This window comes from Enterococcus sp. DIV1337a, assembly GCF_051712285.1.
Taxonomy (GTDB): Bacteria; Bacillota; Bacilli; order Lactobacillales; family Enterococcaceae; genus Enterococcus; species Enterococcus faecalis.
Genome location: NZ_JBIOOP010000001.1, coordinates 2,520,001 through 2,570,420 on the forward strand (window position 1 = coordinate 2,520,001; position 50,420 = coordinate 2,570,420).

Below are 50,420 nucleotides of genomic sequence, written 5' to 3' on the forward strand. Positions count from 1 at the left end.
CCTAGTTGTCTGTGCAACCCCACATCCTTTTCCACTTAACATATATTTTGGGACCTTAGCTGGTGGTCTGGGCTGTTTCCCTTTCGACTACGGATCTTATCACTCGCAGTCTGACTCCCGGATATAAATGAATGGCATTCGGAGTTTATCTGAATTCGGTAACCCGAGATGGGCCCCTAGTCCAAACAGTGCTCTACCTCCATCATTCTCAATTCCGAGGCTAGCCCTAAAGCTATTTCGGAGAGAACCAGCTATCTCCAAGTTCGTTTGGAATTTCTCCGCTACCCACACCTCATCCCCGCACTTTTCAACGTACGTGGGTTCGGTCCTCCAGTGCGTTTTACCGCACCTTCAACCTGGACATGGGTAGATCACATGGTTTCGGGTCTACGACTACATACTCATTCGCCCTATTCAGACTCGCTTTCGCTGCGGCTCCGTCTCTTCGACTTAACCTCGCATGCAATCGTAACTCGCCGGTTCATTCTACAAAAGGCACGCCATCACTCATTAACGAGCTTTGACTTGTTGTAGGCACACGGTTTCAGGATCTATTTCACTCCCCTTCCGGGGTGCTTTTCACCTTTCCCTCACGGTACTGGTTCACTATCGGTCACTAGGGAGTATTTAGCCTTGCGGGATGGTCCCCGCGGATTCCGACGGAATTTCTCGTGTTCCGCCGTACTCAGGATCCTCCTAGGTGTTGTTAGCATTTCGTCTACGGGGCTTTCACCCTCTTTAGCGGACTTTTCCAAATCCTTCAACTATACTAACAGACTACCATATTGGAGTCCTACAACCCCAACAAGCAAGCTTGTTGGTTTGGGCTCTTCCCGTTTCGCTCGCCGCTACTCAGGGAATCGAATTTTCTTTCTCTTCCTGCAGGTACTAAGATGTTTCAGTTCTCTGCGTCTACCTCTAATCAGCTATGTATTCACTGAAAAGTAATATCCTATAAAAGATATTGGGTTCCCCCATTCGGAAATCTCTGGATCATAGCTTACTTACAGCTCCCCAAAGCATATCGGTGTTAGTCCCGTCCTTCATCGGCTCCTAGTGCCAAGGCATCCACCGTGCGCCCTTATTCACTTAACCTTATCAACCTTACGGTTGGGTCTTGATTACTTCTTCTAGCGATAGAAGGTTAATCAATAAATAAGCAATTGAACTTATTAAAAAAACTCATTCAACGCGGTGTTCTCGGTTTGTTTTGATTCTTTTTACTTCAATATCCAGTTTTCAATGAACGAATGTTTTGAGAGTAGACCTCTCAAAACTGAACAAAGTAAAGACGAAATGTGTATTTCCGTAATATTCCTTAGAAAGGAGGTGATCCAGCCGCACCTTCCGATACGGCTACCTTGTTACGACTTCACCCCAATCATCTATCCCACCTTAGGCGGCTGGCTCCAAAAAGGTTACCTCACCGACTTCGGGTGTTACAAACTCTCGTGGTGTGACGGGCGGTGTGTACAAGGCCCGGGAACGTATTCACCGCGGCGTGCTGATCCGCGATTACTAGCGATTCCGGCTTCATGCAGGCGAGTTGCAGCCTGCAATCCGAACTGAGAGAAGCTTTAAGAGATTTGCATGACCTCGCGGTCTAGCGACTCGTTGTACTTCCCATTGTAGCACGTGTGTAGCCCAGGTCATAAGGGGCATGATGATTTGACGTCATCCCCACCTTCCTCCGGTTTGTCACCGGCAGTCTCGCTAGAGTGCCCAACTAAATGATGGCAACTAACAATAAGGGTTGCGCTCGTTGCGGGACTTAACCCAACATCTCACGACACGAGCTGACGACAACCATGCACCACCTGTCACTTTGTCCCCGAAGGGAAAGCTCTATCTCTAGAGTGGTCAAAGGATGTCAAGACCTGGTAAGGTTCTTCGCGTTGCTTCGAATTAAACCACATGCTCCACCGCTTGTGCGGGCCCCCGTCAATTCCTTTGAGTTTCAACCTTGCGGTCGTACTCCCCAGGCGGAGTGCTTAATGCGTTTGCTGCAGCACTGAAGGGCGGAAACCCTCCAACACTTAGCACTCATCGTTTACGGCGTGGACTACCAGGGTATCTAATCCTGTTTGCTCCCCACGCTTTCGAGCCTCAGCGTCAGTTACAGACCAGAGAGCCGCCTTCGCCACTGGTGTTCCTCCATATATCTACGCATTTCACCGCTACACATGGAATTCCACTCTCCTCTTCTGCACTCAAGTCTCCCAGTTTCCAATGACCCTCCCCGGTTGAGCCGGGGGCTTTCACATCAGACTTAAGAAACCGCCTGCGCTCGCTTTACGCCCAATAAATCCGGACAACGCTTGCCACCTACGTATTACCGCGGCTGCTGGCACGTAGTTAGCCGTGGCTTTCTGGTTAGATACCGTCAGGGGACGTTCAGTTACTAACGTCCTTGTTCTTCTCTAACAACAGAGTTTTACGATCCGAAAACCTTCTTCACTCACGCGGCGTTGCTCGGTCAGACTTTCGTCCATTGCCGAAGATTCCCTACTGCTGCCTCCCGTAGGAGTCTGGGCCGTGTCTCAGTCCCAGTGTGGCCGATCACCCTCTCAGGTCGGCTATGCATCGTGGCCTTGGTGAGCCGTTACCTCACCAACTAGCTAATGCACCGCGGGTCCATCCATCAGCGACACCCGAAAGCGCCTTTCACTCTTATGCCATGCGGCATAAACTGTTACGCGGTATTAGCACCTGTTTCCAAGTGTTATCCCCCTCTGATGGGTAGGTTACCCACGTGTTACTCACCCGTCCGCCACTCCTCTTTCCAATTGAGTGCAAGCACTCGGGAGGAAAGAAGCGTTCGACTTGCATGTATTAGGCACGCCGCCAGCGTTCGTCCTGAGCCAGGATCAAACTCTCATAATAAAAGTTAGAACAATCTTACGATTGTTAAGCTCAATTTGTTTGCTAGCATATTGCTTGCTTGTTAAAAATGTTTGTTGTCTTGAATTGAATCAAGACGCCCTACACATTTGGTTCGTCTATTCTTTGTTCAGTTTTCAAAGGTCTACGTTACCTCGCAGCAACTTTTATATCATAACAAACTTTCGTTTGAATGTCAAGAACTTTTTTGAAAAAGTTTTTTTAAGTTGTTTTGCTCGGTCGTTGTTGTCTGTTGTGACAACTTCTATATCTTATCATCTCGTTTGTTATTTGTCAACAACTTTTTTGTTGTTTTTTCAAACTTTTTTCGAGAGATTTGAAATCAAGAATTGTTATTTAATTATTGATTTCTAAATCGCTCAGCTGTGTGACTCGCCTTGCGACATGTAATAATATACCAAGATTTCAAGCATTGGTCAATCATTATTTTCACTTTTTTTAAACTTTTTTCCAATACCGATTATTATGATTGGTCTAGGTATTTTCGTTCGCTTTTTACCCCCTTTCATCCTTTTTTGACTATAGTTTATTAACTTTTAGCAAAATCTTCTAAATTTATCGTAATATATCAAGGATTTTGTCCTTTTTAGCGATTATTTGTTAAAATATGGAAAAGAGATTTTTTATATATGGAGGAAATGAACGCTTATGAAAATTTTAGTTGCAGATGATGATAAAGAAATTGTAGAACTATTGAGTATTTATATTCATAATGAAGGATACGAAGTTGTGAAAGCTTATGATGGAAAAGAAGCATTATCCAAATTGCACACAACACCAGATATCGATTTATTAATCTTGGACATTATGATGCCAATCATGGATGGAATGGAAGTGGTGAAAGAACTTCGGAAAGAGTCGCAAATTCCAATTATTATGTTAACGGCAAAAACAACCGATATGGATAAAATCAAAGGCTTAGTTGCTGGTGCAGACGATTATGTCACCAAGCCCTTTAATCCTTTAGAAGTAATGGCTCGGGTAAAGTCTATTTTACGTAGAAGCCAAATGCAATTAACCAAAGAAGAACCCGATGAATTAGAAGTCGGCCCATTAATGATTAATAAGGACTCTCACGAAGTCAAAACAATAGAAGGAAAAGAAATTCAATTAACCGCTCTTGAGTTTGGTATCCTCTATCTATTAGCTAGTCATCCAAATCGTGTGTTTAGTGCGGATGAAATTTTTGAGCGTGTGTGGCAACAAGAAAGTATTGTTTCTGCTAAAACCGTGATGGTCCATGTAAGTCATTTAAGAGATAAGATTGAAGAAGCAACTGGCGGAGAAAAAGTCATTCAAACAGTGTGGGGAGTTGGATATAAGATCGATGCTCGTTAAACCTAAAAAGATTGAAAAACAAAAAAGAATTACCTTAACCTCTAAAGAAATCAGCGAGTTATTAGCAGAAGCAATTGTAACAATTGTTTTATTACTACTATTAAATGTCTCAATTATGTTCCTTTTAGGACAACTACTTAGTGAAAACTCGCCCTTAGCTGGTGTCATCTGGGCCACTAAGGATGCGGTCGCTAAAGAATTAAATACTGATTTGTTTTGGAGCTGGAATAAATTTGTCTTACCCATTTTCTTTTTAGTAGATGCAGCTGTTCTCTATTGGCGCTTAATCCGTCGCTACCATCAAATGCAATTACGTCATATTATCAGTGAGTTACATTACATCGCTGATGGTAATTACAATCATCGCATTCCGTTTGAATTAAGTGGTGATTTAGCAAAAGTCGTGACGAGTATTAACGGTCTGGTTGATAGTACTGTTGCAGCCATTGAAGATGAACGGCGAATTGAAAAATCAAAAGATGAATTAATTACGAATGTCAGTCATGATATTCGGACACCGTTAACTTCTATTATTGGTTATCTGGGATTGATTGAAGATCGTCAATTCCATAGCCAAGAAGATTTACTGAAATACACGCATACCGCTTACGTCAAAGCGAAACAAATGAAATTATTAGTTGATGATCTTTTTGAATATACAAAAGTCCGTCAACCAAGTGTACCGATTCATACAACGACTTTTGATATGGCACAATTAATTGAACAGCTTGCTGCCGATTTTGAATTGGAAGCGAAAAAGATTAATATGCAAATCCAAGTAAAAGCCAATCCAGCTTCTTTAATGATGGAAGGCGATACGGAAAAACTAGTCCGAGTCTTTAACAACCTTCTTTCAAACGCCTTGAAATATGGTAAAGGCGGCCATCATATTGTGATGGAAGTAGACAAAGTCGGCACCGAAGCAATTATCGCTGTTCGTAATGATGGACCAGCTATCCCTAAACATTCTTTAGATCAGTTATTTGACCGCTTCTATCGTGTCGAAGAATCGCGATCACAAGAAACGGGTGGTACTGGTTTAGGTCTGGCTATTGCACAAAGTATTGTCGCTTTGCATGGTGGATATATCTATGCGAAGTCTGATCAAAAGTGGACTTCCTTTATTATTCATCTACCCTTACAGCGTACCAACAAGAAATCAGAGAGTTAATTGACATCCCTGAGCTTTTTCGGTATTCTATAGAAAAGAGAAAACTAAGAGAAAAAGTATTTATGGCACTGAATTCCAGAGAGTTTGCGGGGGTGCGAGCAAACATTCATCTATAAAGAAGTCCGTCTCTTCTAGGTGTCCAGCGAAATAAGTTGGAACGGTCTGCAGCCGTTATCTGCAAATCAAGGGCAGTAACATTACTGAACTTGGGTGGTACCGCGAGATTTCCAGTCATTTCGTCCCAAGAATATTTATTTTTGGGGTGAGATGGCTTTTTTGTTGTTTTCTACAACAGTTATTATTGATTATGTACTAATTTAAGGAGGAAAAAATATGTTAGATGTAAAAATGATGCGTCAAAATTTTGACGAAGTAAAAGCAAAGCTCCAAACCCGTGGCGTGAAAGAAGAAATTTTAGTGGAATTTCTGCGTTTAGATGAAAGTCGGCGTGATTTACTAGTCAAAGTCGAAGAAATGAAAAAATACCGGAATGATGTGTCTGCTGAAATTGCTCAATTAAAACGGAACAAGGAAGATGCAACAGCAAAAATCGCGGAAATGAAAGAAGTCGGCGGCAATATTAAAGCGTTAGATGCAGAAATTAACGCTATTGACGAAGAACTACGTGGGATCACAACTACTTTACCGAACTTGCCAGATGATTCTGTACCGGTTGGCGCTGGCGAAGAAGAAAATGTAGAAGTACGTCGTTGGAGTGAACCAAGAACTTTTGCTTTTGAACCAAAACCACACTGGGAAGTCGCTGAAAACTTAGACATTCTAGATTTTGAACGTGGTGCCAAAGTAGCCGGTAGCCGTTTTGTTTATTACAAAGGCTTAGGTGCTCGCTTGGAACGTGCATTATACAACTTCATGTTAGATTTACATGTTTATGAACATGGCTATACAGAAATGATTACGCCTTATATCGTTAATGACACCGCCATGTTCGGAACTGGCCAATTTCCTAAATTTAAAGAAGATGTCTTCCAATTACAAGATACGGATTTAACGTTAATTCCAACGGCGGAAGTCCCTTTAACTAATTACTACAACAATGAAATTTTAGATGGCAAGGATTTACCGATTTACTTTACGGCCTTGAGCCCTTCTTTCCGTTCTGAAGCTGGTAGCGCTGGTCGTGACACACGTGGGTTAATTCGTTTACACCAATTTAATAAAGTCGAAATGGTTAAATTTAGTGATGCAGAGCATTCTTATGAGGAATTAGAAAAAATGACGAATAATGCCGAAGAAATTCTGCAAAAACTGGGTTTACCTTACCGTGTCATGGCTCTTTCAACAGGTGACATGGGCTTCTCAGCTGCGAAAACTTATGACTTGGAAGTTTGGATTCCTGCTCAAGAGACGTACCGTGAAATCAGTTCATGCTCAAACTGTGAAGATTTCCAAGCGCGCCGTGCGATGATTCGTTACCGTGATGAAAATGATAAAGTCCAATATGCACATACACTCAATGGTTCTGGTTTAGCCGTGGGACGGACAGTCGCTGCTATTTTAGAAAACTACCAAAACGAAGATGGCTCTGTAACTGTACCAGAAGTCCTAGTTCCTTACATGGGTAACCTAACAGTTATTAAATAAGGGGAAGATGAAGGTCGTTGTCTGATATCAGATAACGGCTTTTATTCTACAGAAAAAGAGGCAGACGTCGAAATGACGTCTGCCTCTTTTAAATTTCAAAAAAAATCAGCTTTTATTTTATTGAACAGAATAGTTTGGTGCTTCTTTTGTGATTTGAACGTCATGTGGATGTGATTCTTTCAATCCGTTACCGCTCATTTGAACAAATTGTGCTTCTTCACGCAACGCTTTCAGGTCTGCTGCACCGACGTAACCCATCCCTGATTTCAAGCCACCGATTAATTGGAAGACAATATCAGAAACGCTTCCTTTGTAGGCAACACGTCCTTCGATTCCTTCTGGCACTAATTTGTTTGCTTCATTGACACTTCCTTGGAAGTAACGATCACTTGATCCTTTTTCCATTGCGCCCAATGAGCCCATGCCACGGTAAGTTTTGAAACGACGGCCTTGATAAATTTCAAATTCGCCTGGAGATTCATCTGTACCTGCTAACATACTTCCTAGCATTACAGCATGTCCACCAGCAGCTAAGGCTTTCACGATATCACCAGAATATTTAATACCGCCATCAGCGATAATTGCTTTACCATATTCTCTAGCTACAGAAGCAGCATCATAAATCGCTGTTAATTGAGGAACACCGACACCTGCAACGACACGTGTTGTACAAATGGAACCAGGTCCAATACCAACTTTAACAACGTCAACGCCGACATCATACAAGGCTTTGGTTGCTTCAGCAGTGGCAACATTACCAGCAATTAATGTTGCTTCAGGGAACGTTTCACGAATTTCTTTAATTTTGCGAATAACGCCGGCACTATGGCCATGTGCAGTATCGATAACAATCGCATCGGCACCTGCTTCTAATAATGCTTCCGCACGTTCGAACGTATCACTAGTGACACCGACTGCTGCCGCCACAAGTAAACGACCGTGTTCGTCTTTGGCAGCATTGGGGAATTCAATCACTTTTTCAATGTCTTTAATTGTAATTAAACCACTTAAGCGACCTGCTTCATCAACGATTGGTAATTTTTCGATTTTATGTTTTTGCAAGATTTTTTCTGCATCTTTTAAAGATGTGCCAACTGGTGCAGTGACTAAATGATCTTTTGTCATGACTTCTTCGATTTTGATTTGGTAGTCCGTTACAAAACGCATATCACGGTTTGTAATAATTCCGACTAATTTACGGTTTTCCATTGTTTCTACAATCGGCACACCGCTAATACGGTAACGACTCATTAATTCTTCTGCATCCGCTACTAAGTTTGTTGGTGTTAGAAAGAATGGATCAATGATAACGCCACTTTCAGAACGTTTGACTTTACGTACTTCGTCTGCTTGTTGGGCGACAGTCATATTTTTATGTACGACACCTAGTCCACCTTGACGAGCCATCGCAATTGCCATATTACTATCTGTAACAGTATCCATACTGGCACTCATCAATGGAATATTTAACTTGATATTTTTAGCTAGTTGTACACTCATGTCTACATCATTTGGTAAGACATGGCTTTCTGCAGGGATTAATAGCACATCATCAAATGTAAGACCTTTTTTCGCAAATTTTGTTTCCCAATTTGACATTTTTTTGTCCACTCCTCAACTTAATTTTATATATGAAAATAACAGATAATACTAAGGAAGTCAACTAGATTTGTTTAAATAATCAATGAGGAATAAAGGACAAAACGCCAAAATCGTTTTGTCCTTTATTCAACTCTTCCTAATTAAGGTTATACTTTTACCTTGTGTTTCTTTTTTTGTTGTAAAAATCGGCTAAATCCAAAACCGCCGACAGAAAGCAGGGTAATCATTGTCCCTATTTTTTGTGCTTTTGTTCTTTGGTAACGGATGTCGACATGTCCTGTACCAGATAAAGAAAGAGCGGCTAAGCCTCCTTGATTGGTAAGATTCATTTTTTGGGCGCCCGTTTGGTTTTTCATTTGAATCGTGGCTTGATAGCCTAAGTAATAAATAAAAGGCACAGCCACCTTTGCTGATTGATTCACCACTTGATAGTCAAATGAAATTTTCCCATAAGGCATTCTAACGTTTGTAATGGTTACTTGTTCTGCCGAATAATCAAGTGGTCGTTTTTTCCGTTTCAATAGTTCCTGATAATTGATTTCATCTGGCAAATATTCATGGCCCGCACCGATATAAAAAGGCGTTGGTTGCTCATACTCAGCTTTTGTTAACAGGCGGCCTTGTTGTGACTGAATACTTTGATATTGATAAATGCCTAAATTGCTAATGGCAAGGAAAACCAACAAAGCCACGGTCCAAGAGTTACGGAAAACGCCCCATTCATCTTGTGCAATGAAAAAAGCGAGCATCACAGAAAGAATCCCTAAAAACCGCCAAGGAAACTGAATCGTATTTAAAGGCGTGTGGTTCAGCCAGTGCCAAGGAAAAAGCGTGGTAACCATCAATAAGAGCACCAGAGTCAAACCAATAAACCGTTTGTCCTGAATTTTTTTGCTGGCAAGCGAAACCACTGCTACAACAAGCCCCACAAACAAAAGAGTTCCTAGATTCGCTGTTTTTGCGTGAAAAACACTGCTCTTTAAACTATTAATGAAAAGAGAAACAATAGAATAACTTCTTTCGGAAATATAAGTGAGTGGATTGGACGTAACTTTAAACACTTGATTTTTCATTTGTTCAACCACTGGTAAAAGGTAAAAGGCCAGCCAAAGCAATGTCAGACCTGCAGCCTTCGCTAATGCCAACAGGACCTCCTTTTTAAAAAACTGCTGCCAATAAAACAGAATGTATAAACCAATCCAAATAGAAACCATTTCAATAGAAATAAAGTGAGCTAGCCCAATCCCGGTCATCGCCATCGTTAACAATGGCCAACGTTTCGTGGTTCCCCTTCGTAATAAAAACAGACTCGCTAAGACCAACGGAAAAAAACTTAACGCCAAAAATTCTCCTAACGCTTGGCGATTAAACAAGTCTTGCATGCGGTAAATAGATAAGCCATACAAAATGGCAAAGACATAGCTTCTTTTTTTAGAGAGCGCCATTAATCGGCCTGCGTAATAAGTAAGACTAAATGTTGCTAAGTTTACCACAAATACAAAAATCGTCATACTAGCGACAAAGGAAAACCCCAGAACACGCAAAAGCGCAGGTAAATAAAGATACGCATCTGGATAAAACAAACTAGAGGCATACCCATAGCCTCCCAAGAAAAAATAATTGATTTTAGGAAACCAGTCGTTGTTTTTAATTGCTAATGCGAGGCCTTCCACCCGATTTTGATGAAAGCGGAAATCACTTGCTCGTAAAAAATTCTCTTGAAAGTAGACAAAATAGAGAGAAAGTCCACTTAATAAGAGAAAACTAATAAAAATGAGTAGCCGCTCGTGTTGACGGCACCAAGACTTCACTTGTTGTCCCATAAGAGGCTCCTTTCTTTAGCAAACTTCTGAAAACAGAAGCCTGGGACACTAGTTCTTTCGACTAATCCCCCAGGCTTTAACTGTTAAAACTCTCTGTTGAGAGAGCGACTTTGCTTGTTGCAGTTTCTGCGTCAACCTACGCGCATTCACAATTGAGAGCGTGCCGTTTATTGACGTGTCATAAAACTACCTTGAATATTGTATTTTTTCTTGAAGAAATAGCGTGCCACAAAGGCTAACGCACCGATTACTAAAGCAATCATCGGATCTAAAATTGGATTGATCACTGGTGGCAGCATCGCTGAACCGGCGAAAACTGCAATCCACAAGAACATCCCACCAAATAGAATGGCGGTCGTTTTTAACCAACCAGGACGTTTGCTTTTGTCGCCACCTTGACGATCAAAACGGTAAACATATTTGTGCATTAGATAGAAAACATAACCCCCAGCCATCGCACCTAAGATATATGTGGTTAATCCTAGCGGCTGTGCGGTTCCTTTTGAAAATAGAGACATCGCCGCTAACATGATTGTTAATAAACCAAGTAATAACAAGGTATTGTCGAGCCAAATCATCCAGCCCGCTGGTTCTTTGACTTCTGCTGGTTTATTTAAAATCGCTTCCGTCCGTTCTGAAACAGTGCCAAATAACTGACGGGCTGTTTTGCCTGTTTTTTGACCTGCTACTAATTCTGGTAAAATACCGTGTAAAGCCAATGCTAGCTCTTCTTCAGATAAATTAGCCGCTTTTAATGATTTTTTTAAGTCAAAAATGTATTGTTCATTTCTTTTAGTCAAATTCTGTTCTAATTGACGATTCTCAGCCACGATTGCTCGTAATGCTTCTGCTTCCATAGTTGTATCCTCCTCACCCTCATGTAGAGGGAACCTCTTTCTAAACGGCTGAATGGCCTTAAATATGTGGGCTTACCCCAAAACAAATTGCTTGTTGGGCACGGTTTTTTTCTTAAACGTTAAAACGGAATAACATAACATCGCCATCTTGAACGACATAGTCTTTTCCTTCTAAACGAACACGGCCCGCTTCTTTGGCAGCTTGCATATTGCCATATTTATCTAGGTCTTCATAAGAAACTGTTTCCGCACGAATGAAGCCTCGTTCAAAGTCACTGTGGATAATTCCAGCTGCTTGAGGTGCCTTGATTCCTTTACGGAACGTCCACGCACGAACTTCTTGTTCACCAGCTGTAAAGTAGGTAGCTAAGCCTAACAAATCGTAAGCCGCACGAATCAATTGATCTAAGCCAGATTGTTCAATGCCCATTGCTTCTAAAAATTCAGCCTTGTCTTCTTCAGAATCCAATTCGGCAATTTCTTCTTCTGCTCGCGCACTAACCACGATTACTTCCGCATTTTCACTGGTTGCAAAATTACGAACTTGTTGTACATACTCATTGTTATCTGGATCTGCCACTTCATCTTCTGAAACATTCGCTACATAAAGGACCGGCTTTGTGGTTAATAAGAAAAGCGATTTAACAATTTTCTCTTCTTCTGGCGTAAATTCAATCGTGCGAGCAGATAAACCTTCTTCTAAAACTGGTTTAATTTTGTCTAAAACAGCTAATTCTTCCACCGCTTCTTTATCTTTTGCTTTTGCCATTTTAGCCACGCGAGTATAGCGTTTATTGATTGAATCTAAATCTGCTAAAATTAGCTCTAAGTTAATTGTATCAATGTCTGCTAAAGGATCAACGAAATCCGCATCCCGATTTTGTTCACGCATGATGTTTTCGTCATCAAAACAACGAACCACGTGACAGATCGCATCTACTTGGCGAATGTGACTTAAAAACTGATTTCCCAGCCCTTCTCCTTTGCTGGCACCTTTAACAATTCCGGCGATGTCTGTAAATTCAAACGTTGTGGGAACTGTTTTTTTCGGTTTTACTAGTTCTGTCAAGCGTTGTAAACGGGCATCTGGTACCTCAACCATGCCGACGTTCGGATCAATCGTTGCAAAGGGATAATTTGCAGCTTCTGCTCCTGCTTTTGTAATTGCGTTAAATAGGGTCGATTTACCAACGTTTGGTAAGCCGACAATTCCAGCTGTTAGTGCCATTTGTTTTCCACTCTTTCTCTCAGTCTATTCTCTTTTCTATTAGAGGCATCAAAGCATTAGTCTGCTTTTTTCTCGATTACTTTTTTTAATTTTTTAGTAAAATCACGACGCGGCATCATGACAATATGCCCGCAATTCGTGCACTTGATTTTGATATCAGCGCCCATGCGAATGATTTGCCAACGATTTGCTTGGCAAGCATGCGGCTTTTTCATTTCGACAATATCGCCTAAATCATACATGTTCCAAGCCTTCTTTCTTCTCTGACTTATATAAAAATACCATGATTACAATACCATTTTTTAACGAAACTAGCAAAAGGATTTGTGACTTTCTGGCTTACTTTTTCACTCTGCTTTTTATTCCTCGTCAAAATGAATATCTAAAATATCTAAAATTCTAGCCAAATCCGAAGAGGACAAGTATTCAATTTCAATTTTCCCTTTGCCTTCTTTTTCTTGAATTGCTACGGTTGTCCCAAATTTATCCATTAAGCGGTCTTCACTTTCACGAATATAAATGGGTTTTTCTTTGATGGCTTTTTTCGCTTTTTTGCCCTTTTTGCCTTGTGTTTCGTTTAATTCAGCGACAAGTTGTTCTAATTGTCGAACCGTTAAATTGTCTTTAATACAACGATTAGCTAATGGCAATAGCTGTTCTTTATTCTTCAAGCCTAATAACGTCCGTGCTTGACCCATTGACATGCTTTGTTTTTGAACCATTGCTTTGACTGCATCAGGTAAGGTTAGCAACCGTAAATAATTGGCAATATACGGGCGACTTTTTCCCAAACGTTCTGCGACTTCCGCTTGCGTTAATTTCAAATTTTTCATTAGCATTTCATAGGCTTCTGCTTCTTCTAGCGGATTTAAATCTTCCCTTTGTAAGTTTTCCAAAACAGCAACTTGCATCATGGATTCTTCATCAAATTCGCGAATAATTGCGGGGATTTTTTCTTTTCCTGCTAATTTAGAAGCCCGGAAACGACGTTCACCCGCGATAATTTCATAGCCTTTAACTGCCGATTTACGGACAATAATCGGTTGAAACACACCGGAATGTAGAATCGAGTTCGCTAGTTCTTGTAAAGAGGTTTCATCAAATGTTTTCCGCGGTTGGTAAGGATTGGGACGAAGTTCGTTTAATAGAATTTCTGTCACTTGTTCATTCTTAACATCGACATCTTCTAGCTTTGCGATATCTTGAAACAAGGCATCGATGCCTCTGCCTAAACCTTTGCCTTTATTCATTCTCCAACACTTCCTTTGCTAGTGCTTGATACACTTCGGCACCTTTTGAGCGAATATCATAGTCAATGATTGGTAAACCATGACTTGGTGCTTCGGATAAACGAACATTTCTTGGAATAATCGTGTCATAGACTTTTTCACGGAAATATTTACGGACTTCTTCAACGACTTCGGCACCTAAGTTGGTCCGAGCATCGTACATGGTTAACAAGACCCCTTCAATTTTCAATTCAGGGTTAAAATGTTTTTGAACCAAACGAATCGTATTGAGCAATTGGCTCAAGCCTTCCAATGCGTAATATTCACATTGAACAGGAATTAGAATCGAATCACTTGCTGTAAAAGCATTGATTGTTAAATGTCCTAGAGAAGGCGGACAATCAATTAACACGAAATCATACATATCTCTTACTTCATCAATTGCTAATTTCAAGCGCGATTCTCGAGCCATCATTGAAGTTAATTCAATTTCGGCGCCTGCTAATTGAATGGTTGCAGGGACAATATCTAAATTTTCACGGCTGGTATGTTGAACCACGCTAGTGATTGGTTCTTCATTTACAAGGACATCATACACATCGTGTGCGACATCTGGTTTAGGGACACCCATGCCACTGGTAGCATTTCCTTGTGCATCAATGTCGATCAGTAAGACTTTTTTGCCTAAATTTGCTAAACATGCGCCTAAATTCACAGTGGTCGTTGTTTTACCAACGCCGCCTTTTTGGTTCGCTACAGAAATAATTCGTGTCATGTGTGTGCCTCCATCTTATTTAATCGGTTGTTTATTTGGTAATCCAGGTTTTCTGGGATATTTTTTAGGGGTTTCTTTTTTCTTTTGAATCACGACAATGTGGCGTTCGTCTGCCGTAATCGGCAAAGTAAAACCAACTTCTTTTTGAAATTGACCGCCTAATGTAGCGATCGCAGGTTTTGCTTCATTAATTTCTTCTTCACTTTTCGATGCTTTTAATGCTAAAAAATAGCCTTCTTTTCTAACCAACGGTAAACACAGTTCACTTAAAACATTTAACCGTGCGACCGCTCGCGCTGTAACGTAATCAAACACACCACGAAATTCTGCTTTTTGACCAAATGTTTCTGCACGATCATGGTACAAAGAAACATTGACCAAACCTAATTGATTCACCAACTCTGTTAGAAAAGTAATTCGTTTATTTAAAGAGTCAACAATTGTGACATTTAATGAAGGAAAAACAATTTTCAAAGGAATACTTGGAAATCCTGCGCCTGCGCCAACATCACAAATGGCTTTATCACTGGCAAAGTCTTCAAAGAATGCCAACGAAACAGAATCATAGAAATGTTTCAAATAAACTTCTTTTTCTTCTGTAATGGCTGTTAAATTCATTTTTTCATTCCATTCTACTAGTAAATGGAAATATTGGTCAAATTGTGTCATCTGTTGGTCTGTCAATTCAATGCCTTTTGCGGCTAATAGTTGTCTAAATTCTTCGGGTAGCATAAAGACTCCTTCCTTTTTTGTGAAACAGAAAAATGTTTCACAATCATCTTTTCCTACTTTAACGCAAATAGCAATTTCTTGCAATGCTTTTCGGAAGATTTTTGCCTGAATGATAAAAGAAAAACCCGCCTTTTTATGTAGTAAAAAGTCTCTAGCCACGGGCCAAAATGTTCAATCGGCGGCAACGAAAACCGCCTTTCTCTAAGAGTAAAACAAGCCAATGTTTCACATGAAACATTGGCTTGTTTTACTTACTATAATCATCGCACTTTATTTGTCGTTCTCTGCGGTAGTCGTATTCTTGGACACGGGGACTTAACCAACCTTTTTTGGCTGTTTTTCGTAATTGATGATCAAATCGCCCTGGTGGTGAACTATCTAGTAATTCATGGGTACGATTATTCCGATTTGCATAATTAAACGATTCACCATTCAAGACTTTTTCCTGGTATTCATTGTTTTTGGCCGCTTGATAATAGGCTGGATTACTAATTAATCTGCCTCGCCAGTCTTCAACTAACACATCCCATTGGGTCACAAAGGTCCCTTCTTCATTCAAAATAAACTCACTGTGAAAATTAGGCGTCAATCGTTTCTTATTAATCAAAGAATAAGATGCCCCCTTAGGGTATTTGTTATGCAAACGAGCAGAGCTTTTTTTCAGCTTCCGCCCGCCCATCCCTTTCGGCTTGGCCGCAAAAACATAGCGTTTTAACGCCTGTTCATCGGTATCTCCTTCTTGTTTAAAAAAATCGCGGATATACGTGATATTTTGACGATCAATATACATTCTCAATTGATGTATCTTTTTCGCCTTCTCTTGGTTAAAGCTCCCAAGAAGACCTAACGGATAGGCTTTTTGAACTGTCTTTGCCAACAAATGCCAAAACGTCGCATGTGGCGCAATCGTCTTCGAGAAACGATAAGGTCCTGCTAATTGCAGCATGCCATGCTGGTCCAACACTGCACCTAATTGCCACAACAGTAATGAGAGCTTTTCTTGCGGACGATAAGCTGAAAAGCGAAATAATCGCTCATACGCCGAAGAGCCCACTTCTTCCACTTCCGAAAACAATTCCGCAACTGCTGTTTTCGCTTGCTCAAGTGGCAAGAAACGCGTGTCTTTTATGGCGCTTTCCACTAACCCATAAACGGCTTGGCGATCCCAGCCAGCGTCAATCGCCGCCTCTACACCAGCACTCATTGCTTGTTGTAATTCTTGCCAACGTTCCATCTTCTCGCCACCTTTTTCTACATGCTTCTTCTATAATGATAATCCTTTCCCCACAAAATGCCAACTGCTTTAACGCAAAAAAACAACCCGCCCCTTGGGGAAGGGCGGGCGGAGGAGTTAAAAAATGAAAAAGTGTTTTGTTAGGGTTTTGTTTATCGGGTATGTTTAAATAATAGTCGTTAAATGTGAAGAAACTATGGTAAAAATGCGCCTTCTTTTCAATAAAATTTTGAAAAAGCCTCTTCAGAAATTAAGATTTTTTTGCGAAATTGTTTACTACCTAACCCTGCTTAAAATATTATATATTTTATATCCATAAAATCACAAAATGAATATACATAATTATGAATTTTTATCCAACAGTTAATAATACAGCAAAAAAGCGAGTGATTTACACTCGCTTTTTCAACTAAATTAAATGATTTTCTCTTAAAATATCACCAATATACGTATCCTCAAATTTCTTCACAAAGTGTTCAACCATTTTGCGTTCCACGAACGGCATATCCATTTCTGTTAATTTTTTCTTGTCAGATAAATAATAAACAGAGTTTGCTAAGACGCGCAAGTCGTATGCAGAAGCAAACACTTCTGGCACTCCGCGTTCAACCTCTAGCAATTGATAAACAGCTTCCATCGCTGTCCGCACAGAATACTCCGTTGTAAACACCGTATCTCGTTCAGTATCTGCGAAGTTCCCAATGAAAGCAAGATTTTTAGAGCCGTTTGGTACAACTAATGGTCGATCGCCTGGTTCTCTTAACATAAAGTAAGAAGTGATAAACGGCATATAGACCGGAATAGTGGTAGCCGATTCTTCTGAAATACGTTCAATTTCTCCTTCTGGAACCCCTAAATGATAGAGTAACTCTTGTGTAATTTCTTGACCTGTACATTGTTCGATTGGTTTTTTGATATAATTTCCTGGTTTATTAGAAAGTAATCCATATACCCAAGTTATAGATTGTTGATCATTTTGTTCTTTAAAATGTGGTTGTCTATGCATAGCAAAACTCATCATCCAATTAGAGTCTTTGATAGTAATAATACCACCTGTGACAATTTTTCCTGTCCGTAATTTACGATGTGTTAACCGAGAAAGATACGGTTCAATATCGAAATTTTCCCACGTAATCGTTGCTGAGACAAACCAACTTTCATCTGGTAAATTTTCACAGAAAACTTCTGGGTGCCCAAATTCTGGGGATTGTTTTGCTAAGTTTTTCCAGAGATTCCAACTGCCCCCTAGTTCATGAGTAATTGGTGCTGGTGTATGATGATCTCCTTGCGTCGAACTTTCAGTAATTGAGCCATTCGTTACGAAGACTAAATCATTTTCAGTTAAAGGAATTTCTTTGGTTTTGCCAGCTTGTGTCAGCAATAATCGCCGAGCGACTTTAGTAGCTCCTTTGATGTCGACTTGGATATCATTGATTGTTGTTTCATATTGAAAGTCTACCCCTTGATTGGTTAAAAAGCTTAGTAATGGTTTCACTAACGATTCGTATTGATTGTATTTGGTAAACTTCAAGGCTGTAAAGTCAGGCAGTCCCTTGATGTGGTGGATAAAGCGCATGATGTAGCGGCGCATTTCAATGGCAGAGTGCCATTTTTCAAAAGCAAACATTGAACACCAATAGATCCAAAAATTGGATTCAAAAAATTCTTCGCCGAAAACATCTTCAATTTTTTTGCCAATTAATTGATCTTCAGAAGTCATAAACAAATCAACGATTTCTTTTTGTGCTTTTTTGGATAAAGTAAATTGTCCATCATCTGGGACACGTTCGCCACGGTTATGAATAATGCGGCAATTTGAAGAATTCGGATCATCTAAATCTAAACGGTAAAACTCATCTAGGACAGAGGCATCTTCTACTTCTAATGATGGTACCGAACGAAATAGATCCCACAAACACTCGAAATGGTTTTCCATTTCGCGTCCGCCGCGCGTGACAAAGCCATCATGGGGAATAAATTTACCATCTAAAGAACCGCCAGACAGCGTGAGTTCTTCAAAAATATGAATATTTTCGCCCTTCATTTGACCGTCACGAATTAAGAAAACAGCCGTTGCTAAACCTGCTAGGCCACCACCAACAATGTAGGCACTCTTGTCATCTACACCTTTTGGTTTTCTTGGTCGAGCAAATGCTTCATAATTTCCATTTGTGTATCTCATTCTCGTTTCCTCCTATCATTTGATACCCTCATCATACTGCTACCAAAAAAAATACCCAAAAGATAACCCTTTTTTTTAAGAAATTCTTTGACAAATAAAGAAAATTGTCTAATTTTTGAGCAAGTGAATAATCGTAGATGTTTCATGTGAAACAAAAAAAGAACGAGAAGAAAAATGGCCACTTTTTCTTCTCGTTCTTTTTATGCTAATTCGTTTACCGTTTCTACTCCAAAAACAGCAACCCAATCTTCCTGAAAATCAGTTACTGCTTTTTGAATGGCGGGCATTGCCAATCCTTGTGTCACGAGTTCTGGTGCGATAGTGACCGCTTGCGCCCCCATTTGACAGGCTTGATTAATTTGTGCTACGTTTTTAAAACTAGCAGCTAAGATCTTACTCTTTGCGTTCGTCCGTTTAATTTCTGCAGCTAAATGCTCAATAACCTTTTGAGAATCAATTGTTAAATTCTCCATCCTATTATAATACGGCGCTAAATAATCTGCACCTGCCGCAATCGCTAGGTAGCCTTGAAATTCTGTATAAATAGCGGTTGCTGTTATCCGATAATTTGCTTGCTTTAGTTGTTTGATGGCTGCCAAGCCTGCTTCATTGACTGGGACTTTAATGAATGTTTCTTGGCCTAATTGTTGTACAATGGTCTGGGCATCTTCTAGCATCTCTTCTGTCGTTTGACCGACCACTTGGACGTGCAAACTCGCTTGTCCAATCGTTTTTTTGATTTCTTTCATCTGCGCAAAGAAGTCAATTTTTCCTGCTTGCTTAACAATACTAGGATTAGACGTTACGCCTGCCAGTGGTAAAATTTTCTGATACTTTCGAATAGCCTCAAGATTAATTGTATCTAGCATAAATTCCATCTTTTACGTTCCTCCCTTAAACGATAATTATAGAATAGTGATTGTTGTACCAACAGTTATTTCAGGAATAGCTTTTTCTTCAACATATAATGTACCTGGTAATTCAGGTGTTGTTGCACCATCAAATTTAATAGTAATGTGACCCAATGTGTCTAAATTAGTTAATACTACCTCGCCTACAGCGGTAATCTGGTAAGTTTGTTCATCAATTACTAACATTTGCTTGTTCGTAATCGCTTCTGTGACTGGCTGAACCTCAATGTTATAACAATAATCTGCTAAAGCATCTGGTGCATCTTTTCCAAATAAGATGACCATTTTTTCTTCTTTAAATAATTCGGCTTCTGGTCCAATAGACTGAACCTTTGTTGTAAATACTGACATTTCCCATCCTCCAAAAAAATTTTTTAACTATACAATCCAAAACTTGCTAACCAAGCAACTAGTACTCGAGGAGCACCATTTAAGAAACGAGAATATAAAACAGAAGGGACCCCGACTTCAACGGTTTCAGCTTCAGCTTCTTCCAAACCTAAGCCCACGGGAATAAAGTCGCACGCGTTTTGTGTATTAATAGCAAACAATGCTGGTAGAGCTAGTTGTGGCGGAATGTTGCCTTTCCCAATTTCCACACCAATTAACGTACCAATTACTTGACTGATTACTGCTCCAGGACCTAATAAAGGAGAAAGAAACGGCAGAGAACAAATAAAACCAATAATTGTTAACCCCACAATGTTTCCTGCCAATGGCGCCATGATATTGGCAAAAAATTCACCAATTCCTGAACCTTGGATCACACCAATTAATAAAGAAACAAATGCCATAAACGGAATCACTGTGTTGATCATCGTTTGTACGCCTTCACGGGCTGATTGGTTGAATGTCGCTACAACTTTTCCTGCACCCATACCAATTTTCGCAACAAAACTTTGTTGTTCCGCTTTTTGTTCAGTAATTTTTTTACTTGTATCATATTTAAATTCTGTTTTTTTCGAGGTGGGCTTTTCTATATCAGCAGCAGCTTCTTCTGATGTCAATGTAATCTGTTTCGGGCCTACAGCGGAAACATAAATTGTCTCATTAATGTATTGTGCTAAGGGACCACTTTTGCCAGTTGGAACAACGTTAATAGTAGGAATTCCTTTTTTAGGATAAATTCCGCAACGAAGAGTGCCTCCACAATCAATAATGGCTAATGCGATTTCATCATCTGGAATCGATGTCTTAAAACCATTGACCGCTTCCATTCCTGTCAATTCTACGATTTTATCAACAATTGCGGGTTTCTCGCCGCCACCTGTAATGTAAATAAATTTATGTTTTTCTTCTGTCGGTGTAATCACTAAGGGCCCACCATAACCGCCATTTCCTTTAACTACCTTAATACTATTGTACGTCATCTCACCTTGCTCCTTTCTAATCCACAGCAATCTCTACTGTTTTACTAAGGGTAATTCCTTGTTGTTTGCAAACATAGGCGGTAGTGAAATCGGTAACCCAACCGCCAATAAAATTCATTAATATCCCTACAAACATATAGCGAATCGCTAGGTCCATCGAATTTAGTCCTAACGTATCAATCCCTTGCGCAATCCCTAACCAAACGAACAATTCACCAGGATTAATATGAGGGAAAACTCCATTACTGGTATGACAAAATTGCGCTTGTGCAGCATAATAGCTAGGTTTATAGTATTCTGGTAAAAATCGAGCCATCGTAAAGGACATTGGATTGCCTAACATAAAAGCGGATAAAAAAGGCAGAACTAAATATCGCGTAACAGGATTTTTGGCAGAAAGTTTGGCAACTTTGGTTACTCTTTCTTCTCCTAGAAAAGCAATTAAGGTATTCATAGCCACCATTAACATCAAAACAACGGGTACGATGCCTGTCATCCAAGAAATAAATGTTTCTGCTCCTGTTTGGAAAAGGTGCATAAATCCTTCCGCAAATTTTGTAATATAAGACATTACTCGACACTTCCTTTCAATTTTGTTTGTACTTTATTTTTCCATAATTGCCATTGAATTTTGGCTCCATTAAGCGGCGTTAATGGTTGTGTTTCTTGATAATTGCCAAGCTCGACACGTAAGTAAATTTCTCGTGCATTTTCCATCGCTTGTTGGGTTAATTTATTTTCCTTTTGTACGAGTGGATGGTAATGATCCATATAATGAATATCCTCGTTCACGTACTGAGGTAAGGGATGAAATTTAGCTAGAACGGTAACACCTTGCATCTTTCTAGCAGCTAAGATTTTCCCTTGCGAATCCACAGCAAACAAGATAATCGTGCCTGCTTTTAACTTTCCTGCACGTCGACCAATCGCGACTTTACCTAATTGTCGTAATTCTTGGTAGTTTTGATTAAAGTGTTTAATCTGTTTCATTCCCATAGCTATCTGAACGAAGTAAGCTGTTAAAAAAAGCGCCCCGAATACGTAGATAAAACTCATATGATAATCCCCTTCCTTTGCATCCACTCTTTAACCGCTAAAACATCTCGTTGCTTCCGTAATTCATTACGTAAACGTTCGTCTCCTGCGATTGTAAACAAGCGGTCATATAGTTGTAGTAACTCTGCTTCAACAGTGGCCGTCAGCTCTTCTGGAATACCCAACAGCAAAATAACATCAACTTTACCTTCTGATGTAACCAGTGATTCTTCAAAAACCCCAATCGATAAAATAATCGTTGGTAAGGCTTGATTAATTGTATGGGGAAAGGCAATCCCCGATTCAAAAATAGTTGTTTGTTGATCTTCTCTAGTAAAAATTCGTTCGATAAATTGGGGATCTACTAATTTTTCGGCTTCTAAATCAGCAACCATTTTCTGGATATTCGCTCGGTAACCTTGAGTATTCTCTAATAATTGATAGGTCATATGAATATTTTGAGATTCCACGGAACGAATTTCTTTTGCTCTCTGCCACTCATTTCTGAGCCAAGTATCGTTAAATAAATTAGTTAAATGGATCATCGGTGTTTGTGGTCGAATATTTTTTAAGGGAATGGTTGTAAAAATAGCAAAATATTGATTCAATTCTCTTCTCTCTGCCTCTTCTTCAGAAAAATGGGCAATCTGGACGTCTGGACCCAAAACTTTTTCCAATTGCCGCTGAATGATCAAGGCCGTTCCATGACCTGTACTGCAGATTACAGCGATTTCTTTTTTGGCTCCCGCTTCATAGTTCCCTCTCAATGCTAGTTCAAAATACAAAGCGAGATACCCAAATTCAACCGTCGGCACACAACGATTCAACAAACGGCCCAATTCTTGCAAGCCAATCTTGGCTAATTCATAGGCCAAAGGATATTGTCGTTCAATTTCTCCGTAAAATAAATCGTGACATTCCACATGAAAAACGAGTCGATTCATCACGTTTCTTAAATGATCTTTCATTTCTGAAAACAAGAAGTCCTCATCAAATTCAACAACAACTGAATGATGAATTTTTTTCATCATTTTTTGAAAATAGTCAGCTAAGAGTCCTTCATCAGCCAATAAAGAATTACGAATATGGTTTGTGTTGATGTTAAAAGGAAAGCTGATAAAGGAACGTTCCCATTGGCTTAACGTTACATTATAGGTTATTTCCAAGTGATACATCAGTTCTTCAATCTGCTCGTTATGACGAACATAATCAACATATTCTGGTGGTAGTTCCGTAATGAGTTTTCCAGCTAAAACACGCTGCAAAACAATTGAAACCACTCTTCGTAAAAGAAAACTATCTTGTTTCGCTAGTCTTGTTTCTTTGATGACTTTTTGTATCATTTGTTTGGTAGTTTCATGAAGAAACTGTTCTTCAAAATATTCTTGGACGTAATTCACATGAAGCAAGCGTAAATCAAACTCTTTTCCTTCTAAATGAATGCCACGGTTTGGCGTGCCTACAACCGCAACCTGCCAAGGAGCAATCAGCTCTTTCATGCGCTTAATGTCTTTATTAACTGTGCCGCGACTAACGGCGAGTTCTTCGGATAAATCATAAGTTGAAATAAATTGATCTTCTTCTATTAATCGTTTGATAATGTAGGAAACACGCTTGCTTGAAGAATTAAAATCAGATTCCCTTTTTAGCCGTCCAGACAAAACCTCTTCAAAACCTTCAAAGTTATTGATTTCTAACTGAAAGAGATTTTCCTTCTGAATAATTTGGGCGATACCGATTAATTCATCATTCAATGTATCAATGTTTTTACGAACTGTTTGAGGACTTGCGGCTAATTTCTCTTGCAATTCCTGTAAGCTCATTCCTTTGTGATCAACTAGTAATTTTATTACTTGGTACCATCTATTTACTAGCGTCATTTAGTTTTCCCACCTCTATCCTCTTGTTTTACCTCCAGCTACGTTTGTGGTGATGCCTGTAATATAGCTTGAACGGTCTGATAAATAATAGCATACTAAGTCAGCGACTTCATGGAGTTTTCCGCTACGACCTAATGGAATCGTACTTGTTTTTGAATAACCTGCTCGCAATTGCTCAACAGAAATATTTCGTGTATAAGCCAATGCTTCTTCGTATGCTAAAGTGCGCAAGCCCGTTTCTTCCATAATGCCTGGCGCAATCCCCACGACACGGACGTTTGATTTTCCTAACTCTTTAGCCCATGAACGTGTATAACTGCTGACCGCTGCTTTCGTTGCAGCGTAGGCGCTTTGCCCTTCGGAGCCTTCTAATCCAGCTTCTGAAGACATATTAATAATGACACCTGCTTGTTTTTGTACAAGAATCCGGCCCACTGCTTGGCTCATTAGGTAGAGCCCTTTTTGATTGATGGCTACAATTTTGTCGAATACCTCATCCGATAATTCATAAGGCCCATGAGGATGATTTTTATCCACCAATAGACGAGGAATATTGATTCCGGCGTTATTTACTAGGCCATCTACGGTTCCAAATTTTTCCACCACTTGAGCGACACCCGCTTCTACTTCTGCTCGAGAAGTTACATCGACTTTCACAAAGAGTAAATGCTCATGTTGCGTTTCTGATGCTGAAATATCAAAATTAGCGACATAGACCTCTTGCGCTAACAAGCTTTCAACAATGCTGCAACCAATACCAGATGAGCCTCCTGTAACAATCACTACTTTTCCTTTAATTCCTAACCAATCTGTCATTTGTTCCACTCCTATCATTTGTTTGCGCTTTCAGTATAGGTCAGTTTGTGAAATTATTTAAGACAGTCTTTTTTTGCAGTTTAGAAAAAAAAGTAGACTAATTCAAAACAAAAAAGCAGTTGCTTCTTCACGGATGATTGATTGTGAAGAAGCAACTGCTTCAAATTTTTATTATCCTTGCACTTTCGCGATTTTTCCTTGTTCGATGTAGACCATCAAAATACTAATGTCAGCGGGGTTCACACCGCTGATACGGCTTGCTTGGGCAATCGTTTCTGGTTGGATTTTTTGTAGTTTTTGTTTTGCTTCTGTCGCCAAGCCGTTAATCGCTTGGTAATCAATGTTTTCTGGAATGCGTTTTGCTTCCATGCGTTTTAGTTTCTCAACTTTTTCCATGGCTTTTTTAATGTAGCCTTCGTACTTGATTTGAATTTCTACTTGTTCAATCACTTTCGGATCGAGCGCCTCTTCAGGTGCGGGAATAAATTGAGCGACTTCTTGATAACTGATTTCTGGGCGTTTCAGAAAATCGCTTGCTAAAATACCGTCTTTTAAGCCAGCAGCGCCTTTGGTTTCCAAAAATGCTTGCACTTCTTTTGTTGGTTTAATCCGATGTTTACCTAAGCGGGCAATTTCCGCTTCAACAGCCGTTTTTTTGACTAGATAGGCGGCATATTGTTCTTCTTTAACTAAACCAATTTCATGACCCATTTCTGTTAAACGTAAGTCTGCATTGTCATGTCGTAAAATCAAACGATACTCCGCACGTGACGTTAACAAGCGATAAGGTTCGTTGGTACCTTTTGTAACTAAATCGTCAATCATGACGCCAATATAGCCATCACTACGTTTTAAAACAAGAGGCTCTTTGCCTTGAATTTTCAATGCAGCATTAATCCCTGCCATCAAACCTTGACCAGCAGCTTCTTCGTAGCCACTAGTTCCGTTCGTTTGGCCTGCTGTATAAAGATTTTCGATGACCTTTGTTTCTAATGTTGGGCGTAATTGGTGAGGGACTACTACATCGTATTCAATAGCGTAACCTGTACGCATCATTTCTACTTTTTCTAATCCTTCAATAGAATGAAGCATTTCTGTTTGCACATCTTCTGGTAAAGAAGTAGATAAGCCTTGAACGTAAACTTCTTCGGTATTCAACCCTTCTGGTTCCAAGAACAATTGGTGTCTTGGTTTGTCTGAAAAGCGAACAATTTTGTCCTCGATGGATGGGCAATACCGAGCGCCAACACCTTCAACAATCCCAGTAAACATTGGGGCGCGATGTAGATTTTTTTGAATAATTTCATGCGTTGTTTCATTCGTATAAGTTAACCAACAAGGTTCTTGGTTTTGATTATAGGCACTATCTGGCGTGCTATAACTAAAGTGGTTGGGTTCTTTATCGCCTGGTTGTTCCTCTGTCACAGAATAATCAATCGTACTTGATTTTACTCGTGGCGGCGTTCCTGTTTTAAAGCGATCGATTTCTAAACCTAATTCTTTTAAATGATTGGCTAAACCAACGGAAGGTTGCGAATTGTTTGGTCCTGAAGAATATTTTAATTCACCAATAATAATTTCGCCACGCAAGGCAGTCCCGGCAGTAATCACCACTGCTTGACTATGGTACGCGGCACCTGTTGAAGTTACAACACCACGGCAAACGCCATCTTCCACGATTAATTCTTCAACAATCCCTTGACGAAGTGTTAAATTTTCTTCTTTTTCAATGGTATGTTTCATTTCTGTCGCATAGGCATGTTTGTCGGCTTGCGCGCGCAACGCACGTACCGCTGGACCTTTACCAGTATTTAGCATCCGCATTTGGATGTAGGTTTTATCAATGTTTTTACCCATTTCGCCGCCTAATGCATCGATTTCTCGGACAACGACTCCTTTGGCAGGTCCGCCAACAGAAGGGTTACATGGCATAAAAGCAACCATATCTAAATTAATCGTTAAAAGTAACGTTTTAACGCCCATTCGTGCGGCTGCTAAGGCTGCTTCAGAGCCAGCATGTCCAGCACCGACGACAATAACATCATATGATTCTGCTTGATATTGATTCATAAAAAATTCCTCTCTTGTCTTATTTTCCTAAACAAAATTGACTAAATAACTGTGTAATTAATTCATCTTGGACACTATCACCGACGATTTCCCCTAAATAATCCCAACAACGGGTCATATCAATTTGAACTAAATCAACTGGCATACCTGCTTCGATGCCGTTAATCACTTCTTGTAACGAAAGCGCTGCTTGATCCAGCAAAGCAATATGACGTGTATTAGAAATATAGGTAGCATCTTTTTCGCCTGTTTGGCCGCCAAAGAAAAGATCAGCAATTTTCGCTTCTAACTGGTCTAAGCCTGTGTTTGATAACACTGAAACGGATAAAATTTCTTCTGCAGGGACTAATTCTTGTAATTCGTTAGGATCTAGTTTTGTCGGCAAGTCCATTTTATTTAAAAGAATGACGCGTTTTAAGCCTTTCGTTGCTTCCAACAGTTGCCGATCTTCCTCTGTCAATTCTTCGCTTTGATTCAAGACTAACAAAATTAAATCCGAATCTGCTAACGCTTTGCGGCTGCGTTCGACACCAATTCGTTCAACAATGTCTTCTGTTTCGCGAATCCCCGCTGTATCAATTAATTTTAAAGGAACGCCACGAACGTTAACGTATTCTTCAATGACATCACGTGTTGTACCAGCAATGTCTGTTACAATCGCTTTTTCTTCTCGCAACAAATGGTTTAACAAACTGGATTTCCCGACATTTGGTCGGCCAATAATCGCCGTACTTAAGCCTTCACGAAGAATTTTTCCTTGTTTAGCGGTCGTTAATAATTGTTGAATCTGTGCTTTCACAAATTCGGCTTTTTCTAAAAGTAGTTTCGTGGTTAATTCTTCGACGTCATCATATTCTGGATAATCAATATTTACTTCTACTTGTGCTAAAGTATTTAAAATTTCTTGTCTTAATGAACGAATTAACGTCGACAAGTTACCATCCAATTGGTTCAATGCAACATTCATCGCTTTATCCGTTTTGGCACGAATTAAGTCCATCACTGCTTCTGCTTGTGAAAGATCCATTCGGCCATTTAGAAAAGCACGTTTTGTAAATTCCCCAGGTTCGGCCATTCGTGCGCCTTCACGTAACAGTAATTGCAGTAATTGGTTCACCACGACAATGCCGCCATGACAGTTAATTTCTACCACGTCTTCTCGTGTAAATGTTTTCGGCGCCCGCATCACAGAAAGCATGACTTCATCAATCAATTGATCGTTTTGCGGATCAACAATATGACCATAATGAATCGTGTGCGTGGGGACTTTAGCTAAATCTTTAGTGCCTGACCGATAAACTTTGTTTGCAATAGCAACTGCTTGCTCGCCACTTAAACGAACAATACTAATCGCACCTTCACCTGGCGGCGTAGAAATCGCCGCAATTGTATCAAATTCCATTGTAGCTGATTGCATAATTAGCTTCCTTTCTTCATAACAACAAAAAAAGCGCCCACTCCTCCTGCATTAAAAAATTCAGGTTGGATTTAGCACTTTCACTGCTTGTTCCTTCGATTTTCTGAAAATAGAATAGCACATTTTATTCTATTTGGCAATTTTTCTTCATTAAATGGAACAAGAAAACGTATCATTGAGTGGGGAATTCTCAACAATACGTTTTCTCATCTATAGGAATTAAAGGAGAGAGCTAGTTTTTACGTTTGCGTTTGATGATTCCCATGCTCGCAAGGAATGCGACAAAGGCACCAAACAAACTCGTTGTCACGGCTGAGGACTCTTTTTCACCTGTACTAGGTAAGTAGCCTGTTTTCCCGTGATTTCCAGTGCCATAACTAATGGTACTTAGTTTCGGGTTGTAGCCACTACCATTTGTACCGAGGCCATTGCCTAGTGAACCTAAGCCAGAACCTGTTGTGCCTAAACCAGAACCCCCATTTGGATTTGAACCTGTGTTTGAACCATTCCCATTATTCCCGCCAGTTGCGCCATTGTTTCCTGTGTTGCCGCCTGTATTGCCGTTATTTCCGCCAGTGTTACCATTGCCTCCTCCAGGATTTGTTGGGTCAGCTGGCGTCATGAAGGTTGTAGCCGTACTGTAATGTCCTGCGCCATCTGTAGCTGTCGCAAGTAAACTTTGTTGAGCAGTCGCTTGGCCCGCTGTTAATTGGATAGCGAAGTTACCTTCAGCATCGGTGGCACCTACAGCAATCACACTTCTTAATAGTCGGTTACTAATTTGAATGATTCGGTTTGGTTCAGCTGTTCCTTTGATGAGGTAGCCGGCTTTAGACGTTCCTAAAACTGAAGAAACAGTTGGTGCCACAATTTTAATTTCTGGTTCTCCCGTAATATCGGCTGGTGTCATAAATGTGGTTTTAGGACTCACATTTCCTTGTGTATCTGTGGTTAGTGCGGTTAACGTTTCTTTTTCTGTTGCTAACCCTGCTGCAATATGAACGGAGAAGGTACCTCCAGCAGTTGTGTTGCCACTTGCCAACAATTGTTCACTGCTATTATAAAATTGAACCGTGACATTTGGATCAGCAGTTCCAGTGACCGTATAGCCATTAGCTTTGTTCCCTTCAACCTTCGTAATGGTTGGCGCCGCTAAAACAACATCCGCTGGAATAACTTTTGTAGCTGGCTGACTTTCATTGCCAGCGCCATCTTTGCTAATAATCGTAATCGTTTCTCCTGGTGTCACTACGCCAGCTGGTAGAGTCACCGTATATTGGCCGGTTTCATTTGCAGTTGTAGCACCAATGATTGTGCCATCTGCATCACGAACCTCAATGGTGGTTTGTGAATCCGCCGTGCCAGTGATTTCGTACCCTTTACCAGAATTTCCGGTAATTGAGTCAATGGTTGGTGTGGCTAAGTCGGCTGGTGTAGTTGCTGTAGCCGGCTGGCTTTCTGTCCCTGTTGCATTTTTCGCTACGACAGTTACTGTTTCGTTAGCTGAGGCCTTTCCTGGCTCTAAAGTCACTGTATATTTGCCATCAATTCCAGTCGTTGTCATGCCAAGGACTGTGCCATCTGCGTCACGCACCTCAACTGTTGTACCAACTTCTGCTGTTCCTACTACTTGATAGCCTTTTGTCGTGCTACCAGTGATTTTGTCAACAGTAGGTGTCGCGACTGGTGCATCTGGATCAGCAGGTGTTTTGAATGCAGTCGGATTACTTTCTTTCCCAGTAGCATCTTTCGCAACGGCAGTTAAAGCTTCATTGGCTGTTGCTGTGCCCGTCGGAAGAGTGATTGTAAAGGCGCCAGCACCATCAGTCATTCCCGTAGCAATAACTAAACCTGCTTCATTGTGAATCTCAATGGTGACATTTGGCTCTGCCGTACCGGTTACTTGATACCCAGTAGCAGTTGTTCCTGTAACAGTCGTCACAGTTGGCGCTGCCACGGTTGCATCTTCAGGAACCGTCACTTCCGTTGGTTGACTTTCATTGCCGTCACCGTCTTTTCCAACAACAGTTAATGTATCACCAGGATTAGCGGCTCCCGCTGGAATGTCTACAGTAAAGTTTCCCTGATCATCCGTTGTCGTTGTGCCAATAATTGTTCCGTCTGGGTTCCGTACCTCAATGGTAGTATTAGGGTCCGCCGTCCCAGTGATTTCATAACCAGTTGTTGAATCTCCAGTAATGTCACCAATTGTTGGTGTGGTAACATCAGCTGGTGTCATAGCTGTAGTCGGTTGGCTCTCAAGTCCAGTATCATTTTTAGCAACCACATTCACTGCTTGTTTAGCTGTTGCTTTTCCTGAAGCTAACGTCACAGTATATTGGCCAGTCGGTCCAGTTGTTGTGGTGCCTAAAACTGTTCCATCTGTTGCACGAACCTCAATGGTAGTGCCAAGTTCAGCGGTACCTGTCACTTGATAACCTTGTGTTGTATTCCCGGTAACTTTGTCAACACTTGGCGGTGCCACTACTTCATCTGCTGGTGTTTGGAAGGTTGTCGGTGTACTTGGATTGCCAGCAGGATCTTTGGCTAACGCTGTCAATGTTTCATTCGCACTTGCCGTCCCAGCTGGAAGGTTCACGGCAAAGGAACCAGTCCCATCGGCAGTCCCTGTTGCAATCACGTTCCCATCTGCATCACGAATTTCGATGGTAGCATTCGGATCAGCAGTGCCTGTCACTTGATAGCCAGCAACTGAATTACCTGTTACTCCTGTTACAGTTGGTGCTGTAACCGTGGCATCAGCAGGAACAAGTACTTCGGTCGGTTGACTTTCATTTCCCGCGTTATCCTTTCCAATTACTGTTAACGTATCCCCAGGATTTGTCGTTCCCGTTGGTAGCGTTACAGTAAAATCACCATTCGCATCAGAGGTACCTGTACCAATGACTGCCCCAGCTGGATCACGAACTTCGATTGTTGTATTAGGGTCTGCTGTTCCTGTAATTTCATAACCCGAACCAGAGTTGCCTGTGATGTTATCAACTGTTGGTGCAGTGACATCAGCTGGTGTTGTCGCCGTTGCTGGTTGACTTTCCGTGCCACTAGCGTTTTTCGCTACCACGCTCAGCGTTTGATTTGCTGTTGCTTTTCCTGGATCTAAAGTTACTGTATATTTTCCGTCAGTTCCAGTTGTTGCAGTACCAAGAACCGTGCCCGCTGCATCGCGAACCTCAATGGTGGTTCCAACTTCAGCAGTCCCTGTGACTTCATAGCCTTTTGTTGTGCTACCTGTTACAGTCTCAACAATTGGCGTTGCCACGGGTGTATTAGGATCCGCTGGCGTTTGGAACGTTGTTGGCGTACTTTCTGTGCCGCTAGCGTTTTTCGCTACGGCGGTTAACGTTTCATTAGCACCTGCTTCTCCTGCAGGAATAGTGACTGTAAATGCTCCTGTTCCATCGGCGGTCCCTGTGCCTATCACGGTGCCTCCTGCATTTCGAATTTCAACCGTGGCATTGGCGTCAGCAGTTCCTTTAACTTCGTAACCTGCCGTTGAATTACCTGTCACTCCTGTGATTGTTGGTGCGGTTACGGTTGCTTCATCCGCTGGCGTTTGGAACGTTGTTGGCGTACTTTCTGTACCGCTGGCGTTTTTCGCTACGGCGGTTAATGTTTCATTGGCGCCTGCTTCACCTGCGGGAATGGTGACTGTAAATGCCCCTGTCCCATCGGCGGTGCCTGTGCCTATCACGGTGCCTCCTGCATTTCGAATTTCAACCGTGGCGTTGGCGTCAGCAGTTCCTTTGATCTCGTAACCTGCCGTTGAATTGCCTGTTACTCCTGTGATTGTTGGTGCGGTTACGGTTGTCTCATCCGCTGGCGTTTGGAACGTTGTTGGCGTACTTTCTGTGCCGCTGGCGTTTTTCGCTACGGCGGTTAACGTTTCATTCGCTCCTGCTTCACCTGCGGGAATGGTAACTGTAAATGCCCCTGTCCCATCGGCGGTGCCTGTGCCTATCACGGTGCCTCCTGCATTTCGAATTTCAACCGTGGCATTGGCGTCAGCAGTTCCTTTGATCTCGTAACCTGCCGTTGAATTACCTGTCACTCCTGTGATTGTTGGTGCAGTTACTTCACTAGTAGTACCTGCAGCAAAATAAATGTTGGACACACCATCTGCTGTTGCTAATAAATTAACGTCTAAAAGGTCTGTTTGAACGACTGTTCCTACAAAACGAGCATCTAAATTATTGGATAAATTTTGAGGTGTTGAAACGGTAGTTGGTAAAGTAACCGTGGTTGCGCCTAGTAAAGAAGCATCCACTAACTCATTTACGCCTGAACCACCAACCGCTAATAAAGGCAAAGCACCTGAAACAGCCACGTTTACCGTGCCTTTGACAGGAAGCAAGGCTGCATTTATGGCTGCGGCGACAAGATTACTTGGGATACTGGTTCCTTTTGCCTCCAAGGCTTGAACTGCCGCATTCAAATCTTGTAAGATGTTTGAAACATTTTGGGCTAAAACTAACCCTAAACCATCACTAATCGGTGCGCTAATGTATGAGCCGTCAGCTGCTAACGTTTGCGGTGCTGTAAATGAAGCAGCACCTAAGTTTTCAATATTATTGACTAATTCCAATTGACGATTCACTTCCGTCAAATCAATATTAACACCAGTTAAATTCCCTAACGCCCCACTGGTAATTTGAGTAATGACATTGGTTAAATCATTGGCCGCATTCAAAACAGCGGTCAAAAAAGTAACTTTTGAAAGATCAATCGTGACATTGGTATCGATAGCTGCACTGCCTGCTGCAGCTACACTTCCTCTTAACTCAGGAGGAACCACTAACACCGCTTGCTTTTGTCCACTAAACACAGCGGAAGCATCGGCTAAAGCGCCTCCAGAAATCGTGAAATTAACTGGTTGATTTTGGTTTGCGGCTGTCCAACGATTACTCGTTGAAGTACCACTGTCATTATTTGACGTAACATTTGATAATAGTTCGATATCCAAGACCGCTGCTGATGCACTGATTGTGCCAGAGGTTACAGCTATACTTACAGGAATTGCTAATGACGTAAATAATAAACCACTTGATATTGCTAAATTAAGCATCTTGCGTTTTGTCCATTTTTTATGCTGACTTTTCCGATTAAAATCCTCAACAATTTTCTTTTTCATCTGATCGTCCCTCTTTTCTTTAAAATAAACGATAAATACCAAGATCATTAGCTTCCCCTAGTTGTTCATCTCCCCCTTTAGCGATTTAAATGGATTTAACACTTGCAGTTTAGTACATTTCCTCAGCTTTTCAAAATATAATGCTGTGAATTTTTATATAAAAATCTATTTGATAACAAACATTATGCGTATGTTAAAAAACTCACTAAGTCATTAGTGAGTTATTATACAATGAGAGGAAAATGAGGAAGTTTATACGTTTCTCTCTAATCATTAAAGATAAATAAATTATTTTATTATAACTTATCGTTTGATAAATTGTTAATTAAATAACAGAAAATTTTTTTATTTTTTTGAGAAATTCCGCTATTATTTTTCCTGCTTTGCTGACTGTTTTTATCAATTTTGTGGCTATAAGTTATAAAAACTTTACATCAAAAAAATGACTCTAATCTATAACAATTTTTCTATTTTTAAGAATTTATTTTATAGAATTTTTTACATTAAAAAATTTTCATAAAAAAAGGCGACAACCGTTTTCAAACGAATGCCGCCTTTTTGACAAACAAAAACCTGATTCTAAAAGAATCAGGTTTAGGAAAAGCAAATCAAGATTCGCTTCAACTGTTTATCATCGTATTTGTATACTCTGATAAGAATGATTTCGTAATAAAATATACTGTGTTTCGTGGTATTTGTCAATCGCTTTCTTGAATTCTCTTTAGACCTTTCCACAGGCATACAAGGTCAAAATAACTGGCCAAGTCAGCGTTGTAACTATCTTTTTAATTAAGCAGTCAGCCAATTTAATTTCATTAGTTTATCTAAAAATACCACCAAAGTTAAAGCATCTGCACTGCCACCAATACTCCAATTTTTTTCTTTGAATAAGTGATTCAATGTTTCTAAGCAAATGGTTCCTCGTAATGTTTGTGTCCCCCCTAAAGCAAAATATTCTTGGACTAACGGTTGATATACTTCAAAAATTTGGACATTCTGACTTCGTTTAATCAAATTCGTATCCTCAACATAGAGCGATAAATAAAGGAGCGTATCAATGAGTTTTTGTTGTTGTGTGCCTTGATGTTTTCGATAATAAGGTACTCCCTGTTCAAAGACAGCTGGATACCCTTGTTGCGCCTCACCACGGATTCCAGTCAAGCCATACTGAACAAATAATCGTTCACCCCAAGTTAGTTTTTCTAGCTCATTCGTAGCGAGATTTTCAAAATCGGCCAGTAAGTCTTGCGTCATTGTTTGAAGCGTTTGTTGAAACAATTGTAAGGTGCAAGGGGTCTCCCAAATCATTAGACGACCACAGATAGCTAAAAAAATACCTAGAGAAAAAATCGCTCCTTTATGTGTATTGATACCTTCTGTTGCCTCAAACATCGCTCGTTCTGCTTCTAAACCAACTTGTCGAATCGTGCGAAATGTTGCCTCAATCGGCAAATGACGTAGCTCTGTCCCAGCTTGAACGAAGGTTTCAAAATAAGGAGTCAAAACCACACTACTTTCTAAAAAAGTGAAAACATCCATATCTTGATGGGCGCCTGCATCGACTGGATCCACCAAGCCTGGTTTATTTAAACAGGTCACTTCATAGAGTAGTGCCAATTGTGCTTGCTGTGCTAACTTACTCCTTGCTTGCTTTGTCATTGCCTTCTACGTCCCTTCTTCTGTCGTGGCCTTTTCTTGTTTTATATAGTCTAGTACAGCATTAAAAACCGTGTCAACTACGCCGCCATCAAATACATTAGGTATGAATTTTTCTGCTGTGGGTTCTGAAATCATAGCGGCCAAGCTGCGTGCTACTGCCATTTGCAAACCGACATCGACTTTTCTACCTTTCGCTGCCAATAACCCTTTAAAAAGACCTGGAAAAGCTAAAATGTTGTTCACTTGATTCGGATATTTGGAAGAACCTGTTGCTAATAAACGGACACCACTGGCTTGAGCGAGGGCTGGTTCAATTTCTGGTTTAGGATTTGCTAAAGCAAAGATAATCGGATCTGGATTCATTGATTCAATCAGGGCTGGCGTTAGCACATCCGCTTCTGATAAGCCTAAAAAAACATCCTGATTGACGACAGCGGTGGCTAAATCTTTGTTTTCTACTGACGGTTTTATCACTTGTTGAAGCAAAGCATGTTGGTAAGGATTTAATGTCGGGTCTTCTTCTCTTAAAACACCTTGGCGATCTACTAAAGTGAGATGCGTAATCCCCGCTTGAATACATAACTTAGCAGTCGCTACACCAGAAGCACCAACTCCGTTAATCACCACACGTAATTCATTTAAAGGTTTTCCTTTAATTTTAGCTGCGTTAATTAGCCCAGCTAAAACGACGATGGCTGTTCCTTCTTGGTCATCATGATACACAGGAATGTTCAAACGTTGTTGAAGTTTTTCTTCAATTTCAAAACATTTTGGTGCAGAAATATCTTCTAAATGGATTCCTGCAAAACTATTTTGTAAATTTTCAATTGTTTGAACCATCTCGTCAACTGATTTTTGTTCCAGTGCTAAAGGGATAGCATCGACACCGGCTAAATTTTTATAAAGTAAAGCTTTGCCTTCAACAATTGGCAAGCCCGCTTGCGTGCCCATATTGCCAAGTCCCAGCACAGCTGATCCATCTGTAATAACCGCAATTAACTTACCACTAATGGTCCACTCGCGCGCTAATTCATGATTTTGGGCAATCATTAAACTCAATTCTGCGACACCAGGTGTATACATTTTGGCTAAATCATGATGGTTTAATACCGCTTCTGTTGCTTCAAGACTTAGCACACCAATATTTTTTTGATGAATTGCTAGAACTTCTTCTAACACATTGTCACTTCCTTTCACGGGCTGCCTTTTTTCTATTTGATGAAGCAAGGGTTTGAACAACCGTTATCGTCGCTCAAACCCTTGCTTCTTTATGCATCTGCGGAGCACTTGCCCGTTCTATTCTGGCAAGTCAAGTTTGACTGTCACTTTCTGTAACGGTACGTCGTAAAAAGGATCTTCGCGACGGCCTAAAAAGTCTTTTCCTTGTTGTGGGAACATCGCGTATAATAGGACATCCTCTTCAGTTTTTGCATATTGTTGGATTTCATTTTCTAAACTATGCAACTCTGGTTTCAATAAATCAGCTGGTCGACAAGTGATTACTTCTTCATCCCCAATGATTTTTTGTTTAATCTCTTCTGCGATAGGTGCTGGTGATTTGCCGTATTCTCCGCGCACATAATCTTTGATTTCATTCGGTATTAAGGAATATCTTTCCCCAGAAATCACATTCATTAAGGCTTGTGTTCCAACCATTTGTGAAAGCGGCGTAACTAGTGGTGGATACCCTAAATCCGCTCTTACTTTAGGTACTTCAGCTAAAACTTCTTCATATTTGTCTTGTAAACCTTGCTCCGTTAATTGACTTAATAAGTTTGATAACATACCACCAGGCACTTGATAAATCAAGGTTTTCGGTTCTGTATCTTTAACTTTAGGGTTTAAAATGCCTTCACTTCTAAAGCGATCACGAATCGGATTGAAATAGTCAGCAATCTCTGTTACTTTTTCCATATTTAAACCTGTTTCAAAGCCTAAATCTTCTAACGCAATGGCCACAGATTCTGTAGCTGGTTGACTCGTACCGCCAGCGAAAGAAGAAATAGCTGTATCGATGATATCCGCACCTGCTTCAGCAACTTTTAAATAGGTCATCTCAGAAATACCACTAGTCGCATGCGTATGCACCTCTAAAGGTAAATCAATGGCATCTTTCATTTTGCTCACTAATTCAAAACCAGTTTGTGGCGTCAAAACGCCTGCCATGTCCTTAATACAAATGGAATCCGCTCCTGTTTGACTTAATTCTTTGGCTAATTTTACAAAGTAATCGATGGTATGAATTTCACTCGTGGTATAAGAAATCGCTGCTTGACAGTGTCCGCCAGCTTCTTTTGTTGTTTGAATTGCTGTTTGTAAATTACGGACATCATTCAAGGCATCGAAAATACGAATAATATCAATCCCATTTTCAACTGATTTTTCGACAAAGGCCCGCACCACATCATCAGCGTAATGACGATATCCTAGTAAATTTTGTCCTCGTAATAACATTTGAAGTTTGGTATTTTTAACTTCTTTGCGAATTTGGCGAAGACGTTCCCAAGGATCCTCGTTTAAATAGCGGACACAGGAATCAAACGTTGCCCCGCCCCACATTTCTAATGCATGAAATCCTGCCTCATCCATTGTTTTAATAATCGGCAGCATATCTGAGGTTGGCATCCGTGTTGCAATTAAACTTTGTTGTCCATCCCGTAGCACCGTTTCTGTAAAACGAATTTTTTTACTCACTTGGCTGCTCCTTTCGTGTCAAAATTATTTCTGTTATTTTTTCTTGCATTGCTTCAAGACTGTGACGTCGATTTCGTCCACAGACTTTCGCCTCTTCTTGGCAAACAAAACAGCGCCGTGGTGGCAAGCCTAAATCTCCTCGATGAAGGCTTTTTAGTTCCTCATTTCCCCATAAAACATCTAGGTCCACTAAACGACCATAAGGATGTGTTTCTTCAATTTTGACCATTCTTTGTTTTAACTCTTGCGGGGCTAACGAAACCGCCAAATAATATTCAGGCCCTGTTTTTTCATTCCGGTAAAAATTAACAATCGGTACTTGATCCAGCAATTGTTGCTCGACTTCGTCAATTACTTCTAAAAAAACAGCCGTTAAGGTGGGCGAATTTTTTACTTCTCCAGGGATATTCATTGTGGCAGATAAGAGACTAGCTTCTGGTGCTGTTTCTAACAACTCCTTCTGTGTGGCAGCTCTTTGTTCGCGAGCATCTAACATCTCTAAAAGTGTTACTTTTTCCCCATTAAACATTGCGTACCACATCAATTAGACTACCATCTCGGTATTCAATTAACGCAACGACTTTGTCTCCATATTTAATTGGTTCTGGGGTGCCGACAATATTGTAGGCTTTGTCTTTCAACTCTTCTAATGTAAACTGAGGAACGTCTAAAGCTTTAAAACAATCAATTAAGTCTGTTCTTTTTGGATTGATTGCAATGCCGACTTCTGTTACTACGACATCGACACTCGTACCTGGTGTAACGACTGTATTTACTTGCTCAACAATTGTTGGAATCCGTCCACGAACAAGTGGTGCAATCACTAGACTCATTTTACAAGCCATACTTGTATCGGAATGTCCGCCAGAAGCACCACGGATGACACCATCTGAACCAGTAATGACATTTACATTAAAATCTGTGTCTACTTCTAAAGCAGATAAAATAGCTGTGTCTAATTGATTAATAACCGCCCCTTTGCTAAGCGGTGAAGCATACATATTGGCATCAATTTCATAATGATTGGCATTTTCCCCTAAAGAAATAGCTGATGGATGATCAAAGTCTTGGACGTCAATAATTTTTTCTACTAAACCTTCTTCCAAAAGTTCCACCATTGCATTCGTAATTCCCCCTAAAGCGAAACTTGCTTTAATACCATCTTTAATCATTTGTTCTCTCATGAACCGTGTAACTGCAAGTGAAGAGCCACCTGTTCCAGTCTGAAATGAGAAGCCTTCTTTGTAGTAAGGAGAATGTGTAATTATTTTTGCGGCATATTCAGCAATCAGCAATTCTTTAGGATTTTTTGTAAAACGTGTTGCGCCTTTAGCAATTCCATCTGGATCACCAATTGCATCAATTTCTACTACATAATCAACATCTGTTTGCGGAATACTAATAGGAGTATTAGGATATGGCACTAATGTGTCAGTAATGATGACTACTTGATCCGCATACTTTGCATCGACCATCGCATAACCAAGAGAACCACAGGTGGCTTTTCCTTTGGTGCCATTCGCATTTCCATAAGCGTCTGAACTTGGCGCACCTAAGAAGGCCACATCAATATGGATATCGCCTGCTGCTACTGCCCGTGCTCGGCCACCATGTGAACGAATCACCACAGGGTTTTCCATGATACCTGCGGAAATAGCGGCCCCCACTTTATCTCTCAAACCAGAAGAAGTAATGTTGGTGACTACTCCATTTTTAATGTGTTCAATCAAAGGTTCATGAACATTTGCAATTGAACTAGGTGCAATCGAAATATTTTTCAACCCCATTGCGGCAATTTCGGCTAAAACTAAATTCATCACATAGTCTCCTTCACGGAAATGGTGATGGAAAGAGATGGTCATGCCATCTTTCAAACCTGTTTTTTCAATTGCTTCACGAATGCTTCCTAAAAGCTTTGTGTCCCGAGGTTTTACTGGTTTAATTGCTCGGCTCGCTTCTTGATAAGCATCAATGTGTGCTAATTCTCCTTCATAAATGCCGTATTGCTCTGCATAAGATTGAGGAATGTCTTTGCCTACTTTATTTACTACCATGTCTATATTTCCTCCTCGGTAATTAATTTAGCCGCCAATGCTAACGCAATGACCCGTTCTGCTCGTTCAACAATTGGTTTATCAACCATTTTTCCATTTACAGAAATAACGCCTGACCCTTTTGCTTCGGCTTCCCGAATGCCCCAGATTACTTCCTTAGCATTCTGGATTTCTTTTTCTGTTGGCGCATAAATATTATTAACTAATGGGATCTGACGAGGATTAATCACCGATTTTCCATCGAAACCTAACTGTTTAATCAAACGAACTTCAGCTTCAAAGCCTTCCGTATTGTCCACATCTGAATAAACCGTATCAATAGCTGCAATCCCAGCTGCTCGAGCGGCATGTAAAATCATGCTACGAGCAAAGAATAGTTCTTGGCCATCTGGATGGCGCCGTGTTTTCATATTGGTAACATAGTCTTCGGCGCCTAACGCGATGCCAATCAAGCGAGTTGAACTTTTGGCAATCGCGGGCGCATTTAGAACACCTTCGGCCGATTCAATAGCAGCCATCATTTTCGTTGTTCCTACGGGAATGTCATTTTGCTGTTCTACTTCTGTAATGACTGCCTCGACATCAATGATATCTTGGGCTGTTTCTGTTTTTGGTAAACGAATCACATCGACACCAGCTAAGACCATCGCTTCAATATCTTCTGCGCCACCGGCATCTAAAGCATTGATCCGAACAACAATTTCAATATTGCCATAATCGAAAGTTTTCAAAGCAGAATGGACTAAAACACGGGCAGAGTCTTTTTCTTTTAATGAAACCGCATCTTCTAAATCAAACATAATTGAATCTGCCCCATACAAAGGTGCATCTCTTAGCATTGCTGCGTTCGCTCCAGGGACAAACATCATTGTTCTTCTTAAACGTTCCATGAGTCCAACTCCTTCCAATCATACGTTTCTTTTTCAGCGCCTCGATGTAAAACTGTAATCATCCGCGCTTTGATCGTACAATCTAACGCCCCTTTATCAATCGCCTTGACCGCAACGCCTTGGACATCTAAATGTTCCAAAGTTGTCGTAATCACCTGACGAATTTGATTGCCAAATTGTTTTTCGACACTACTTTCTAATTCAATGGTATTTTCTGTTGCTTCAATGGGTTGGACGGTAATCATAATATCACTTGATTCTACTGTCCCTGCAGTAGCATTTTTGATAATCTTCACTTTCTTCACCTCATTAGTTTCTTGTGTTCTACTAAGTATTGATAACTTGTTGCTGGTAAAAACTTCTTGAGTGTCTCTTTGTCGCCTTCAGCCATCGCTTTGCGAACTTTCGTCGCACTAATCAGCTCTCCATCAATCGCTAATCGCGGGACAATGGTTAGCGTTATCGTTTGTCCGAAAACTTGTTGCATTGCTTGATTGTAGACATCGGTCACTTCTGAATAAGGCTCTTCTCCCACATAACGTTGCTGAATTTCAAGTATTGGCGCAATTCTTTCTTTAAATAACGTTGCATCAAGCGTTGCTTGAATTGCAGCTACCTCTAATGGCGCTTTTTCTTTCAAAAAATAGGTAGGAAAAGTCGCCGACGAAACTAAGTAATCTTCTGTAGATAGGACTGTCACATTGGGTAAATGGGCTACCCCTTTTTGCACCATTGCGAAACGTGCTTCTTTTGAAAACAGCGATTTATCTTCAGATAAAACAAACACATAAACGTGCGGACTTTCTTTGGCTGCTTTTTCGACTAAGTACTGATGGCCTTTCGTAAAAGGATTTGCATTCATAACAATGCTACTGGCTGGCCCTGCTTTTTTATGCTGTGTCAGGTAACCAAGATAATCGGCAAAATCTGGTTTGCCTTGCTCCATAAACAGCACCTCTTGGTTCGCAACCACTTTTTGAAAGCCTAGCGACTGAAAAATTTGTTCATTTTTTGGTTTTGTATACAAAAAAGTGTGTAATTGGTTTTCTTCTCTCAGTTTTTCAAGTAGATGAACCACCAATTGAGTTAACAAATTTTCAGATTGATATTTTTTACAAACGGCCACGCACTTAATCGTTTTGCCTGAAAGCGAGCCAGAGGCGATTAATGCTGTGTCATCATATATGCCAACGGTGTAATCAAGTGCTTCTGTCGTTTGCAATTCAGCTTTTTCCATTAATTCGCGCCAAGCTTGATAAGCTTTTTTATCTTTTTGCAACCAGATTCTTTTCATTGTATATACGCTGCTCACAGCAATAACCTCCTTTATTTTTTAATCGGGAATAATTTTGATAGTAATTTAGATGCTAGATAAATGATAAATAAAACAACGAAAACGCCGCCCCAACCAAAACCTAACAGTTCAAAAGCAATTTTTAAATCTTCCATGTTAACAGACATGTATTCGTTCTCCTTTCCGTCCTATGTTAAAAAGGCTAATAGTAAGCCACCAGCAATTACAGAAGCGATTTGTCCTGAAACGTTGGCACCAGCAGCATGCATTAAAATAAAGTTTTGTGGGTCTTCATCCGTAGCCATTTTTTGAATGACCCGACTAGACATTGGGAAAGCGGAAATACCCGCAGCACCAATCATTGGATTGATTTTTTCTTTTCTAAATAAATTCAAGAATTTAGCAAAAAGCACGCCGCCGACTGAGTCCATAATAAAGGCGACTAACCCTAAGCCAATAACCATCAACGTATCGACTTTTAAAAACTCTGCATAGTTCATGCTAACGGAAATAGATAGTCCTAGCAAGATACTAATAATATTCACCAATTCATTTTGAGCTGTAATGGATAAGCGATCCAAAACGCCACATTCTCTTAATAAGTTCCCAAACATTAAGAAACCAACTAATGGTAAGGACACAGGCGCGATTAAACCAGCGACAATCGTAATAACAACTGGGAAAAGAATTTTCGCTGTTTGAGAAACTTCCCCAGCCCGATAAGTCATACGGATACGACGTTCGGCTTTCGTCGTCACTGCTTTAATCGCTACTGGTTGAATAATCGGAACTAACGCCATGTAGGAGTATGCGGCAACCATTATGGCCCCCATGTATTTTGAATGTAAGGTATTTGCTACGAAAATGGACGTTGGACCATCGGCGGCACCAATAATCCCAATCGAAGCAGCATCGTTTAAATCAAAACCTAATAAAACAGCCATAATAACTGTAAAGAAAATCCCAAACTGTGCAGCGGCACCAAACATCAACATAAACGGATTTTGTAATAATGGACCGAAATCAATCATTGCCCCAATCCCAATAAATAATAATAACGGGAATAATTCTGTTTTTATTCCAAAATCAAAAAGAACATTAAACGGACCTGGTTCGCCGCCAGCGCTCAATACGCCAGAATTAGGAAAGTTCACTAAAATCGTTCCTAAACCCATTGGCACTAAAAGTGTTGGTTCATACTCTTTTTTTATTCCTAAATACATTAATAGTCCACCAATCAGCATCATCACAATGCGTCCTGGCTCTTGGCCCATTCCTATAACACCTTGAATCAGTGTCTCCACACAAATCACTTCCTCTTCTTAAATTAATTCTAATTAATTGTTATTAATGGTTCTCCTGGATTCACAATTTGGCCTTGGGTAACATGAATTCCTGTTACCGTACCTGCTTTTCCTGCAACGATTTCGTTTTCCATCTTCATTGCTTCTAAAATTAACAATGGTTGGTTTTCTGACACCGTATCACCAACATTGACTAATACTTTTAACACAGTTCCTGGCATTGGCGCTGGCATTGCATCTGCTCCTGCTGGGGCGGCTGTCTGTGCCGCTGGCGCTGGTGCTGAGGCTTCTTCAACAGCAGGAGCTGGCGTTTCTGTCGTAGCAACTGGGGCTGTTGGTTGGGGCGCAACAGGTGCTGGTTGTGGGACGCCACCGATTTCTTCCATCTCGACTAAATATTCTTTCCCATCAATTGAAATTTTAAATTTGCGTAACATAATGATCCTCCTCAAGGTTTTGTTTTGAAATTCTTTTGACAACTAGCTGAGACTCTTCTGAAAGCTCTGCAGCTATACTTGCTGCAATAATGGCAACTTCTTTTGCTTCTGGATTTCGTTTTGCGATTTTTTTGATGACAAAACGACTTTCCGGAAACTCTCCTGCTGCGATGGCAGTGGCCACAATACTTACCAATTGATATTCTTTTGGCTCAGCAGGAATATATGCTGGTATATCTATCCATCGCTTTTCCAAGTTATCCGCTTCACGTTGGATAACGCTTTCATTAATCTCGGTATCCTGCGTGTGTTGCTCTTTCTTGAATAAGGACTTAAATAGGCCCATATTGTCTCTCCTTTCACTAATTCTTGGTATACGTCCATTATAGAAAAAACAGTTAAAAAACCTAGTGAAAACACCAGCCCAGATTGTTCTTTTATTGTTTATTTTGTGAAAAAAACTCTATAAACATTGATATATAAGCATTTATCAGCCGTTAAGATTCTATTAATATTATATTAAGTTATTAATAAGAAATTGATTGTTGAATTGTTTTTTTGATGTTCTTTTTGTTTTAGGCTCTTTATTCTCTGCGAAAGTTTGTATATTCTCACACTATAGACAAACACAAAAAATATTTTTTGTTGTAAACCAGAATACTGTGAAACATTTCTCATGGCTATTCTTTTTTATTAACACCGGTTGTTAACGCTTACAAGAAAGTTCTAAAAAAGAAAGGAAGAAAAACATGTTACTCACTATTTTAGCTTATGGTATGATTATCATCTTTATGTATGTAATCATGAAAAAGAAATTGTCACCGTTTACATCTTTAGTAATTATTCCTCTTATTTTTACTTTGATTGCAATTGCAACTGGGGTAGCGAGTCCGCCACCTGGCGCTGACGGCGTTGTCCCTGAAGTCAACATTGGGAATTTCGTCTTAGATGGGATCTCAACTACTTCAAAAACTGGTATTATGTTATTATTTGCCATTCTTTACTTCTCTATTATGTTAGATGCTGGTTTGTTTGATCCTATCACTAAAAAAATGATTTACTTTGCTAAAGGCGATCCGATGAAAGTCTTGATGGCTACTGCGGTAGTTGCTGCTGCTGTTTCCTTAAACGGAGACGGAACAACGACGACATTAATTTGCTGTTCTGCATTTATCCCGATCTATAAAAAACTTAATATGAAAATGATGAACTTAGGTGTGCTTGTTATTTTACAGAACACCATTATGAACTTATTACCTTGGGGTGGCCCAACAGCTCGTGCCATGGCCGTACTAGAAGTTGATGCCGACATTCTTTCTTATTTAGCACCTGGTATGATTTTATCTGTATTATATGTTATCTTCTTTGTTGCTTATCGTATGGGGAAAAAAGAACGTGCTCGCTTAGGTGTGACAGCTCTTACGGATAAAGAATTAGAAGAAATGACTATTGTTAACGATCCTGAGTTATTAGAAATTCGTCGTCCAAAGAATTTTGCTTTCAATGGCATTTTAACGATTATCTTAATTGGTTGGTTAGTCCTAAGCTCCTTCGTGGGTCAATTAGGTTTGCCTTCATGGATTGAAATGCCACCGCTATTACTATTCCTAGTCGGTACTTGTATTGCTTTAATGATTAACTATCCAAAATTAAAAGATCAAAGCAGTCGCATCAGTGCGAACGCTGGCGATGCTGTACAGGTGGTTATCTTGGTCTTTGCAGCCGGCGTCTTCATGGGCTTATTCCAAGGTTCTGGTATGGCCAATGCCTTAGCAAATAGCTTTGTCAATATTATTCCAAAACAATTAGCCGGCGCTTGGGGCTTAGTGATTGCGTTCATTTCGGCGCCAGGAACCTTCTTTATTTCAAATGATGGCTTCTATTTTGGTGTGATGCCAGTTCTTGCAGAAGCTGGCCGTTCTTATGGATTTGATAACATGTCTATGGCTTTAGCTTCTTTAATGGGACAAGCATTCCACTTATTAAGTCCATTAGTAGCATTTATCTACTTGTTATTACGTTTAACTGGCTTAGATATGGGGCAATGGCAAAAAGAATCAGCAAAATACGCTTTAGGAATTTTCGTTATCTTTATTGTAACCATTGTTGCGTTAGGGCACATGCCTCTATTTATTCCACAAAATTAAACGTTATCATTGAAACCGTAGGAGTGCCTTTTCTCCTCGGTTTTCTTTTCATTTAGTCTTTTCTTGCGTTATATTTTCTTTTTTAATATTATATTTATTATCTATAAAAATAACCTATAGGGAGGTGCCTCATATGAATCCAACGGTTGAAGCAGTAAAACGGAACTTAGATTTAACCAGCAGTAAACCTCTAAAAATCTGTACCTATGAAGCCTTTAAAAAAACCATTATTTTAGGGGATATTCCTGCGGGTGAACGGATTAACGAAAAAGAATTTTCCGAGCAATTAAACATTAGTCGGACGCCCATTCGCTTTGCTTTGCAAGAATTGGTCAAAGAACAATTGGTGGAACATATACCTATGGTGGGTATCGTGGTCAAAGGGATTAGTATGAAAGATGCTTATGAAATCTATGATATTCGTAAATCTTTGGACACTTTAGCAACCATTAAAGCTATGGAACTCATGACACCAGAAGATTTTGATGAACTGGAAGCCTTACTTCATCAAGGTGAGCAATACAATAAAAACGACCAAGTAGATGACTTACTACAGAACTTTTCAGATTTTAATTCCTTTATTTATACTAAGAGTCAGATGCTACGTTTAAAAAAAATTGTGACTGATCTCCATGCTTACTTAATCTATTTCAGAGATATTGCGATTCGTGCCTCAGAACGTCGCAGTATTGCACTGGAAGAACATTGGTTAATTTTTCGCGGAATGAAAACAAAGAATATTGACCAGATTACACTTTTAACCCATGAACATCTAAATCGTTCGCTTCAATTTATTTTGAAAGAAATGGAACGTCGGCAAATTGAATAAGCCAATAAGGCCCGCAGTTGAACTAGCGACTGCGGGCCTTTTTTTATTTTTTTTGTTCACAACCATTTGGCGTAAAGGTATAACCAATGCCCCAAACGGTCCGAAGGTAACAAGGTTCTTTCGGGTTTTCTTCTAATTTACTTCGTAAACGATTAATAAAAACCATAATCGTATTCGCATCGACATCTCCGGTGCCCCAAACGCTACTGTAAATTTGTTCTTTAGAGAATACTTGCTCGGGATTCTCCAGAAAAAATTGAATTAATTGAACTTCTTTCGAAGACAATGGAATAGGTAAATCCTTTTTAAATAGTTGATAACGACCATAATCAAAACGGAAATCGCCTACTTGTAACTCTTCTTTTTTATAAACATTCAATTGTTTTTTAATCATTCGAGCCCGATTCAACGAAGCAATCACCTGAGCCTTAAAAACATTCAAAGAAAAAGGTTTCGTTATATAACTATCTACGCCCATTTCCAAGGCTGCAATGATATCCTCTTCTTCTTTTTTGCTACTAAAAAAGATAATTGGCACCAGTGGATATTTCTCTCTAATCATTTGGACTAAGTAGTAACCATCACTGTCATGTTCCAAAGTATCATCTAAAATGAACAAATCAAAGGTGACTCTGGACACGATATCTTTTGTTTTTTCAATTGATTCACTTTGGTAAATAAGAATACCTGTTGATTGTAATGCTTTCCAAATCAAGCGACGAACCGTTGCATCATCATCTACAACCAGTATTTTCTCCGTACGCATACCTGTTGCTCCCCCTACGTCTCTTTACAAAACTTTTTCATTTGAACTTACTATTGGAGTAATTACTGATTATCATAACACAAAAAAGAAACGGAAACGGCTAAAAAAATCATTTCACTGTGAAATCAAAGAAACGTTGGCAACTATTCAGTTCCTACTGATAATTGCCAACGTTTCTTTGATTGTTTAAAAATACTTCTTAACTGGTTCAACCACTAAATAACGATAAGGTTCATCCCCTTCAGAATGGGTTTTGATTTGCTCATCTTTGCTTAGCGTGTGATGGATTTGTTTTCTTTCAAAAGCCGGCATTGGTTCCAAGAAGACTGGCCGCCCAGTGCGTTTGGCTTTTTCCGCGGTGCGTTTCGCTAAACGTTCCAAAATTTCATGACGTTTTTCACGATAATTTCCGACATTCACAACAATCGATAGCTTATTGCTTGCAATGCGGTGAATAAAGACTTGCGCTAAATACTGTAACGCATTTAACACTTTTCCGTGTTTTCCAATTAAGATACCTTGTTTTTCTGTTTCTAAATGGAAGATAATATTGCCATTCTCGCGCGCTATGCGAACCATGGCAGGGGCGTTCAGTTCATTTGAAATATTCGTTAAATACATCGCTAATTCAGTAATAGCAGCTTCGTCTTCCAGATTTTCTAAAGAATGTGTTGATTCCTCTGAGAGACTAGGAATTGCTTCGGTTAATTCCTCAACTGCTTCTTCCACTGCTTTTGCTTCATCGGCAACAACAATATCTTCCACTGTTTCTTCGACCGCTTCTGTGACTTGCTCACTAATCGTTGGTTCCATTGAAATTTGGGCAAGTTTTTTTCCTAGACCTAAAAATCCTTTTTTTCCTTCGTCTAACACATCAATTGTAACATCCTCTTTGGTTAAACCAAGTGCTTGTAAGCCTTTCTGCGTTGCTTCTTCGATTGTATTTCCTTCATAAATCGGCATCTGAACGACCTCCTTTATTTTTTCTTCCCTTTTTTCTTAGGACTTTTTGCTCGTTCAAGCGCTCGCTCCCGTGCTTTGGCTTGACGTGCTGCTTCCTCCCGCTCTTTACGGATTTTGAATGGATTGTTTAATAACAATGTTTGCCCTGTTTGGAAGGCATTTGAGACCACCCAGTAAAGAGATAAACTGCTGGCTAATGAAATCCCCATAAAGAAGATCATCGCTGGCATAACGTAATTCATAATTTTCAGTGAGGCATTTGTTTCTAGTTGGCTCATACTTGAAAGATACGTACTAGCAAACGTAAAGACAGCCGCTAAAATCGGTAAAATTAAATACGGATCCGGCTTATCGAGGCTTAACCACATGAACGTTCCCTCTTTTAATTCAGGCACGCGCGAAATGGCTTGATACAAAGCCATCATGATTGGTAGTTGAACCAACAGTGGTAAACAGCCAATGTAAGGATTCACATTATTTTCTGCATACAAACGTTGCTGTTCTTCTCGGAATAAGCGTTGTGTTTCAGGATCTTTTGAAGAATATTTTTGTTGCAAGGCCTTTAATTGCGGTTGCAACTCTTGTGTTTTACGCATACTCTTCGTTTGAAAATGCATCAACGGCAATAAAATAATCCGGATGACTAACGTAAATAGGATAATCCCAATTCCGACACTGCCGCCTAATGATAGGAACTTAATCGCTTGGGCAAAATAATAAACAATGTATCGATCCCAAATTCCTGTACTACTTTCACTTACGGGCGCGGTTCCGCAGGCGGATAAAACAAAGACTAAGGTCATTAACCCAGCCATTAATAATAAGCGCTTATACTTCTTCACTACTCAATTCCCTCTCTTACATCTAATATTTTAGCTAAATTTAACACATGTGTTAAATTAGCTTTCACTTCTTCAGACGATAACTTTTCCAATCCTGGACGTGCAATCACGATAAAATCAATTTCTGGAGAGATACGGTCTTTTAATTGAAATAAACTCGCGCGGATTTTCCGCTTCACAGCATTTCTTGTGACCGCGTTTCCAATTTTCTTCCCAACAGAAATTCCCACTCGAAAATGGGCTTGTTGTGGTTTCTCTAAAACGTACACAACGAAACGACGATTTGCACAAGATTGTTTTTTATTAAACACCTGTTGAAATTCTTTTTCTTTCTTGACACGGTAGGACTTTTTCATCGGCATCCCTTTGTTTCTATATTTTTTTACTTCTTAATAATAATAGCATATTTCCGCTCTTTTTTAGTAGCCTTTTCTATAGAATCCTGCTTTCTTTTATTGAAAATAGAAAAAGAACCCTTAGTTATCTTCACATCTTCCAAAAAATTATGGAGATAACTAAGGGTTCTTAGAAATTGACTGTTTAAAAGACCAGACCATCATTAAGCAGAAATAACTTTTCTACCTTTACGACGACGGCTTGCTAATACGCGACGGCCATTTTTAGTGCTCATACGTTTACGGAATCCGTGAACTTTTTGGCGTTTACGTTTGTTTGGTTGATACGTTCTTTTCATGCAATTACACCTCCTGAAATTGTAACTATCCATCAATATATAGACATACTTTGATAGTATAACGAGTAATAGGGTCTTTTGTCAATAAAATTTAAGAAATATTTCCTGAGAAAGATTCGTTTCAATTATCCACAAATTAAATTTTCCTGTGAGTAGCTTGTGGATAGTTTTCCACATTTTTTTCTGTTCACAGCCATTTTTCCACTAGTTTTACACAAAAAAACAGCCTGTTAAAAAGTTTTGCACAGGTGTTTTTTTGACTGTTGATAAGTTCTTGAAACATGATTGTATCAAGCTTAATTATTCTCAACTTTTTGTGGATAACTTGTTCAGTTACCATTCTCTTCCGCAAGTGTCGACACCCTGTGGAAAACTTTTTTCACCCTTGTGTACTTTTTTTCCACATTGAACAATTGCTTGTGGAAAAAGTTTAAAAAAAATGCTAAAATCGACTATGCTCATTCTTTTAAGTTATCCACATTTTTTAGATAACCAAAATTTAAACATATAGGAGGTCACTGT

General features: G+C 40.0%; 42 protein-coding genes, 2 rRNA genes and 1 other annotated feature (1 of these 45 running past the window's edge). Of the genes, 5 read left to right on the forward strand and 39 right to left on the reverse strand.

Translation table 11 applies throughout. From position 1 onward, the window contains the following. Positions 1-1,095 (reverse strand): 23S ribosomal RNA (locus IGL49_RS11935) (it extends 1,818 nt beyond the left edge of the window). A gap of 227 nt (positions 1,096-1,322) precedes the next feature. Next, positions 1,323-2,883, reverse strand: a 16S ribosomal RNA gene (locus IGL49_RS11940). The 16S and 23S rRNA genes sit together here, the layout of an rRNA operon. A gap of 666 nt (positions 2,884-3,549) precedes the next feature. Between IGL49_RS11940 and IGL49_RS11945 the strand changes: the two genes are divergently transcribed. The 3 genes from IGL49_RS11945 (at position 3,550) to serS (ending at position 7,015) form a co-directional block, all read left to right on the forward strand. After that, the gene (locus IGL49_RS11945; RefSeq protein ID WP_002355963.1) at positions 3,550-4,239 is read left to right on the forward strand and encodes a response regulator transcription factor; all 690 of its coding nucleotides are present in this window, start codon (positions 3,550-3,552) and stop codon (positions 4,237-4,239) included. Beyond that, positions 4,229-5,410, forward strand: coding sequence for a sensor histidine kinase (locus IGL49_RS11950; protein WP_002363566.1), 1,182 nt, complete (start codon positions 4,229-4,231; stop codon positions 5,408-5,410). Before IGL49_RS11945 ends, IGL49_RS11950 begins: the two co-directional genes overlap by 11 nt. Before the next feature lie 38 nt (positions 5,411-5,448). Beyond that, positions 5,449-5,657: a binding site (T-box leader), on the forward strand. 86 nt (positions 5,658-5,743) lie between these two features. Continuing rightward, positions 5,744-7,015, forward strand: coding sequence for a serine--tRNA ligase (gene serS / locus IGL49_RS11955; RefSeq protein WP_104855283.1), 1,272 nt, complete (start codon positions 5,744-5,746; stop codon positions 7,013-7,015). Between the two features lie 117 nt (positions 7,016-7,132). On the opposite strand, the gene guaB is transcribed toward serS, so the two are convergent. The 32 genes from guaB to IGL49_RS12115 form a co-directional block, all read right to left on the reverse strand. After that, a complete protein-coding gene (gene guaB, locus IGL49_RS11960) occupies positions 7,133-8,614 on the reverse strand; it encodes an IMP dehydrogenase (RefSeq protein WP_002355966.1) in 1,482 nt (493 codons plus the stop codon). A 149-nt stretch (positions 8,615-8,763) separates the two neighbouring features. Next, entirely contained in the window at positions 8,764-10,440 is a 1,677-nt protein-coding gene (locus IGL49_RS11965; protein WP_104855282.1) for a 6-pyruvoyl-tetrahydropterin synthase-related protein, read from the reverse strand. Positions 10,441-10,607: 167 nt separating this feature from the next. Beyond that, the gene (locus IGL49_RS11970) at positions 10,608-11,297 is read right to left on the reverse strand and encodes a DUF1129 domain-containing protein (RefSeq protein ID WP_002363563.1); all 690 of its coding nucleotides are present in this window, start codon (positions 11,295-11,297) and stop codon (positions 10,608-10,610) included. Positions 11,298-11,409: 112 nt separating this feature from the next. After that, positions 11,410-12,525, reverse strand: a complete 1,116-nt coding sequence (ychF, locus tag IGL49_RS11975; protein WP_002355971.1) for a redox-regulated ATPase YchF — start codon at positions 12,523-12,525, stop codon at positions 11,410-11,412. Between the two features lie 56 nt (positions 12,526-12,581). Further along, complete coding sequence (locus IGL49_RS11980; RefSeq protein ID WP_002355974.1) at positions 12,582-12,767, reverse strand: DUF951 domain-containing protein; 186 nt, start codon at positions 12,765-12,767, stop codon at positions 12,582-12,584. A gap of 117 nt (positions 12,768-12,884) precedes the next feature. Then, a complete protein-coding gene (locus tag IGL49_RS11985; protein WP_002355975.1) occupies positions 12,885-13,775 on the reverse strand; it encodes a ParB/RepB/Spo0J family partition protein in 891 nt (296 codons plus the stop codon). Beyond that, entirely contained in the window at positions 13,768-14,529 is a 762-nt protein-coding gene (locus tag IGL49_RS11990; protein ID WP_002355976.1) for a ParA family protein, read from the reverse strand. The genes IGL49_RS11985 and IGL49_RS11990 overlap by 8 nt, the downstream gene beginning before the upstream one ends. Positions 14,530-14,544: 15 nt before the next feature. After that, positions 14,545-15,261, reverse strand: a complete 717-nt coding sequence (gene rsmG / locus IGL49_RS11995; RefSeq protein ID WP_104855284.1) for a 16S rRNA (guanine(527)-N(7))-methyltransferase RsmG — start codon at positions 15,259-15,261, stop codon at positions 14,545-14,547. Between the two features lie 247 nt (positions 15,262-15,508). Continuing rightward, positions 15,509-16,495, reverse strand: coding sequence for a DUF3114 domain-containing protein (locus IGL49_RS12000; RefSeq protein WP_104853880.1), 987 nt, complete (start codon positions 16,493-16,495; stop codon positions 15,509-15,511). A gap of 409 nt (positions 16,496-16,904) precedes the next feature. Next, entirely contained in the window at positions 16,905-18,677 is a 1,773-nt protein-coding gene (locus IGL49_RS12005) for an oleate hydratase (RefSeq protein ID WP_002361446.1), read from the reverse strand. 200 nt (positions 18,678-18,877) lie between these two features. Beyond that, on the reverse strand, positions 18,878-19,555 hold the full coding sequence (locus IGL49_RS12010) for a fructose-6-phosphate aldolase (protein ID WP_104853883.1): 678 nt from the start codon (positions 19,553-19,555) through the stop codon (positions 18,878-18,880). Between the two features lie 27 nt (positions 19,556-19,582). Next, positions 19,583-19,939, reverse strand: coding sequence for a PTS glucitol/sorbitol transporter subunit IIA (locus IGL49_RS12015; RefSeq protein ID WP_104853884.1), 357 nt, complete (start codon positions 19,937-19,939; stop codon positions 19,583-19,585). Positions 19,940-19,962: 23 nt separating this feature from the next. Next, entirely contained in the window at positions 19,963-20,958 is a 996-nt protein-coding gene (gene srlE, locus IGL49_RS12020) for a PTS glucitol/sorbitol transporter subunit IIB (protein WP_104853885.1), read from the reverse strand. Positions 20,959-20,974: 16 nt separating this feature from the next. Continuing rightward, complete coding sequence (srlA, locus tag IGL49_RS12025) at positions 20,975-21,529, reverse strand: PTS glucitol/sorbitol transporter subunit IIC (protein ID WP_002355983.1); 555 nt, start codon at positions 21,527-21,529, stop codon at positions 20,975-20,977. Continuing rightward, positions 21,529-22,014, reverse strand: a complete 486-nt coding sequence (locus IGL49_RS12030; RefSeq protein ID WP_002355985.1) for a transcriptional regulator GutM — start codon at positions 22,012-22,014, stop codon at positions 21,529-21,531. Before IGL49_RS12030 ends, srlA begins: the two co-directional genes overlap by 1 nt. Beyond that, positions 22,011-23,873: a BglG family transcription antiterminator gene (locus IGL49_RS12035; protein ID WP_104853886.1), complete on the reverse strand. Its 1,863-nt coding sequence runs from the start codon at positions 23,871-23,873 to the stop codon at positions 22,011-22,013. Before IGL49_RS12035 ends, IGL49_RS12030 begins: the two co-directional genes overlap by 4 nt. Positions 23,874-23,888: 15 nt before the next feature. After that, the gene (locus tag IGL49_RS12040) at positions 23,889-24,689 is read right to left on the reverse strand and encodes an SDR family oxidoreductase (protein WP_104853887.1); all 801 of its coding nucleotides are present in this window, start codon (positions 24,687-24,689) and stop codon (positions 23,889-23,891) included. 171 nt (positions 24,690-24,860) lie between these two features. Continuing rightward, positions 24,861-26,759 (reverse strand): tRNA uridine-5-carboxymethylaminomethyl(34) synthesis enzyme MnmG, encoded by a 1,899-nt coding sequence (mnmG, locus tag IGL49_RS12045; RefSeq protein ID WP_104853888.1) that lies wholly within the window; start codon positions 26,757-26,759, stop codon positions 24,861-24,863. Positions 26,760-26,778: 19 nt separating this feature from the next. Continuing rightward, entirely contained in the window at positions 26,779-28,176 is a 1,398-nt protein-coding gene (mnmE, locus tag IGL49_RS12050) for a tRNA uridine-5-carboxymethylaminomethyl(34) synthesis GTPase MnmE (RefSeq protein ID WP_002379284.1), read from the reverse strand. 232 nt (positions 28,177-28,408) lie between these two features. Next, positions 28,409-33,373, reverse strand: coding sequence for an Ig-like domain-containing protein (locus tag IGL49_RS12055; RefSeq protein ID WP_104853889.1), 4,965 nt, complete (start codon positions 33,371-33,373; stop codon positions 28,409-28,411). Positions 33,374-34,114: 741 nt separating this feature from the next. Then, positions 34,115-34,984, reverse strand: a complete 870-nt coding sequence (gene citG, locus IGL49_RS12060) for a triphosphoribosyl-dephospho-CoA synthase CitG (RefSeq protein WP_104853890.1) — start codon at positions 34,982-34,984, stop codon at positions 34,115-34,117. A gap of 6 nt (positions 34,985-34,990) precedes the next feature. Beyond that, positions 34,991-36,163, reverse strand: coding sequence for an NAD(P)-dependent malic enzyme (locus IGL49_RS12065; RefSeq protein WP_104853891.1), 1,173 nt, complete (start codon positions 36,161-36,163; stop codon positions 34,991-34,993). 117 nt (positions 36,164-36,280) lie between these two features. After that, complete coding sequence (locus IGL49_RS12070; RefSeq protein WP_104858266.1) at positions 36,281-37,678, reverse strand: oxaloacetate decarboxylase subunit alpha; 1,398 nt, start codon at positions 37,676-37,678, stop codon at positions 36,281-36,283. After that, positions 37,671-38,207, reverse strand: a complete 537-nt coding sequence (citX, locus tag IGL49_RS12075; RefSeq protein ID WP_002383528.1) for a citrate lyase holo-[acyl-carrier protein] synthase — start codon at positions 38,205-38,207, stop codon at positions 37,671-37,673. The genes IGL49_RS12070 and citX overlap by 8 nt, the downstream gene beginning before the upstream one ends. After that, entirely contained in the window at positions 38,200-39,732 is a 1,533-nt protein-coding gene (citF, locus tag IGL49_RS12080) for a citrate lyase subunit alpha (protein ID WP_104853893.1), read from the reverse strand. The genes citX and citF overlap by 8 nt, the downstream gene beginning before the upstream one ends. Positions 39,733-39,734: 2 nt before the next feature. Beyond that, positions 39,735-40,622, reverse strand: a complete 888-nt coding sequence (citE, locus tag IGL49_RS12085) for a citrate (pro-3S)-lyase subunit beta (protein ID WP_002376284.1) — start codon at positions 40,620-40,622, stop codon at positions 39,735-39,737. Further along, positions 40,610-40,918 (reverse strand): citrate lyase acyl carrier protein, encoded by a 309-nt coding sequence (gene citD / locus IGL49_RS12090; protein WP_104853894.1) that lies wholly within the window; start codon positions 40,916-40,918, stop codon positions 40,610-40,612. Before citD ends, citE begins: the two co-directional genes overlap by 13 nt. Before the next feature lie 5 nt (positions 40,919-40,923). Then, positions 40,924-41,916: a [citrate (pro-3S)-lyase] ligase gene (gene citC, locus IGL49_RS12095; protein WP_164982947.1), complete on the reverse strand. Its 993-nt coding sequence runs from the start codon at positions 41,914-41,916 to the stop codon at positions 40,924-40,926. Between the two features lie 32 nt (positions 41,917-41,948). Then, on the reverse strand, positions 41,949-42,083 hold the full coding sequence (locus IGL49_RS12100; RefSeq protein ID WP_104853896.1) for an OadG-related small transporter subunit: 135 nt from the start codon (positions 42,081-42,083) through the stop codon (positions 41,949-41,951). A gap of 21 nt (positions 42,084-42,104) precedes the next feature. Further along, complete coding sequence (locus IGL49_RS12105) at positions 42,105-43,220, reverse strand: sodium ion-translocating decarboxylase subunit beta (RefSeq protein ID WP_002383526.1); 1,116 nt, start codon at positions 43,218-43,220, stop codon at positions 42,105-42,107. 29 nt (positions 43,221-43,249) lie between these two features. Beyond that, positions 43,250-43,657: an acetyl-CoA carboxylase biotin carboxyl carrier protein subunit gene (locus IGL49_RS12110; RefSeq protein ID WP_104853897.1), complete on the reverse strand. Its 408-nt coding sequence runs from the start codon at positions 43,655-43,657 to the stop codon at positions 43,250-43,252. Further along, positions 43,641-44,003, reverse strand: coding sequence for a hypothetical protein (locus tag IGL49_RS12115; RefSeq protein WP_002356004.1), 363 nt, complete (start codon positions 44,001-44,003; stop codon positions 43,641-43,643). The genes IGL49_RS12110 and IGL49_RS12115 overlap by 17 nt, the downstream gene beginning before the upstream one ends. Before the next feature lie 403 nt (positions 44,004-44,406). Here IGL49_RS12115 and IGL49_RS12120 point away from each other — a divergent pair, with 403 nt between their 5' ends. Continuing rightward, positions 44,407-45,804: a CitMHS family transporter gene (locus IGL49_RS12120; RefSeq protein WP_104853898.1), complete on the forward strand. Its 1,398-nt coding sequence runs from the start codon at positions 44,407-44,409 to the stop codon at positions 45,802-45,804. Positions 45,805-45,937: 133 nt separating this feature from the next. After that, positions 45,938-46,633, forward strand: coding sequence for a GntR family transcriptional regulator (locus IGL49_RS12125; RefSeq protein WP_104853899.1), 696 nt, complete (start codon positions 45,938-45,940; stop codon positions 46,631-46,633). 43 nt (positions 46,634-46,676) lie between these two features. On the opposite strand, the gene IGL49_RS12130 is transcribed toward IGL49_RS12125, so the two are convergent. From IGL49_RS12130 to rpmH, 5 genes are all read right to left on the reverse strand, one after another. Beyond that, a complete protein-coding gene (locus IGL49_RS12130) occupies positions 46,677-47,399 on the reverse strand; it encodes a response regulator transcription factor (protein WP_104853900.1) in 723 nt (240 codons plus the stop codon). A gap of 186 nt (positions 47,400-47,585) precedes the next feature. After that, complete coding sequence (jag, locus tag IGL49_RS12135; RefSeq protein WP_002356009.1) at positions 47,586-48,362, reverse strand: RNA-binding cell elongation regulator Jag/EloR; 777 nt, start codon at positions 48,360-48,362, stop codon at positions 47,586-47,588. Between the two features lie 14 nt (positions 48,363-48,376). After that, positions 48,377-49,204 carry a YidC/Oxa1 family membrane protein insertase gene (locus IGL49_RS12140; RefSeq protein ID WP_104853901.1) on the reverse strand — a complete coding sequence of 276 codons (828 nt, stop codon included), beginning with the start codon at positions 49,202-49,204 and terminating at the stop codon, positions 48,377-48,379. Next, the gene (gene rnpA, locus IGL49_RS12145) at positions 49,204-49,560 is read right to left on the reverse strand and encodes a ribonuclease P protein component (protein WP_002356011.1); all 357 of its coding nucleotides are present in this window, start codon (positions 49,558-49,560) and stop codon (positions 49,204-49,206) included. Before rnpA ends, IGL49_RS12140 begins: the two co-directional genes overlap by 1 nt. Positions 49,561-49,763: 203 nt before the next feature. Continuing rightward, complete coding sequence (gene rpmH, locus IGL49_RS12150; protein ID WP_002356012.1) at positions 49,764-49,898, reverse strand: 50S ribosomal protein L34; 135 nt, start codon at positions 49,896-49,898, stop codon at positions 49,764-49,766. Positions 49,899-50,420 lie beyond the last annotated feature (522 nt).

Coding starts and splice junctions, on each gene's coding strand:
- IGL49_RS12115 (WP_002356004.1), bottom strand. CDS start 44,003: ATGGGCCTATTTAAGTCCTTATTCAAGAAAGAGCAACACACGCAGGAT.
- ychF (WP_002355971.1), bottom strand. CDS start 12,525: ATGGCACTAACAGCTGGAATTGTCGGCTTACCAAACGTTGGTAAATCG.
- IGL49_RS11950 (WP_002363566.1), top strand. CDS start 4,229: ATGCTCGTTAAACCTAAAAAGATTGAAAAACAAAAAAGAATTACCTTA.
- IGL49_RS12010 (WP_104853883.1), bottom strand. CDS start 19,555: ATGGAATTTATGCTAGATACAATTAATCTTGAGGCTATTCGAAAGTAT.
- IGL49_RS11985 (WP_002355975.1), bottom strand. CDS start 13,775: ATGAATAAAGGCAAAGGTTTAGGCAGAGGCATCGATGCCTTGTTTCAA.
- rsmG (WP_104855284.1), bottom strand. CDS start 15,261: ATGCTACCCGAAGAATTTAGACAACTATTAGCCGCAAAAGGCATTGAA.
- IGL49_RS12035 (WP_104853886.1), bottom strand. CDS start 23,873: ATGACGCTAGTAAATAGATGGTACCAAGTAATAAAATTACTAGTTGAT.
- citG (WP_104853890.1), bottom strand. CDS start 34,984: ATGACAAAGCAAGCAAGGAGTAAGTTAGCACAGCAAGCACAATTGGCA.
- IGL49_RS12120 (WP_104853898.1), top strand. CDS start 44,407: ATGTTACTCACTATTTTAGCTTATGGTATGATTATCATCTTTATGTAT.
- rnpA (WP_002356011.1), bottom strand. CDS start 49,560: ATGAAAAAGTCCTACCGTGTCAAGAAAGAAAAAGAATTTCAACAGGTG.
- citC (WP_164982947.1), bottom strand. CDS start 41,916: ATGAAAAGAATCTGGTTGCAAAAAGATAAAAAAGCTTATCAAGCTTGG.
- IGL49_RS11980 (WP_002355974.1), bottom strand. CDS start 12,767: ATGTATGATTTAGGCGATATTGTCGAAATGAAAAAGCCGCATGCTTGC.
- IGL49_RS11965 (WP_104855282.1), bottom strand. CDS start 10,440: ATGGGACAACAAGTGAAGTCTTGGTGCCGTCAACACGAGCGGCTACTC.
- IGL49_RS12040 (WP_104853887.1), bottom strand. CDS start 24,689: ATGACAGATTGGTTAGGAATTAAAGGAAAAGTAGTGATTGTTACAGGA.
- IGL49_RS12005 (WP_002361446.1), bottom strand. CDS start 18,677: ATGAGATACACAAATGGAAATTATGAAGCATTTGCTCGACCAAGAAAA.
- mnmE (WP_002379284.1), bottom strand. CDS start 28,176: ATGCAATCAGCTACAATGGAATTTGATACAATTGCGGCGATTTCTACG.
- IGL49_RS12030 (WP_002355985.1), bottom strand. CDS start 22,014: ATGAGTTTTATCTACGTATTCGGGGCGCTTTTTTTAACAGCTTACTTC.
- IGL49_RS12125 (WP_104853899.1), top strand. CDS start 45,938: ATGAATCCAACGGTTGAAGCAGTAAAACGGAACTTAGATTTAACCAGC.
- IGL49_RS12055 (WP_104853889.1), bottom strand. CDS start 33,373: ATGATCTTGGTATTTATCGTTTATTTTAAAGAAAAGAGGGACGATCAG.
- srlE (WP_104853885.1), bottom strand. CDS start 20,958: ATGACGTACAATAGTATTAAGGTAGTTAAAGGAAATGGCGGTTATGGT.
- IGL49_RS12100 (WP_104853896.1), bottom strand. CDS start 42,083: ATGTCTGTTAACATGGAAGATTTAAAAATTGCTTTTGAACTGTTAGGT.
- citF (WP_104853893.1), bottom strand. CDS start 39,732: ATGGTAGTAAATAAAGTAGGCAAAGACATTCCTCAATCTTATGCAGAG.
- IGL49_RS11970 (WP_002363563.1), bottom strand. CDS start 11,297: ATGGAAGCAGAAGCATTACGAGCAATCGTGGCTGAGAATCGTCAATTA.
- guaB (WP_002355966.1), bottom strand. CDS start 8,614: ATGTCAAATTGGGAAACAAAATTTGCGAAAAAAGGTCTTACATTTGAT.
- IGL49_RS12110 (WP_104853897.1), bottom strand. CDS start 43,657: ATGTTACGCAAATTTAAAATTTCAATTGATGGGAAAGAATATTTAGTC.
- serS (WP_104855283.1), top strand. CDS start 5,744: ATGTTAGATGTAAAAATGATGCGTCAAAATTTTGACGAAGTAAAAGCA.
- citE (WP_002376284.1), bottom strand. CDS start 40,622: ATGGAACGTTTAAGAAGAACAATGATGTTTGTCCCTGGAGCGAACGCA.
- jag (WP_002356009.1), bottom strand. CDS start 48,362: ATGCCGATTTATGAAGGAAATACAATCGAAGAAGCAACGCAGAAAGGC.
- srlA (WP_002355983.1), bottom strand. CDS start 21,529: ATGTCTTATATTACAAAATTTGCGGAAGGATTTATGCACCTTTTCCAA.
- citX (WP_002383528.1), bottom strand. CDS start 38,207: ATGTTTAATGGGGAAAAAGTAACACTTTTAGAGATGTTAGATGCTCGC.
- IGL49_RS12000 (WP_104853880.1), bottom strand. CDS start 16,495: ATGGAACGTTGGCAAGAATTACAACAAGCAATGAGTGCTGGTGTAGAG.
- mnmG (WP_104853888.1), bottom strand. CDS start 26,759: ATGAATCAATATCAAGCAGAATCATATGATGTTATTGTCGTCGGTGCT.
- IGL49_RS12130 (WP_104853900.1), bottom strand. CDS start 47,399: ATGCGTACGGAGAAAATACTGGTTGTAGATGATGATGCAACGGTTCGT.
- IGL49_RS12015 (WP_104853884.1), bottom strand. CDS start 19,939: ATGTCAGTATTTACAACAAAGGTTCAGTCTATTGGACCAGAAGCCGAA.
- rpmH (WP_002356012.1), bottom strand. CDS start 49,898: ATGAAAAGAACGTATCAACCAAACAAACGTAAACGCCAAAAAGTTCAC.
- IGL49_RS11990 (WP_002355976.1), bottom strand. CDS start 14,529: ATGACACGAATTATTTCTGTAGCGAACCAAAAAGGCGGCGTTGGTAAA.
- IGL49_RS11945 (WP_002355963.1), top strand. CDS start 3,550: ATGAAAATTTTAGTTGCAGATGATGATAAAGAAATTGTAGAACTATTG.